The organism is Streptomyces mesophilus (genome assembly GCF_040300965.1).
GTDB classification, from domain to species: Bacteria; Actinomycetota; Actinomycetes; order Streptomycetales; family Streptomycetaceae; genus Streptomyces; species Streptomyces mesophilus_A.
The window spans coordinates 56,384-102,677 of the sequence record NZ_JBEPEW010000007.1; the positions used below are offsets into that span (position 1 = coordinate 56,384).

41 protein-coding genes and 1 pseudogene (1 of these 42 only partly in view) are annotated in these 46,294 nt (G+C 68.5%); 31 read left to right on the top strand and 11 right to left on the bottom strand.

Annotated elements, in window-relative coordinates; all coding sequences use genetic code 11:
• From metH to ABT367_RS04615, 4 genes are all read left to right on the top strand, one after another.
• Window positions 1–648, top strand: partial view of a methionine synthase gene (metH, locus tag ABT367_RS04600; protein ID WP_352249538.1) — the 3' portion only. 2,886 nt of this gene lie to the left of the window's left edge; only the last 648 of its 3,534 coding nucleotides appear in the window; its start codon lies beyond the left edge, outside the window; it ends in the stop codon at window positions 646–648.
• Window positions 649–809: 161 nt separating this feature from the next.
• On the top strand, window positions 810–1,505 hold the full coding sequence (locus ABT367_RS04605) for an HAD family hydrolase (protein ID WP_352249540.1): 696 nt from the start codon (window positions 810–812) through the stop codon (window positions 1,503–1,505).
• 554 nt (window positions 1,506–2,059) lie between these two features.
• Complete coding sequence (locus ABT367_RS04610) at window positions 2,060–3,694, top strand: ABC transporter substrate-binding protein (RefSeq protein ID WP_352249542.1); 1,635 nt, start codon at window positions 2,060–2,062, stop codon at window positions 3,692–3,694.
• An 86-nt stretch (window positions 3,695–3,780) separates the two neighbouring features.
• Window positions 3,781–5,364 carry an ABC transporter substrate-binding protein gene (locus tag ABT367_RS04615; RefSeq protein ID WP_352249544.1) on the top strand — a complete coding sequence of 528 codons (1,584 nt, stop codon included), beginning with the start codon at window positions 3,781–3,783 and terminating at the stop codon, window positions 5,362–5,364.
• Window positions 5,365–5,465: 101 nt separating this feature from the next.
• Here ABT367_RS04615 and ABT367_RS04620 read toward each other — a convergent pair whose 3' ends face one another.
• Window positions 5,466–6,137: a response regulator gene (locus tag ABT367_RS04620; RefSeq protein ID WP_165330877.1), complete on the bottom strand. Its 672-nt coding sequence runs from the start codon at window positions 6,135–6,137 to the stop codon at window positions 5,466–5,468.
• A gap of 45 nt (window positions 6,138–6,182) precedes the next feature.
• Entirely contained in the window at window positions 6,183–7,145 is a 963-nt protein-coding gene (locus ABT367_RS04625) for a RecB family exonuclease (protein ID WP_352249546.1), read from the bottom strand.
• Between the two features lie 218 nt (window positions 7,146–7,363).
• Here ABT367_RS04625 and ABT367_RS04630 point away from each other — a divergent pair, with 218 nt between their 5' ends.
• The 3 genes from ABT367_RS04630 to ABT367_RS04640 all read left to right on the top strand — a co-directional run bounded on the left by ABT367_RS04630 (window position 7,364) and on the right by ABT367_RS04640 (window position 10,631).
• Window positions 7,364–8,830, top strand: a complete 1,467-nt coding sequence (locus ABT367_RS04630) for a site-2 protease family protein (protein ID WP_352249548.1) — start codon at window positions 7,364–7,366, stop codon at window positions 8,828–8,830.
• 61 nt (window positions 8,831–8,891) lie between these two features.
• Window positions 8,892–9,797, top strand: a complete 906-nt coding sequence (locus ABT367_RS04635) for a tRNA (adenine-N1)-methyltransferase (protein ID WP_352249551.1) — start codon at window positions 8,892–8,894, stop codon at window positions 9,795–9,797.
• A 267-nt stretch (window positions 9,798–10,064) separates the two neighbouring features.
• Entirely contained in the window at window positions 10,065–10,631 is a 567-nt protein-coding gene (locus tag ABT367_RS04640; RefSeq protein ID WP_352249553.1) for a hypothetical protein, read from the top strand.
• 138 nt (window positions 10,632–10,769) lie between these two features.
• Here ABT367_RS04640 and ABT367_RS04645 read toward each other — a convergent pair whose 3' ends face one another.
• Window positions 10,770–11,081: a ferredoxin gene (locus ABT367_RS04645; protein WP_352249555.1), complete on the bottom strand. Its 312-nt coding sequence runs from the start codon at window positions 11,079–11,081 to the stop codon at window positions 10,770–10,772.
• 253 nt (window positions 11,082–11,334) lie between these two features.
• Here ABT367_RS04645 and arc point away from each other — a divergent pair, with 253 nt between their 5' ends.
• The 6 genes and pseudogenes from arc (at window position 11,335) to prcA (ending at window position 17,113) form a co-directional block, all read left to right on the top strand.
• Entirely contained in the window at window positions 11,335–13,101 is a 1,767-nt protein-coding gene (gene arc / locus ABT367_RS04650; RefSeq protein WP_352249557.1) for a proteasome ATPase, read from the top strand.
• Window positions 13,102–13,336: 235 nt separating this feature from the next.
• A complete protein-coding gene (gene dop / locus ABT367_RS04655; RefSeq protein WP_352249559.1) occupies window positions 13,337–14,848 on the top strand; it encodes a depupylase/deamidase Dop in 1,512 nt (503 codons plus the stop codon).
• A gap of 128 nt (window positions 14,849–14,976) precedes the next feature.
• Window positions 14,977–15,195 (top strand): ubiquitin-like protein Pup, encoded by a 219-nt coding sequence (locus ABT367_RS04660; RefSeq protein WP_093608684.1) that lies wholly within the window; start codon window positions 14,977–14,979, stop codon window positions 15,193–15,195.
• 124 nt (window positions 15,196–15,319) lie between these two features.
• A pseudogene (locus ABT367_RS04665) lies at window positions 15,320–15,508 on the top strand (endonuclease domain-containing protein); the annotation flags it as partial.
• Window positions 15,460–16,305 carry a proteasome subunit beta gene (gene prcB, locus ABT367_RS04670; RefSeq protein ID WP_352249561.1) on the top strand — a complete coding sequence of 282 codons (846 nt, stop codon included), beginning with the start codon at window positions 15,460–15,462 and terminating at the stop codon, window positions 16,303–16,305. The pseudogene ABT367_RS04665 and the gene prcB, both read left to right, overlap by 49 nt.
• A gap of 52 nt (window positions 16,306–16,357) precedes the next feature.
• Window positions 16,358–17,113 carry a proteasome subunit alpha gene (gene prcA, locus ABT367_RS04675; RefSeq protein WP_165330870.1) on the top strand — a complete coding sequence of 252 codons (756 nt, stop codon included), beginning with the start codon at window positions 16,358–16,360 and terminating at the stop codon, window positions 17,111–17,113.
• A 93-nt stretch (window positions 17,114–17,206) separates the two neighbouring features.
• Here the strand turns inward: prcA and ABT367_RS04680 are convergent, their stop codons facing one another.
• Window positions 17,207–18,313 (bottom strand): LacI family DNA-binding transcriptional regulator, encoded by a 1,107-nt coding sequence (locus tag ABT367_RS04680; RefSeq protein WP_434975398.1) that lies wholly within the window; start codon window positions 18,311–18,313, stop codon window positions 17,207–17,209.
• Window positions 18,314–18,378: 65 nt separating this feature from the next.
• Here ABT367_RS04680 and ABT367_RS04685 point away from each other — a divergent pair, with 65 nt between their 5' ends.
• The 13 genes from ABT367_RS04685 (at window position 18,379) to ABT367_RS04745 (ending at window position 32,346) form a co-directional block, all read left to right on the top strand.
• The gene (locus ABT367_RS04685) at window positions 18,379–19,638 is read left to right on the top strand and encodes an MFS transporter (protein ID WP_352249565.1); all 1,260 of its coding nucleotides are present in this window, start codon (window positions 18,379–18,381) and stop codon (window positions 19,636–19,638) included.
• Window positions 19,639–19,647: 9 nt separating this feature from the next.
• Complete coding sequence (pafA, locus tag ABT367_RS04690; RefSeq protein ID WP_352249567.1) at window positions 19,648–21,009, top strand: Pup--protein ligase; 1,362 nt, start codon at window positions 19,648–19,650, stop codon at window positions 21,007–21,009.
• A gap of 133 nt (window positions 21,010–21,142) precedes the next feature.
• Complete coding sequence (locus ABT367_RS04695) at window positions 21,143–22,108, top strand: FKBP-type peptidyl-prolyl cis-trans isomerase (protein WP_352249570.1); 966 nt, start codon at window positions 21,143–21,145, stop codon at window positions 22,106–22,108.
• A gap of 71 nt (window positions 22,109–22,179) precedes the next feature.
• Window positions 22,180–22,551: an FKBP-type peptidyl-prolyl cis-trans isomerase gene (locus ABT367_RS04700; RefSeq protein WP_199548789.1), complete on the top strand. Its 372-nt coding sequence runs from the start codon at window positions 22,180–22,182 to the stop codon at window positions 22,549–22,551.
• 258 nt (window positions 22,552–22,809) lie between these two features.
• Entirely contained in the window at window positions 22,810–23,763 is a 954-nt protein-coding gene (locus tag ABT367_RS04705; protein ID WP_352249572.1) for a helix-turn-helix transcriptional regulator, read from the top strand.
• Window positions 23,764–23,781: 18 nt separating this feature from the next.
• On the top strand, window positions 23,782–24,735 hold the full coding sequence (locus ABT367_RS04710) for a helix-turn-helix transcriptional regulator (protein WP_352249574.1): 954 nt from the start codon (window positions 23,782–23,784) through the stop codon (window positions 24,733–24,735).
• A gap of 214 nt (window positions 24,736–24,949) precedes the next feature.
• Window positions 24,950–25,201: a hypothetical protein gene (locus ABT367_RS04715; RefSeq protein ID WP_352249636.1), complete on the top strand. Its 252-nt coding sequence runs from the start codon at window positions 24,950–24,952 to the stop codon at window positions 25,199–25,201.
• 10 nt (window positions 25,202–25,211) lie between these two features.
• On the top strand, window positions 25,212–25,409 hold the full coding sequence (locus ABT367_RS04720; RefSeq protein WP_352249576.1) for a hypothetical protein: 198 nt from the start codon (window positions 25,212–25,214) through the stop codon (window positions 25,407–25,409).
• Between the two features lie 233 nt (window positions 25,410–25,642).
• On the top strand, window positions 25,643–25,921 hold the full coding sequence (tatA, locus tag ABT367_RS04725; protein WP_352249578.1) for a Sec-independent protein translocase subunit TatA: 279 nt from the start codon (window positions 25,643–25,645) through the stop codon (window positions 25,919–25,921).
• A gap of 93 nt (window positions 25,922–26,014) precedes the next feature.
• Window positions 26,015–26,908 carry a twin-arginine translocase subunit TatC gene (gene tatC / locus ABT367_RS04730; protein WP_352249580.1) on the top strand — a complete coding sequence of 298 codons (894 nt, stop codon included), beginning with the start codon at window positions 26,015–26,017 and terminating at the stop codon, window positions 26,906–26,908.
• Between the two features lie 18 nt (window positions 26,909–26,926).
• Window positions 26,927–27,835, top strand: a complete 909-nt coding sequence (locus tag ABT367_RS04735; RefSeq protein WP_352249582.1) for a diacylglycerol kinase — start codon at window positions 26,927–26,929, stop codon at window positions 27,833–27,835.
• 101 nt (window positions 27,836–27,936) lie between these two features.
• Window positions 27,937–30,741, top strand: coding sequence for a DEAD/DEAH box helicase (locus ABT367_RS04740; RefSeq protein WP_352249584.1), 2,805 nt, complete (start codon window positions 27,937–27,939; stop codon window positions 30,739–30,741).
• 231 nt (window positions 30,742–30,972) lie between these two features.
• On the top strand, window positions 30,973–32,346 hold the full coding sequence (locus ABT367_RS04745; RefSeq protein ID WP_352249586.1) for a cytochrome P450: 1,374 nt from the start codon (window positions 30,973–30,975) through the stop codon (window positions 32,344–32,346).
• A 52-nt stretch (window positions 32,347–32,398) separates the two neighbouring features.
• On the opposite strand, the gene ABT367_RS04750 is transcribed toward ABT367_RS04745, so the two are convergent.
• From ABT367_RS04750 to ABT367_RS04760, 3 genes are all read right to left on the bottom strand, one after another.
• Window positions 32,399–32,947 carry a DUF1062 domain-containing protein gene (locus tag ABT367_RS04750; RefSeq protein ID WP_352249588.1) on the bottom strand — a complete coding sequence of 183 codons (549 nt, stop codon included), beginning with the start codon at window positions 32,945–32,947 and terminating at the stop codon, window positions 32,399–32,401.
• A 228-nt stretch (window positions 32,948–33,175) separates the two neighbouring features.
• Window positions 33,176–34,153, bottom strand: a complete 978-nt coding sequence (locus ABT367_RS04755; RefSeq protein ID WP_352249590.1) for a pseudouridine synthase — start codon at window positions 34,151–34,153, stop codon at window positions 33,176–33,178.
• Window positions 34,150–35,106 carry an ADP-ribosylglycohydrolase family protein gene (locus ABT367_RS04760; protein ID WP_352249592.1) on the bottom strand — a complete coding sequence of 319 codons (957 nt, stop codon included), beginning with the start codon at window positions 35,104–35,106 and terminating at the stop codon, window positions 34,150–34,152. The genes ABT367_RS04755 and ABT367_RS04760 overlap by 4 nt, the downstream gene beginning before the upstream one ends.
• A gap of 140 nt (window positions 35,107–35,246) precedes the next feature.
• On the opposite strand from ABT367_RS04760, the gene ABT367_RS04765 reads away from it, so the two are divergent.
• The 3 genes from ABT367_RS04765 to ABT367_RS04775 all read left to right on the top strand — a co-directional run bounded on the left by ABT367_RS04765 (window position 35,247) and on the right by ABT367_RS04775 (window position 37,984).
• Window positions 35,247–35,906: a PadR family transcriptional regulator gene (locus tag ABT367_RS04765; RefSeq protein ID WP_352249594.1), complete on the top strand. Its 660-nt coding sequence runs from the start codon at window positions 35,247–35,249 to the stop codon at window positions 35,904–35,906.
• 249 nt (window positions 35,907–36,155) lie between these two features.
• Window positions 36,156–37,202 carry an ATP-binding cassette domain-containing protein gene (locus ABT367_RS04770; RefSeq protein WP_352249596.1) on the top strand — a complete coding sequence of 349 codons (1,047 nt, stop codon included), beginning with the start codon at window positions 36,156–36,158 and terminating at the stop codon, window positions 37,200–37,202.
• A 5-nt stretch (window positions 37,203–37,207) separates the two neighbouring features.
• The gene (locus ABT367_RS04775; protein WP_352249637.1) at window positions 37,208–37,984 is read left to right on the top strand and encodes an ABC transporter permease; all 777 of its coding nucleotides are present in this window, start codon (window positions 37,208–37,210) and stop codon (window positions 37,982–37,984) included.
• Window positions 37,985–38,069: 85 nt separating this feature from the next.
• Here the strand turns inward: ABT367_RS04775 and ABT367_RS04780 are convergent, their stop codons facing one another.
• From ABT367_RS04780 to ABT367_RS04795, 4 genes are all read right to left on the bottom strand, one after another.
• The gene (locus ABT367_RS04780; RefSeq protein WP_352249598.1) at window positions 38,070–38,792 is read right to left on the bottom strand and encodes an aspartate/glutamate racemase family protein; all 723 of its coding nucleotides are present in this window, start codon (window positions 38,790–38,792) and stop codon (window positions 38,070–38,072) included.
• 187 nt (window positions 38,793–38,979) lie between these two features.
• Window positions 38,980–40,470, bottom strand: a complete 1,491-nt coding sequence (locus ABT367_RS04785) for an NCS1 family nucleobase:cation symporter-1 (RefSeq protein WP_434975400.1) — start codon at window positions 40,468–40,470, stop codon at window positions 38,980–38,982.
• A gap of 260 nt (window positions 40,471–40,730) precedes the next feature.
• Window positions 40,731–41,582 carry a siderophore-interacting protein gene (locus ABT367_RS04790; protein ID WP_352249602.1) on the bottom strand — a complete coding sequence of 284 codons (852 nt, stop codon included), beginning with the start codon at window positions 41,580–41,582 and terminating at the stop codon, window positions 40,731–40,733.
• A 106-nt stretch (window positions 41,583–41,688) separates the two neighbouring features.
• Window positions 41,689–42,630: a 5'-3' exonuclease gene (locus ABT367_RS04795; RefSeq protein WP_352249639.1), complete on the bottom strand. Its 942-nt coding sequence runs from the start codon at window positions 42,628–42,630 to the stop codon at window positions 41,689–41,691.
• A 340-nt stretch (window positions 42,631–42,970) separates the two neighbouring features.
• Here ABT367_RS04795 and ABT367_RS04800 point away from each other — a divergent pair, with 340 nt between their 5' ends.
• A complete protein-coding gene (locus ABT367_RS04800; RefSeq protein ID WP_352249604.1) occupies window positions 42,971–44,080 on the top strand; it encodes a quaternary amine ABC transporter ATP-binding protein in 1,110 nt (369 codons plus the stop codon).
• On the top strand, window positions 44,073–46,294 hold a 2,222-nt coding region (locus ABT367_RS04805), incomplete at its 3' end, for a glycine betaine ABC transporter substrate-binding protein (RefSeq protein WP_352249606.1). The genes ABT367_RS04800 and ABT367_RS04805, both read left to right, overlap by 8 nt.

The window sequence follows — 46,294 nt, forward strand, 5'->3', positions numbered from 1 at the left end:
CTCGTCGAGACCGAGGGCCGGCCGCGGCTTCGCGGCTGGCTGGACGAGCTGCACACGAAGAACCTGCTCGAAGCGGCCGTCGTCTACGGCTACTTCCCCTGCGTCTCCAAGGGCGAGGACCTGATCCTCCTCGACGCGCAGGGCAACGAGCGCACCCGCTTCACCTTCCCGCGCCAGCGCCGCGGCCGCCGCCTGTGCCTCGCGGACTTCTTCCGCCCCGAGGACTCCGGCGAGATCGACGTCGTGGGACTGCAGGTGGTCACGGTCGGCTCGAAGATCGGCGAGGCCACGGCCGAGCTCTTCGAGTCCAACTCCTACCGCGACTACCTCGAACTGCACGGCCTGTCCGTGCAGTTGGCGGAGGCGCTCGCAGAGTACTGGCACGCGCGGGTCCGCTCCGAGCTCGGCTTCTCGGGCGAGGACCCCTCGGCGATGGAGGACATGTTCGCCCTGAAGTACCGGGGCGCCCGCTTCTCGCTCGGCTACGGGGCCTGCCCCGACCTCGAGGACCGCGCGAAGATCGCCCAGCTCCTCGAGCCCGAGCGGATCGGTGTGCACCTGAGCGAGGAGTTCCAGCTCCACCCCGAGCAGTCCACGGACGCCATCGTCATCCACCACCCGGAGGCCAAGTACTTCAACGCCCGCTAGGGCGTTCGGGGTACCGGGAAAGCCCCGCGAAGATCTCCCGCGCACTTCGCGCGGACGAGACGTACACTGGTCGGTCCAGTGCAGGCCGGTCGCCTTCACCAGCGGAAATCCCCGCGGGTCAAGGAGACCGGCCTTCTCGTCCCTTACGGAGGTGTGGCCGAATGACCAGTACGGTCCCCGCAGTCGGCACTCGTACGGCTCAAAGCGACAACCTGCAGGCCGTGCTGCTCGACATGGACGGCACTCTCGTGGACACCGAGGGCTTCTGGTGGGACGCCGAGGTCGAGGCGTTCGCGAAGCTCGGCCATGCCCTCGACGAGTCCTGGCGCGATGTGGTCGTGGGCGGGCCCATGAGCCGCAGCGCCGGGTTCCTCATCGAGGCCACCGGCGCCGACATCACGCTGCCCGAGCTGACCGTGCTGCTCAACGACGCGTTCGAGGACCGCATCAGCCGCGCCCTGCCGCTGATGCCCGGTGCCGCCCGGCTGCTCGCGGAGCTCTCCGCGCACGAGGTGCCCACGGCCCTCGTCTCGGCCTCGCATCGCCGCATCATCGACCGCGTACTCGAATCGCTCGGCGCGCACCACTTCGCCCTGACCGTGGCCGGAGACGAGGTGCAGCGCACCAAGCCGCACCCCGACCCGTACCTCCACGCGGCCGCCAGACTCGGCGCGGACCCCGCGCGCTGCGCCGTGGTCGAGGACACCGCCACGGGCGTCGCCGCGGCGGAGGCCGCCGGCTGCCGGGTCGTCGCGGTCCCCTCGGTCGCGCCGATCGCCCCGAGCCCCGGCCGTACGGTCGTCTCCTCGCTCGAAGAAGTCGACCTTCCCTTCCTGCGGGCATTGATCCGCCACTGATCCCACGGGCATTGATCCGTCACCGATCCGGCGGACATTGATCAGCCACTGATCGATTGACGGTTCCCGGCCACCGGCCGAAAACCCGGTACCCGCCGATTACGGGAATGCACCGGTCGTTCACCGAGCGTGCAGCGCCGAATGCGCGGGAAACGCAGCGCATTGGACCATGCATTTTCCGTGACCCGGGAACCGCTAATTCCCTTCTTGCGCAATCGAGTTGAGTGCGTGATGTTTATCACGTCGAGGTCCGTCGACAGGGGGTCGTGCTTGTGCTGCGACCGCCGTCGCCGGCGGCCTCGTCCTGGCGTTGTGTCCCGATTGATGGGTCGGTGCACGAAACATTCCGTACCCCGGATTTCAGTGTGTCGGCATCCGCTCCCGCTGCGTGATTACGCCCAACTCCGGGTCACTGCAACCGACCTGACCCCGCGGACTAATGTCTTCGCGAGAACCCAGTCGGGACCACTGAGAACACCGTCATTACCTCCATGCCCTGCGCACCCACCCCTTGGCGCAGGAGTCTTGGGATCGATCGTTGGAGTAACTCGCGCATGAACCGCAAGACACTGGTGCTGCCGGTCGCCATCGGCCTGCTCGCCCCTGTCCTCGCCGCCTGCGGCGGCAGTGACGGCGGCGGCGACAGCGACGATGCGATCGTCATCGGTACCACTGACGCGTTCGCCGCCACCTCCGACGCCCCCGCGCCGTTCGACCCCGCGTACGCGTATGACGCCGGCTCCTGGAACGTCCTGCGCCAGACCGTGCAGACGCTGATGATCGCCCCGCGCGGCGGTGGCGAGCCCGAACCCGAGGCCGCCGAGAGCTGCCGGTTCAGCGACAACATCAACAAGCGGTACGAGTGCACGCTGCGCGACGGCATGAAGTTCGCCAACGGCAACGCGCTGACCGCCGAGGACGTCAAGTTCTCCGTAGAGCGCACCCGCGCGCTCGGCGAAAGCCTTCCGGACGAGCAGAACAGCGGAGTGTCCTCGCTGCTCGCGGGCATCGACACCGTCGAAGCCGTGAGTGAGGACAAGGTGGTCTTCCACCTCAACGCCTCCGACGCCACGTTCCCGCACAAGCTCGCCACGCCCGCCGCCGGCATCATCGACGCCGAGACCTACGACGCGAAGAAGCTCCGCAACGGCTTCCAGGTCGACGCCTCGGGCCCGTACACCCTCGAGACCGAGACGAAGCAGGTCGAAGGCGCGGAAGAAGTCGTCAAGGCGGTCTTCACCAAGAACCCCAACTACAAGGGTTCGCTGAAGGTCAACAGCGACAAGCTCGAGATGCGGACCTTCACCCAGGCCTCGCAGATGAGCACCGCACTCAAGAGCGGCGACATCGACGTGATGGGCCGCACCATCGAGCCCGCGCAGATCAAGGACTTCTCGGCAGGCGCCGTCGAGGGCATCGAGCTCGTCGAGATGCCCGGCCTCGAGATCCGCTACCTCGGCTTCGACACCGACGCGCCGGTCGTCGGGGAGAAGGCCGTCCGCCAGGCCATGGCGCAGCTCGTCGACCGCGCCGCGATCGTCTCCGAGGTGTACGGCACGTCCGCGGAAGGGCTGTACTCCCTGGTGCCCAGCGGCATCACGGGGCACACCAACTCCTTCTTCAACAAGTACAGCGAGCCGGACAAGGCGAAGGCAGCCCGACTGCTCAGCAAGGCGGGCATCAAGACCCCGGTCGAGCTCACGCTGAACTACTCGACGGACAAGTACGGCGCGGTCACCAAGCAGGAGTTCGAAGTCCTGCGCGACCAGCTCAACGGCAGCGATCTCTTCGATGTGACCATCAAGGGAACGCCCTGGAAGACGTACAGGTCCGCCGAGCTCAAGGGCGAGTACGCGGTGTACGGCATGGGCTGGTTCCCTGACTTCCCCGACGCCGACAACTTCCTTGCGCCGTTCGTCGGCGAGGGCAACTTCCTCAACTCGCCCTACCAGAACAGCAAGATCAACAACACGCTCATTCCGCAGTCCCGCCAGGAAGCCGACCGGCTCGCCGCCGGTGACTCGCTCAAGCAGATCCAGGACATCATCGCCGAGGACGTCCCGGTGCTCCCGCTGTGGCAGGGCAAGACCTACGTCGCCGCCCGCGACGACATCACCGGGGTGGAGTGGGTGCTCAACTCCTCCTCCAACATGCAGCTCTGGGAGCTCGGGCGCGGTATCGGCGAATAACGCCCGCACCCGCTCGGCCGACTGCCGACCATACGGGCACGCCCCTCGGGGCGTGCCCGGCTCAACACACCTCCGGGGAACCACCAGTGAACATACGTAAGTCCTGGCCTGCGCCGATCCTCGCGGCCGGGCTCGCCGCGGGCCTGCTGAGCGGTTGCGGTTCGGAGCAAGGATCCAGCGGCGGCGAAGACGGCGAGATCGTGGTCGGCATGTCCGACGACGTCCTCGCCACGGACCCGGCGTCCGGTTACGACCCGGGTTCCTGGCTGCTGTTCAACAACGTCTTCCAGTCGCTGCTCGCCTTCCCCAAGGGTGGTACGGAGCCGGAGCCGGAGGCCGCCGAGTCCTGCAAGTTCACTGACTCCGCGACCAAGGAGCTGACCTGCACGCTGCGCGACGGCCTGAAGTTCAGCAACGGCAACGAGCTGACCTCGAAGGACGTCAAGTACTCCTTCGACCGGACGCTGAACATCGACGACCCGGACGGTCCCGCCGTCATGTTCAGCTCGCTCGACAAGGTCACGACCCCAGACGCCAAGACGGTCGTGTTCCACCTCAAGGTCCCCGACGCGACCTTCCCCAGCAAGATCGCCTCCGGCGCCGGCTCGATCGTCGACCACCGCGAGTACCCCGCCGACAAGCTGCGCAAGGACGGCAAGGCGGTCGGCTCGGGCGCCTACACCCTCGACACGTACAACAAGAACGAGGCCGTGTTCAAGGTGAACGGCTCGTACAAGGGCAGCGCCGAGACCCACAACTCCGGTGTGACGCTGCGCTTCTTCCACGACGACCGCAAGAAGCTGAAGCAGGCGATGCTCGCCGGCGACATCGACATCGCCTACCGAGGCCTGTCGGCCGGCGACATCGCCGATCTCGAGAGCAGCACGGACGCCGAGGCCAAGGCCGAGGTCATCGAGGGCACCAGCGCCGAGGTCCAGCACATCGTCCTGAACATGAACGATCCGGTCGTCGGAAAGCTCGGCGTACGCAAGGCACTCGCGTACCTGATCGACCGCGAGAAGCTGGTCTCCGACGTGCACGACCAGACCGCCTCGGCGCTGTACTCGATCATCCCGGCGGGCATCGAAGCCCACAACACGGCGTTCTTCGACACCTACGGCGGCCGTCCGCAGCCCGACAAGGCGGCACAGGCGCTGCGCGACGAGGGCATCACCGGCAAGGTGAAGCTCACGCTGTGGGCCACCCCCTCGCGTTACGGCCCCGCCACCGTCGAGGAGTTCAAGGCGATCGCCGAGCAGCTCAACGCCAGCGGCCTGTTCGAGGCCGACGTGAAGTCGGTGCCCTTCGACCAGTACGAGAAGGACGTCGAGGCCGGCAAGTACGGCTTCTACGTGAAGGGCTGGGTCCCGGACTACCCGGACCCGGAGAACTTCACCCAGCCGTTCTTCGGCAAGGACAACGTCCTGATGAACAACTACACCAACGAGACGATCACCGGCGAGATCGTCCCGGGTACGGCCGCGCAGACCGACCGCACCGGCACCCAGGACCAGTTCCACCGGCTGCAGGACATCGTCGCCGACGAGATCCCGATCATCCCGCTGTGGCAGGGCAAGCAGTACGCCGTCGTCGGCGAGGAGATCTCCGGCGTGGAGTGGTGCCTGGACGCCTCGACGGTCTTCCGCTTCTGGGAGCTGCAGAAGGGCTGACCCCCCCGGGCACAGCAGTGAGGGCCGCCCCGATCCGGGGCGGCCCTCACCGCGTTGTTCCGTCGGTTACGCGAGCGCGGCTACTGCTGTCGCGGGTACGGCTACTGCGCACCCGGCCGTACGAGACCGCTCTCGTACGCGTACACGGCGGCCTGTACCCGGTCCCTGAGCCCCAGCTTGGTCAGCACATGGCCGACGTGAGTCTTCACGGTGGTCTCGCTGACGAACAGGTCGGCCGCGATCTCGGCATTCGACAGACCGCGCGCCACCAGCTTGAGCACCTCGACCTCACGCTCGGTCAGGGTGTTCAGCGTGTCCGGCACGGGCTCCTCGCCGGACGGCAGGTGATCGGCGTACTTGTCGAGCAGCCGGCGCGTGATGCTCGGCGCGAGCATCGCCTCGCCGGCCGCGACCACCCGGATCGCCTGCACCAGCTCATGGGCCGGGGCGTCCTTGAGCAGAAAGCCGCTCGCGCCCGCCTTCAGCGCCTCCACCACGTACTCGTCCAGATCGAAGGTCGTGAGCACGAGGACCTTCGCCGGACCGTCCCGCTCGGGCCCGGTGATCTGCCGGGTCGCCTCGACACCGTCCATCCGCGGCATCCGGATGTCCATCAGCACGACATCGGGCTGCAGCGCACGCACCTGGTCGAGCGCCTGCAGACCGTCCCCGGCCTCGCCGACGACCGCGAGATCCTGCTCGGCCTCCAGAATCATCCGGAACCCGGTGCGCAGCAGCGGCTGGTCGTCGACCAGCAGGACGCGGATCGCCACGGCATATCTCCTTCGCTCGGCGCCGCCAAGCCCTCGCGACGAGGACTAGACCGGCCCCATTGTGCCTTGAGCGTCCCCGGCAGGACGCGGCGGCCTGATCTCCTGAGCGTCCTCGGCGGCGCGCGACGGCCTGATCTGCAGCGGGTACGGCGGGGGAGTGCCCCCGAATTCCGGACACACCGCCTGGTGGTCGCACCAGCCGCACAGCTTGCTGGGCCGCGGCCGCCACTCGCCGGTCTCGGTGGCCTCGCGGATCGCCTCCCACAGCGCGTGCAGCTTGCGCTCCACCCGCTCCAGATCGGCCATCACCGGGTCGTACGTCAGCACATCACCGCTGCCGAGGTAGACGAGCTGCAGCCGGCGCGGGATCACGCCCTTGAGACGCCACACCACGAGGGCGTAGAACTTCATCTGGAACAGCGCACCGTCCGCATACTCCGCCCGCGGCGCCTTGCCGGTCTTGTAGTCGACGATCCGCACCTCGCCGCTGGGCGCGACGTCCACGCGGTCGATGATGCCGCGCAGCTTCAGACCCGAGTCCAGGCTGGCCTCGACGAACAGCTCACGCTCGGCCGGCTCCAGACGGGTGGGGTCCTCGAGAGTGAACCAGCGCTCGACCAGCGTCTCCGCCTCGGTGAGCCACTGGGCGAGCTGATCACCCGCGGTCCGCTCGTCGCTGTCCTTGAACAGCTCGGCCAGCTCCGGCTTGGACTCCTTGAGCCGGTCCCACTGCCCGGGCACGAGCGACTTGGCGCGCGGCGCGGTCCGCTCGGCGGCAGGGGCGTCGAAGAGACGCTCGAGGACGGCATGCACCAGGGTGCCGCGGGTGGCGGCCGGGCTCGGCTTCTCGGGCAGCTTGTCGATGACCCGGAAGCGGTAGAGCAGCGGGCACTGCATGAAGTCGCTTGCCCGTGAAGGCGAAAGCGACACGGGGGGCGTGGCCCTCACCCCGCCGGCGGGGCCGGCGACGGTCGCTGCGGCCTCGCCGGCCTCGGTGCTGTTGTCCATGGAGAAGACCCTACGGCCCGTGACCGACAACGGACGCATACCATCGACGGCAGACCGTACGGCACCGCATGATCGTGAGAGAGTGACGCACGCGCAACGCCCCGTCGACACCTGCCTGTCGAGCCGGTGCGGCGCACGCGGGACGGCGGCACGGACGGCCTCGCAGAGACGTTGGACGACGGGTACCACGGGCACGACGGGGACTGAAGGGGCGCACAGTGGACGAGAGCGGCGCGAGCGGACTGCCGCGGACCGGCGGCGGGGACAGCGGCCCGACGTCCGAGAGGGACGCCTCGGTGACGCCCGCCGAGCCGGAACGCACCAACTCCGCGAAGCCCACGGCGCAGGCCGGACAGCCCGAACGCACCGAAGCCGACGCCCCCGCTCCGGACAAGGCATCCGCGCCCGCAAAGGCCGACAACGCCGACAACGCCGACAAGTACAACGAGTCGGGGAGCGGCGCCGCGCAACAGAACCAGGACAGCGGCGCGGCACAGGACAACAAGGACAGCGCCACCCCGCAGGAAAAGAAGGCCCCAGGCGGCGGCCTCCTCATGGGCCGCATCTTCGGCGTACCCATCTATGTCGCACCCAGCTGGTTCCTCGTCGCCGCCCTGATCACCTGGGTCTTCGGCAACCAGCTCGACCGCGTCCTGCCCGAACTCGGCGGCGCCCGCTACCTGGTCTCCCTCTTCTTCGCCGTCGCCTTCTACGGCTCGGTGCTCGTCCACGAGCTCGCCCACACCGTCGCCGCGCTCCGCTTCAAGCTCCCGGTGCGCAAGATCCAGCTGCAGTTCTTCGGCGGTGTCTCGGAGATCGAGAAGGAGTCCGAGACCCCGGGCCGCGAGTTCGTGCTGGCCTTCGTCGGCCCGCTGCTCTCCCTCGTCCTGGCCGCCGTCTTCTACGGCGGGATGCAGGCCGTCGAACCCGGCACCGTCCCCGGCGTCCTGATGGCCGGCCTGATGATCTCGAACCTGATCGTGGCCGCCTTCAACCTGCTGCCCGGTCTCCCGCTGGACGGCGGCCGGATGCTGCGCGCCGTCGTCTGGAAGATCACCGGCAAGCCCATGAGCGGCACGGTCGCCGCCGCCTGGGTCGGCCGCGCGCTCGCCGTCTCCGTACTGATCGGCCTGCCGCTGCTCACCCAGTCCGGCGTCCTCGGCGCCGAGGCCACCGACTCCGTCGGCATGGACACGGTCATGGACGCGCTGCTCGCCGCGATCCTGGCCGCGATCATCTGGACCGGCGCCGGCAACAGCCTGCGCATGGCCCGCCTCCGCGAGCGTCTGCCCGACCTGCGCGCCCGTACGCTCACCCGCCGCGCCGTCCCCGTCGAGTCCGCGACGCCGCTCTCCGAGGCCCTGCGCCGCGCCAACGACGCGGGCGCCCGCGCTCTCGTCGTCGTCAACGGCCACGGCGATCCCGTCGCCGTCGTACGGGAGGCGGCCATCGTCGGCGTCCCCGAACACCGCCGCCCGTGGGTCCCGGTCAGCGGTCTGGCCCAGGACCTCACCGAGGGCATGAAGGTCTCGGCGGAGCTGTCCGGCGAGGAGCTCCTCGACACGCTCCGCGCCACCCCGGCCACCGAGTACCTGGTCGTCGAGAAGACCGGCGAGATCTACGGAGTCCTGTCGACCTCGGACGTGGAGCGCGCCTTCGTGAAGGCTATGGACCGCACCGGCTGAGCTCCGCAGGGCCTTCCCGGCCGTGGTGAGCGGGCCCCGTCACGGCCGGTAGGCTGTTCACATGTCCGAACCGACCGGTGCCGCCCGCCGACGCGGGCCCTTCAAGGTCGGGGACCAGGTACAGCTGACCGACCCCAAGGGCCGCCACTACACGTTCACGCTCGAAGAGGGAAAGAACTTCCACACCCACAAGGGTTCCTTTCCTCACGACGAGCTGATCGGCGCTCCCGAGGGCAGCGTTGTCCGCACCACCGGCAACGTCGCCTACCTCGCGCTGCGCCCCCTGCTCCCCGACTATGTCCTGTCCATGCCCCGCGGCGCCGCCGTGGTCTACCCGAAGGACGCGGGCCAGATCCTCGCCTTCGCCGACATCTTCCCCGGCGCCCGCGTCGTCGAGGCCGGTGTCGGCTCGGGCTCGCTCAGCAGCTTCCTGCTGCGCGCCATCGGCGATCAGGGCATGCTGCACAGTTACGAGCGCCGCGAGGACTTCGCCGAGATCGCGAAGGCGAACGTGGAGCGCTACTTCGGCGGTGAGCACCCCGCCTGGCAGCTCACTGTCGGCGACCTCCAGGACCACCTGTCCGACACCGACGTCGACCGCGTCATTCTCGACATGCTCGCCCCCTGGGAGTGCCTGGACGTCGTCAAGAAGGCGCTCGTCCCCGGCGGCATCCTGTGCTGCTACGTGGCCACCACCACGCAGCTCGCCCGCACCGTCGAGTCCATCCGCGAGATCGGCTGCTTCAACGAGCCGACCTCGTGGGAGTCGATGATCCGCAACTGGCACGTGGAGGGCCTCGCCGTCCGCCCCGACCACCGGATGATCGGCCACACCGGCTTCCTGCTCACCGCCCGCCGCCTCGCGGACGGCGTCGAGCCGCCCATGCGCCGCCGCCGCCCCGCCAAGGGCGCGTACGGCGAGGACTACGACGGACCGAACGCCGAAGGCGGCTCCCGCGGCCGCTGAAGGCCTGCAAGGTCCCAACACATCGGCGCCGCCGCCGAGTTCCAGGAGTACGCAACGGAACTCGGCGGCGGCGCCGTCGTATTGACCCCGCCGCAGTGGCCGGGGCGGATCGACCGAGGCTCTGCGCGGCTATCGACCGAGGCTTCCACGCGGCTATTGACCGAGGTTTTACGCGCCCGCGCCGCACCCCGCCGTTCCGTACCTCTGTGAGGTGTGACACCATTCCGGACACCCCCACCGGCACAGCCCTCACAGGAGACACTCCTCGTGCAGCAGCACTCCGCCGTACCGGAGCTCGCCCACACCCGCACCAGTCCGATGCACTGGCTCGCCACCGCCGCGGCCCTCGCCGCCGTCGTCGGCGCCTCCTCGTTCTTCCAGCCCGAGGACGCCACCGCCGCCCAGGCCGGCCCGCCCTCGGTGGCCGCCCAGGCCGCCCCTGACCCCACCACGGCGACGATCCCGATGAACTGCGCGGGAGAGCGCCCCCAGATCCTCAAGCACGCCTCCGGGGACCTCGACGGCGACGGCAGACCCGAGACGGTCGCCGTGGCCCGCTGCGTCGCCGGTTCCGGCACCCCGCCGAGCGGTGTCTACGTCCTCACCCGGCCCGCCTCCGGCAAGCCCCGCGTCGTCGCCACCCTGGTCGACCCGAAGGACAGACTGAGCGTCACCGACTTCGCCGTCACCAACGGCGTCGTCACCGCCACCCTGCTCGGCTACTCGTCCTCGGCCGTACCCCGCTGCTGCCCGGACAAGACCGAGAAGGCCAAGTGGCAGTGGCAGGACAGTGCGTTCGTCCGCTCCGAGCAGAGCGCCGCGGTCGGCGTCTGAGTCCCGTACGAGCAGGGCTCGACCCCGGACAAACCGGCACATAGAGCGAGCATCCCGATAAACGGCCGAAAACAAGGGCCCGTCCCCGCCGATCTCCGGCAGGTACGGGCCCTTTCGTCACGCTCAGAAGCCTTACGGCTACTCCGCGTCCGGGCCGAAGACTTCGACCTTGTCCGAAATGCGCCGTACATGAATGCAGTCGCCCGGACACTCCTTGGCCGAGTCGGCGACATCACGGATCAGCGGCAGCGGCACCCGCGTTGTCGCGCCCGGCTTCTGCAGGAGCTCGTCGTCCGAGTCCTTCACATACGCCAGTCCGTCGATGTCGAGCTCGAAGACCTCGGGCGCGTACTGCGCACAGATGCCGTCGCCGGTGCAGAGGTCCTGGTCGATCCAGACCTCGAGCTCCTCTCCGCCGTCGCTGGAGGGGGCCTCGTGCGTCACGGTCATGTCTCCTGCCATTTCTCCTGTCGAGCGGCCCAACACAGTGCAAGTCAGGCCAGGCCTGACGGGTGTTGAACGTTTCGACGATACAACCGCTCGCTTTTCGATGTTGTTCGGTGGGTAACAAGGTGGCGTGAGGGAGAACGCAAGGGTGAAGATCAGACACACCCCGGACGTCTTTGTGATCTAGGGGTTTCAATCAGTACCTGCCCAGGTAGGGTCAGGAAGCGTCCAGCTCCCCCCGGAGGAGGTGAGGACCGTGGCAGCCCACGACGACGACATGAACCGCGGCATCCGCCCGGCTCGAGGGTCCGATGACCCAGCCGGCCAGATTGCCTATCTCGAGCAGGAGATCGCCGTCCTGCGACGCAAGCTCGCCGACTCTCCGCGTCATACGAGGATTCTCGAAGAGCGGATCGTCGAGCTGCAGACCAGCCTGGCCGGAGTCTCCGCGCAGAACGAACGACTCGCCAACACGCTCCGCGAGGCCCGCGACCAGATCGTGGCCCTCAAGGAAGAAGTCGACCGGCTCGCACAGCCACCGGCCGGCTTCGGTGTCTTCCTCAGCGCCAATGAGGACGGCACCGCGGACATCTTCACCGGCGGCCGCAAGCTGCGCGTGAACGTCAGCCCCAGCGTCGACCTCGACGACCTGAGGCGCGGACAGGAGCTGATGCTCAACGAAGCGCTCAACGTGGTCGAGGCCATGGAGTTCGAGAGCGTCGGCGACATCGTCACCCTCAAGGAGATCCTCGAGGACGGCGAGCGGGCCCTCGTACAGGGCCACACCGACGAAGAGCGCGTGGTCCGCCTCGCCGAGCCCCTGCTCGACGTGGTCATCCGCCCCGGCGACGCCCTGCTCCTCGAACCACGCTCCGGATACGTCTACGAAGTCGTGCCCAAGAGCGAGGTCGAAGAACTGGTCCTCGAAGAGGTCCCGGACATCGGCTACGAGCAGATCGGCGGTCTGGGCAACCAGATCGAGATGATCCGCGACGCGGTCGAGCTCCCGTACCTCTACCCGGATCTGTTCCGCGAGCACGAACTGCGCCCGCCCAAGGGCGTCCTGCTCTACGGTCCGCCCGGCTGCGGAAAGACCCTCATCGCCAAGGCAGTCGCCAACTCCCTTGCCAAGAAGGTCGCCGAGGTCACCGGACAGGCCCAGGGCAAGTCGTTCTTCCTCAACATCAAGGGCCCCGAGCTCCTCAACAAGTACGTCGGCGAGACCGAGCGGCAGATCCGCCTCGTCTTCCAGCGTGCACGTGAGAAGGCCAGCGAAGGCACTCCCGTCATCGTCTTCTTCGACGAGATGGAGTCCCTGTTCCGCACCCGAGGCTCCGGCGTCAGCTCGGACGTGGAGAACACCATCGTCCCCCAGCTGCTCGCCGAGATCGACGGTGTCGAAGGCCTGGAGAACGTGGTCGTGATCGGCGCCTCCAACCGCGAGGACATGATCGACCCGGCCATCCTCCGACCCGGCCGGCTCGACGTGAAGATCAAGATCGAGCGTCCGGACGCCGAAGCGGCCAAGGACATCTTCGCCAAGTACCTCACCCAGCGCCTCCCGCTGCACGCCGACGACCTCGGCGAGCACGGCGGCGACAAGGGTTCCACGGTCGGCCGCATGATCCAGACCGCCGTGGAGCACATGTACGCCGAATCCGAGGAGAACCGCTTCCTCGAGGTCACGTACGCCAACGGCGACAAGGAAGTCCTGTACTTCAAGGACTTCAACTCCGGCGCCATGATCGAGAACATCGTCGGCCGCGCCAAGAAGATGGCCATCAAGGACTTCCTCGACAAGAACCAGAAGGGCCTCCGCGTCTCCCACCTCCTCCAGGCCTGCGTGGACGAGTTCAAGGAGAACGAGGACCTGCCCAACACCACCAACCCGGACGACTGGGCCCGCATCTCCGGCAAGAAGGGCGAGCGGATCGTCTACATCCGTACGCTCGTCACCGGAAAGCAGGGCGCGGACACCGGACGTTCCATCGACACGGTGGCCAACACCGGTCAGTACCTGTAAATGACAGGGCGGCTGCGGGTGCCCATCACGGGTACCCGCAGCCGACTGTTTTTCAGGACACCACCGGAGCACAGGCAATGACGCAATTGATCTCCCCACCAGCGCAAAGCCGTTCTAGGCTCTTCCGTACCGCCGAGTCGCGCAGTGCGGGGACGGGCACCGCACACGACCCGGAGAACCAGCGGTACTTGAGCGCCGCTCCCACAAGGGAGCGCCGCCGGGCAAGGAGGGCCGCATGACCGTACGGCGAGTAATGGGCATCGAGACCGAGTACGGGATCTCCGTGCCCGGGCACCCCAACGCCAATGCCATGCTCACCTCGTCCCAGATCGTCAACGCCTACGCGGCGGCGATGCACCGGGCGCGGCGCGCCCGCTGGGACTTCGAGGAGGAGAACCCGCTGCGCGACGCGCGAGGCTTCGACCTCGCCCGCGAGGCCGCCGACTCCAGCCAGCTCACGGACGAGGACATCGGCCTCGCCAACGTCATCCTCACCAACGGCGCACGCCTGTACGTCGATCACGCACACCCCGAATACAGCTCGCCCGAAGTCACCAACCCGCGCGACGCCGTCCTCTGGGACAAGGCCGGCGAGCGCATCATGGCCGAGGCCGCTGAACGCGCAGCCAACCTGCCCGGCGCCCAGCCCATCCACCTCTACAAGAACAACACCGACAACAAGGGCGCCTCGTACGGTACGCACGAGAACTATCTGATGAAGCGGGAGACCCCCTTCTCGGACATCGTGCGCCACCTCACGCCGTTCTTCGTCTCCCGCCAGGTCGTCACCGGCGCGGGACGCGTCGGCATCGGCCAGGACGGCCACGAACACGGCTTCCAGATCAGCCAGCGCGCCGACTACTTCGAGGTCGAGGTCGGCCTCGAGACCACACTCAAGCGCCCGATCATCAACACCCGCGACGAACCGCACTCCGACGCGGAGAAGTACCGCCGGCTGCACGTCATCATCGGCGACGCGAACCTCTCCGAGATCTCCACCTACCTGAAGCTCGGCACCACGGCCCTGGTCCTGTCGATGATCGAGGACAACTTCATCGCCGTGGACCTCGCCGTCGACCAGCCCGTACGTACCCTCCACCAGGTCTCCCACGACCCCACCCTCAAGCGCCTGGTCACGCTGCGCAGCGGACGCACACTCACCGCCGTACAGCTGCAGATGGAGTACTACGAACTCGCCCGCAAGTACGTCGAGGAACGCTTCGGCTCCGACGCGGACGACCAGACCAAGGACGTGCTCGGCCGCTGGGAGGACACCCTCAACCGGCTCGAGAACGACCCCATGAGCCTGTCCGGCGAACTCGACTGGATCGCCAAGAAGGAACTCATGGAGGGCTACCGGCGCCGCGACAACCTCGACTGGGACGCGGCCCGCCTCCACCTCGTCGACCTCCAGTACGCCGACGTACGCCCCGACAAGGGCCTCTACAACCGCCTCGCCGAACGCGGCAAGATGAAGCGGCTCCTGGACGAGAACGAGGTCGAGCGCGCCGAGACCAAACCCCCGGAGGACACCCGCGCCTACTTCCGCGGCCGCTGCCTCGAGCAGTACGCCGACGACGTCGCCGCGGCCTCCTGGGACTCCGTCATCTTCGACCTGCCCGGCCGCGATTCGCTGCAGCGCGTCCCAACCCTGGAACCGCTACGCGGAACGCGTAATCACGTCAAAGAGCTCCTGGACAGGTGCCGGACCGCGGAAGACCTGGTGCGGGTGCTTTCCGGCGGCTGATACATGCCTCTTGTGGGAATCACAGGGGTAGGTCTCGCACGTTGATGTAACTGCGGGGCCGATGTCGGACCCTCGGCGTAGGGTCTGATCAAGAACGGCGAACGTCGACACCGAGCGGGGTGAGGGACATGGCGACCAAGGACACCGGCGGCGGACAGCAGAAGGCCACGCGTTCTACCGAGGAGACCGAGGAGCAGGTGCAGGATGCACAGGGCTCCGAGGACCTGGCGGAACGCCAGGAGAAGCTGAGCGAGGACGTCGACTCGGTTCTCGACGAGATTGACGACGTACTCGAGGAGAATGCCGAGGACTTCGTGCGGTCCTTCGTGCAAAAGGGTGGCCAGTAGGCCGATCTGCCTTCGAATTGAAGGTAACTGGGTCGGGCTCGGAGTTCCGGAAGGGGAGCAGGCGCGCGGCGAGGCGGACTCGAACGCGTGCCTGCTTCACCCCTCGGTGAACTTCCCGAAGTGACCGGTCAAGCATGTGGATCATTGCCATCAGGCGGGTAGGGTCCGAGGCGTACTCTGCTTCAACTGCAATTCGGCCATCGGCAAGTTGGGGGATGATCCCGACGCTCTCGGTCGGGCCATCGCATATCTGGGAGGAAACTCGTGGAAGCCAATCCTCGTAGCACCGGGCGTCTACCGGCTGCCTTCCTGACGCCCGGCTCGTCGTCCTTCGTGGACTTTCTCGGCGAGCACCAGCCGGACATGCTGCCCGCGAACCGTCAGCTCCCGCCCGTGAAGGGGGCGTTCGAGGCGCCGCACGGTACGACGATCGTGGCCGTGACGTTCCCCGGTGGCGTGGTGCTCGCCGGTGACCGGCGGGCCACGATGGGGAACATGATCGCTTCGCGCGATATGGAGAAGGTGTTCCCGGCCGACGAGTACTCGGCCGTCGGCATCGCCGGCACCGCCGGCCTCGCCGTGGAGATGGTGAAGCTGTTCCAGCTGGAGTTGGAGCACTTCGAGAAGGTGGAGGGCGCGCAGCTCTCGCTGGAGGGCAAGGCCAATCGCCTTTCCACGATGATCCGTTCGAACCTCGGTATGGCGATGCAGGGCCTCGCGGTGGTGCCGCTGTTCGCCGGGTTCGACCTGGATCGCGAGCGCGGCAGGATTTTCTCGTACGACGTGACCGGTGGGCGCACGGAGGAGCAGGGCTTCGCGGCCACGGGTTCCGGTTCGATCTTCGCCCGTGGGGCTCTGAAGAAGCTGTTCCACAATGAGCTGAGTGAGCAGGACGCCACGACGCTGGTCGTCCAGGCGCTGTACGACGCCGCGGACGACGACTCGGCGACGGGTGGCCCGGATGTGGCCCGCCGGATCTACCCGATCGTCACCGTTATCACCGAGGAGGGCTTCCGGAGGCTGTCCGAGGAGGAGTCCTCGGCGCTCGCTCGCGCGGTTGTCGAGCACCGTCTCGAACGACCCGATGGCCCGCGGGCCGCGCTGCTCTGAGAGCGGGTGGACCGGAATGCACTTGTCACTGACAGAAAGGGACGGATAGCCGGTGTCGACGCCGTTCTATGTCTCACCCCAGCAGGCCATGGCCGACCGGGCGGAGTACGCCCGTAAGGGCATCGCCCGTGGACGCAGCCTTGTGGTGATGCAGTACGCCGACGGGATTGTGTTCGTCGGAGAGAATCCGTCCCGAGCGCTGCACAAGTTCAGCGAGATCTATGACCGGATCGGTTTTGCCGCGGCCGGTAAGTACAACGAATACGAGAACTTGCGTATCGGCGGCGTCCGTTACGCGGATCTGCGCGGCTATACCTATGACCGTGACGATGTGACGGCGCGCGGGCTCGCCAATGTGTACGCCCAGACGCTCGGCACGATTTTCTCCAGCGCCGCGGAGAAGCCTTATGAGGTGGAGCTGGTCGTCGCCGAGGTGGGCCATGAGCCCGCCGGTGACCAGATCTACCGGCTGCCGCATGACGGTTCGATCGTGGACGAGCACGGCTCGGTCGCGGTGGGCGGCAATGCGGAGCAGATCAGCACCTTCCTCGATCAGCGTCACCAGGACGGGATGACCCTGGCGGAGGCGCTGAAGCTGGCGGTGCAGGCGCTGTCGCGTGAGGCCAACGGGAGCGAGCGGGAGATTCCCGCGGAGCGCCTCGAGGTGGCGGTCCTGGACCGTACGCGGCCGCAGCAGCGGAAGTTCAAGCGCATCGTCGGGCGGCAGCTGAAGCGGCTGCTCGAGGCGGACGGCGCGGCTGCCACGCCGACCGATGCGCCGTCGGACGAGGAGGAGGGCGAGTCCTGAGCCCGCCTGCCTGACCACGTACGCCCCCGTCACCGGAGTCCGGTGGCGGGGGCGTGGTGTTTGTGCGGGCGGCGCGGTGTTTCCAAGGGGCCGCTATGCGCTGGGCGGCGCCGTGGAGTCGCGCACGACCAACTCGACGGGGAGCGCGTCGCTTTGGGGTTGCTTGCCGTCCAGTACGTGCAGGAGGGCCCCCATGCCGCGTTCCCCGACCAGTTCGGCGGGCATACGGATCGTGGTGAGCTCGGGGTCGACGGCGGTGGCCAGGGCCAGGTCGTCGAATCCGGTGACGGAGATGTCCTCAGGGATGCGCAGGCCCAGCCTGCGTACGGCCTTGCAGGCGCCTGCCGCGATGATGTCGTCGTCGCAGATGACGGCGGTGGGGCGGGGGCCCGAGGCGGTCAGGGCGCGCTCTGCGGCGGCACGGGCGCCGTGCACGGTGAGGGGGGCGTGCTCGGTGCGCAGCGTGGCGTCGGGGGCGGTGCGCAGGGCGTGGGCGATGGCGTCGGCTCGTACGGCGAAAGTCCATGAGTCGACATCGGCGGCCAGATGCAGGAAGCGGCGGTGGCCGAGCGAGAGCAGATGCTCGGTCATCTGGCGCATGCCGTCGGCCAGGTCGACGTTCACATGGGCCGCGGCTGTGGTGTCTGCCGGGTCGCTGTCGAGCATGACCAGGGGCAGGTCGGCGCCGCGGATGTCGGCGAGTGCGCCGGCCGCCATGGAGGAGGCGATGACGCCGTCCAGGGCCGAACGGGCCGAGGCGAAGGGGTCCTTGGCGGGTCCGATGCCGTCGGGGGAGGGGTAGAGGACCACGCCGAAGTCGTGGGCGGCGGCGATGCGGGCGGCGCCGGTGTAGACGCGGGCGAAGAAGTCGTTGGTGAGCGCCGGGACGACCAGGAGCACGGTGCGCGTGGAGCCGAGGCGCAGATTGCGGGCGGCGAGGTTGGGGCGGTAGCCGAGGTCGCGGGCGGCGGCGCGGACGCGTTCGGCGGTGGCCTCGGAGACGCGGCCGCGCCATTTGTCGCCGAGGACGAGGGAGACGGCGGCCTGGGAGACCCCGGCGGCGTGGGCCACGTCCTTGCTCGTGGGCCGGGCCACGGCGGCTCCTCGTTGCGGTTGTCCGGGGTCCGTGCGGGACCGGTGGGTGGGCCCACGGGGGACCGGCGGTCCGGGTCCGGGGCTGGACCCGTGGGCTGGGCTCATGGTACGTATAACCACGGACGTTATACGTAAAACTTCATCTTGGAACGAGCGAGAGGAGCCCGCCGATGGCCGCGGGATACGCGGAGCTGCTGCGCACACGGCATGCGGCGCGGCTGCTCACCGGCACCCTGGTGGGCCGGCTGCCGAGCGCCACCGGGCATATCGCGATCGTGCTGTTCACGCGCGCCGAGGGCGGCAGCTACACGCTCGCCGGCGCCCTGGCCGCCGTGTATGGGCTCGCCACCGCCGTCGGCCAGCCACTCCTGGGCCGGGCCGTGGACCTGCGCGGACAGCCGCGGGTGATGCTGCCCGCGGCGATCGTGTCCGCGCTCGGGATGGCGCTGTTCGCGTTCGTGGGCATCGATTCGCTGCTTCTCGCGTACGTGGCCGTGGCGATCGCTGGACTCTTCACGCCGCCGCTCGAAGGCGGCCTCAGGGCGCTGTGGCCGGGGGTGCTCAAGCGCGAGGACCGGGTGCATGCCGCGTATGCGATGGACGCGGTGGCGCAGGAAGTCATGTTCACCGTAGGCCCGTTGATGGTCACGCTGATCGTCTCGCTGTGGTCCGCGGCCGGGGCGCTGCTCGTCATCAACGTGATCGGTGTCGTCGGCGCCCTGTCGGTGGTGGTCTCCGAGCCTTCGCGTACGTGGCGTTCGGCGCCGCGTGAGGCGCACTGGCTGGGGGCGCTGCGCTCGCCCGGACTGCTCGCGCTGCTCGGCTCGTTCTTCTTCGTCGGCCTCGCGCTCGGCTCGATCACCGTGGCCGGTGTCGCATACGCCGACGACCATGGCCAGGAGTCCGTGTACGGCTGGCTGATGGCCGCTCTCGGTCTCGGTGCCCTGCTCGGCGGCGCCTTCTACGGCGCGCGGAAGTGGACGGGCGCACCGGAGCGCAGGCTGCGCATCCTCGTCGGGCTGCTCGCGCTCGGCTATCTGCCGCTCGCCTTCACTCCGGACGTGGTGGCGATGTGCGTGCTCGCCGCGGTCGCCGGCGTGTTCCTCGCACCCTCGCTCGCGTGCGCGTTCATCGTCGTCGACCGGCACGCCCCGCGCGGCACGGTGACCGAGGCGTTCTCGTGGCTCGTGACCACCTTCGGTGTCGGCGCGGCGGTCGGAACGGGCGTTGCGGGCCCGGCGATCGAGAGCGGTTCGACGGCCTGGGGCTTCGCCGTCGCGGGCGTCAGTGGATTCGCCGCGCTGTCCGTGCTGCTCGCCACCGTGAAGGTGCTCACCGTTCCCGGACGCACCACGAATATCACCGGCTCGTCGGAAAGTGATCGAAAAGGGTCCGTCGAACCCGGTTTCAGCACGGAGCATCAGGCGTAATGTTCAGTCATGGACCGCCGAATTTTCGGGCTGGAGAACGAGTACGGCGTCACATGCACGTTCAGGGGACAGCGCCGTCTGTCGCCTGACGAAGTGGCGCGGTACCTCTTCCGCCGTGTCGTGTCATGGGGCCGCAGCAGCAATGTCTTTCTGCGCAACGGCGCCCGCCTCTATCTCGACGTCGGATCACATCCGGAGTACGCAACTCCCGAATGTGACAACGTGACCGAGCTGGTCACCCACGACAAGGCCGGCGAGCGCATTCTGGAAGGCCTCCTCGTCGACGCCGAACGCCGCCTGCACGAGGAGGGCATCGCGGGCGACGTCTACCTCTTCAAGAACAACACCGACTCGGCGGGCAACTCGTACGGCTGCCACGAGAACTACCTGGTGGCACGGCACGGCGAGTTCTCCCGGCTCGCGGACATCCTGATCCCGTTCCTGGTGACCCGTCAGCTCCTGTGCGGAGCCGGCAAGGTGCTGCAGACCCCACGCGGCGCCGTGTACTGCGTGAGCCAGCGCGCCGAGCACATCTGGGAGGGCGTCTCGTCGGCGACGACACGCTCCCGTCCCATCATCAACACCCGCGACGAGCCGCATGCGGACGCGGAGCGCTACCGCCGTCTGCACGTGATCGTCGGTGACTCCAACATGTCCGAGACGACCATGCTGCTCAAGGTCGGCGCCACCGACCTGGTGCTCCGCATGATCGAGGCGGGCACGGTGATGCGGGACCTGACCCTGGAGAACCCGATCCGGGCCATCCGTGAGGTCAGCCACGACATCACCGGCCGGCGCAAGGTGCGCCTGGCGTCCGGGCGTGAGGCCTCGGCGCTGGATGTGCAGCGCGAGTACTACGAGAAGGCCGTGGACTTCGTCGACCGGCGCGGCATCCGTACCGGCACGGTCGCCCAGGTCCTCGAACTGTGGGGCCGCACCCTCGACGCCATCGAGGCGGAGGATCTCGACCGGATCGGCACCGAGATCGACTGGGTCATGAAGTACAAGCTCATCGAGCGCTACCGGGCCAAGCACAACATGACCATGTCGCACCCGCGGGTCGCGCAGATAGACCTCGCGTACCACGACATCCACCGTCGGCGCGGGCTGTACTACCTGCTCGAGAAGAAGGGCCAAGCCGCCCGTATCTGCAACGACATGAAGATCTTCGAGGGCAAGTCCGTGCCCCCGCAGACCACCAGGGCGCGGCTGCGCGGCGACTTCATCCGCCGTGCGCAGGAGCAGCGCAGGGACTTCACGGTGGACTGGGTGCACCTCAAGCTCAACGACCAGGCGCAGCGCACCGTGTTGTGCAAGGACCCGTTCCGTTCCGTGGACGACCGGGTGGAGAAGCTCATCGCCGGGATGTGATCCGGCGCCAATCCGGATGCGGGCCCGTACCGAACCATCGGTGCGGGCCCGCAGGCATGCCCTACACGGACGGCGTGCGCCTTGGCCGTAAGGTTGCGGGCACCGAACACTCCTGCAACCCCAGAGGACCACTGTGCGACGCCGACTTGCCGGCCTTGTGCTCGTACCGCTGCTGCTGCTGTCGACAGCGGCCTGCGGCGACGACAAGGGCTCCGACTCCGACTCCTCCTCGTCCGCCGTGAGCAAGGGCGGGCTGCCCACCATCACCGCCGGTGAGAAGTTCGGCGAGAAGCCCACCCTGGCCAAGGGCAAGGGCACTCCGCCGAAGGACCTGAAGGTCGAGGTCATCAGCGAGGGCAAGGGCGAGCCGCTGGCCGACGGCGACAAGGCCCAGGTGAACTACCTGGGACAGCTGTGGGACGGCGACAAGCCGTTCGACAACAGCTTCGACCGGGGCCAGCCCTTCGACGTCACGCTCGGCGGCGGCGGTGTGATCGAGGGCTGGCAGCAGGCCCTCAAGGGCCAGAAGCAGGGCAGCCGCCTCGAGGTCTCGATCCCGCCGGAGCTCGGCTACGGCGACCAGGGCCAGGGCGACATCCCGCCGGGCGCCACGCTCGTGTTCGTGATGGACGTCGTGAAGGCGACGAAGGGCACCCCGATCCCCAAGAAGATCGAGGGCGGCAAGGTCGTCGAGCAGACGGACGCGAACCTGCCCAAGATCGGCACCAATGAGGACGGCAAGGAGCCCGAGGTCACCATCCCGAGCGACAAGACCGCTCCGGGCAAGCTGGTCTCGAACTACGTCATCGAGGGCACCGGCGACGAGCTGAAGGCGACCGACACCGTCGCCGTCTCCTACGTGGGCAAGCTCTGGAAGGACGGCAAGACCTTCGACAGCAGCTACAAGAACGGCCAGCCGGTCACGTTCCCGCTGAACCAGGTCATCCCGGGCTGGTCGAAGGGCCTCGAAGGCAAGAAGGTCGGCAGCCGTGTGCTGCTCGTCGTGCCGCCGGCCGACGGCTACGGCGACCAGGCGCAGGGCCCCATTCCCGCCAAGTCGACGCTGGTCTTCGCCGTGGACATCCTGGCGAAGATGTAAGGCCGTGGACACCCTGGCGAAGATGTAAGACTGTCCGGGTTGCCCATCCGTAGAAATCAGGAGCAATACACGTGAGCATCGAGAAGCCCGAGGTCGACTTCCCCGGTGGCGAGCCGCCGAAGGACCTTGAGATCAAGGACATCTGGGAAGGCGACGGCCCCGAGGCCAAGGCCGGCGACACGGTCCAGGTCCACTACGTGGGCGTGTCCTTCTCCACCGGCGAGGAGTTCGACTCCAGCTGGAACCGCGGCACCCCGCTCGCCTTCCACCTCGGTGCCGGTCAGGTCATCGCGGGCTGGGACCAGGGCGTGCAGGGCATGAAGGTCGGCGGCCGCCGCCAGCTGATCATCCCCGCCCACCTCGCCTACGGCGACCGTGGCGCCGGCGGCAAGATCGCTCCGGGCGAGACGCTGATCTTCGTCTGCGACCTCGTCTCGGTCTGATCCGAGCCGAACGTCCTGGTCTCGGTCTGAGCCGAGTCGCACGTCCTGGTCTCGGTCTGAGCCGAGTCGACCGATCTGGTCGCGCTCCGGTCAGGACTGGTTACTGCCTGATCGAGCTGGTCACGGTCTGATCCGGTCCGGTTCGAACATTTGAGGGCCCTTGCCTGCCGGCAAGGGCCCTCGGCTTTTGCCCCGCTACCCGGGGACGGTACGGTCGAGCTTCGTAGTGGCTGTCCAGGAGGGGTGGAGAGGGCGTCGATGGCGATTGCCAAGGCAGAGCGGCTGATGAATCTGGCGCTGTGTCTGCTCGGGACCCGGCGACCGCTGAGCAAGCGTGAGCTGCGCGGTTCCATCGAGGCCTACCTCGAAGCCAACTCGGACGACAGCTTCAACCGGATGTTCGAGCGCGACAAGGACGATCTGCGCGAACTCGGCCTCGTCATCGAGACGGTGGAGAACCTGGACGGTGAGGTCGGCTATCTCGCCCGCCGCGACTCCAACCACCTGCCTCCGGTGACCCTCGACGCCGAGGAGGCCGCCGCCCTCGGCGTCGCCGCCAAGGTCTGGCAGCAGGCCCGGCTCGCCGGCGCGGCCAGCGGCGCCCTGCAGAAGCTGCGCGCGGCAGGCATGCCCGAGGACGTGGACCCGTACGAGGCCCACGGCGCCCTCGAACCCCGTATCCCCGTTCATGAAACGGCCTTCGAGCCGCTGATGCTGGCCTGCCGCGACCGCAGGCCTGTCGTCTTCGACTACCGCAAGGCCACCGCCGCGCGCCCCGAGACCCGGCATGTCGAGCCGTGGGCCCTGGAGTGCTGGCGCGGCCACTGGTACCTGGCCGGATGGGACCGCGACCGCGGCGCCGAGCGGGTCTTCCGGCTCTCGCGGATCACCGGCAAGGTGCGTTCGCGCGCGGGCAAGTTCACCGCCGAGATCCCCGATGTCGTCACCGTCCGCGAGACCGTCGCGGGCTGGGCCGGCGAGATCACCGACCGGACCGCGTTGATCAGGCTCCGCACGGAGGCCGGCTACCCGCTGCGCGCCAAGGCCACCCGCGTACGGGAACTCGGCGACGGCTGGGACGAGTTGGAGATCCCGTACGGGCACGGGCTCGACGCCTGGCTCGTGGAGTTCGGGCCCGATGTGGTCGTGCTGGAGCCCGCGGAGCTGCGGGCGGATGTCGTGGACCGGCTGCGCGCCGTGGCCAAGGGCTGAGGGGGAGCGGAACAACTCATGGCTGCCAATGCCATCGACCAGACACGGCGCATGCTGTCCCTGGTGACCTATCTGCGCGAGCGCCCGGGCGCCCGCGTCGCCGATGTCGCGCGCGCCTTCGGGGTCACCGAGGCCGAGCTGATCTCCGACCTCGACGTACTGCCGCTGTGCGGGACGAGCTTCCGCGGCGGTGATCTGCTCGACATCGACACCGACGGCGAGCGGATCTGGTGGCACAACCCTGACGACGTGGCCGCCCCGCTGCGGCTCGCCGCCGACGAGGCCACCGCGCTGCTCGTGGCCGCACGCGCCGTCGCCACCCTGCCCGGTCTGCGCGAGAGCGACCGGGAGGCGCTGGTGCGCGCCACGTCCAAGCTGGAGGCGGCCGCAGGCGAGACCGCCGCGGCCGGCGACCGGCTCTCGGTCACCTTCGAGTCCGAGGGCGGCGTCTTCGCCGAGGTCGACCGGGCCATCTCCGAGCGCCGCCGGCTCTGGGTGCGCTACTACTCGCCGGCCCGTGACGAGCTCACCGAGCGCGAGGTCGACCCGATCCGGCTGTTCGCGCTCGGTCACACGTACATGGAGGCCTGGTGCTACCGCTCGGAGGCGCGGCGCACCTTCCGGCTCGACCGGGTCGCCGAGATCCGGATCCTCGACGAGGCCGCCGCACCGCCGGAGCTCGAGCTGCGGGACCTGTCCGAAGGGCTTGTACAGCCCTCGGCCGACGACCCCGAGGTCGTGGTCGAGGTCGGCCCCGGCGGACGCTGGGTCGCCGAGTACTACCCGCACGACAGTGCGGAGGAGCTGCCCGAAGGCGGGCTGCGGATCACGCTGCGCACCCCCGACCCGGCTTCGCTGAAGCGCCTCGCGCTCCGGCTCGGCAGGGACGGGCACATCGTGGCACCGCAGGACCTGGCGGACAGTGCGCGCACTTCGGCCAGGGCGGCGCTCGAGGCGTACGAGCAGAACTGATCAGGTCGGCGAGCAGGACTGGTCGAGGCGTACGAGCAGGGCAGAACGAGACGTACGGGCAGGACCGGGAGGAGCTGTGACGGTGCGGACACTGGATGCGTCGGGCGGGGTGGACGAGTCGGGCGGCTCGGGCGGTCTCGCGGGGCCGTGGAGTGCCGGAACGGTGGGGCGCTGGTACTCGCCCAACCTCGAGACAGGGTCCAGTAATTCGGAAATGTCCGGATTTGGCCGTACGGTGGCGGGCGCACCGGCCGTCTTCCGCGCCGGATGTTCCGACTGCCGTTCCCGCTTCGTACTCGCCGCCCAGGCACTGCGGTTGGTGATGGGCGCCAGCGAGCGCACCACCTTCTACTCCTTCACCTGCCCCGACTGCGGCTCGTCCGTCCGCAAGCCGGCGGGGGAGCGGATCGTCGAACTCCTCACGCATGGTGGGGTGCGGACCCTGCGACTGCACTCCACGGTCTAGGCTTGCGCCCATGTTCTGGCCCATGATCGCGATCGCACTCGGCTTCCTCGGGCTCGTGGTGCTCGCCTTCTTCGCCGTCCGGGTCTTCGTCGAGGTCCGACGCCTGGGTGCCCAAGTGACCGAGACCTCACGGCAGATCAGCGCCGCCTCGAACGATCTCGAGCGGGCGGCCGAGGGTATGGCGCGTGCGGGGCGCGAGGCCCTGTAGAGGCAGCTGCCGTTTAATTGACCGGCGCACTCTCCAACTTGCCTGGCCCGACAGGTACGCTGCTGAGGCAGTGGCCCGGCAAGGAGGCGTCGGGTCAGCAACCGGGAGTACGCACAGGCATTGCCTCAGGTTCACTCCCGGGGGTTACGATCGCTGTCAGCGCGGTGATCGGATGTCTGTCCGGTCCGCCGGGCACACGTTCCCTGTCGCCTCGGTGAAGAAGGTAAACAGCTATGAACCTCGGGGCCACCGAGATCATCCTGATCCTCGTTGTCGTACTCCTGCTGTTCGGGGCCAAGCGCCTTCCCGACATGGCGCGCTCGCTCGGCAAGTCCGCCCGCATCCTCAAGAGCGAGGCGAAGGCGATGAAGTCGGACGACACGAAGGACGGCACGACGTCCCCGGCGCAGCCCGCCCCCGAGCAGCAGGCTCCGCGTACGATCCAGGCCGCACCTGGCGACGTGACCAGCTCGCGCCCGGTGACCGAGCCGACGGACACGACGCAGCGCTGACCGCAGAGCAGGTCACGTCCGACCTGCCGTACGAGATAGGGACGTGGGTTGCTCAAGTCTGCCCGCAAGCAGGAGAGGGATCCCGAGGGGCGTATGCCCCTCGTGGAGCACCTGCGTGAGCTGCGCAGTCGCCTGACCAAGGGCGTCATCGCCATTGTCGTCGTCACGATCGTGGCCGCGTTCTTCAGCAAGGAACTGATGGATTTCCTTGTGAAGCCGGTGCCGGCCTGTGACGTCGGACTTGGTGAGTCGACGGGAGGCGAGTGCGCGGTCGTCTCCTTCAACACCCTGTTGTCGCCCTTCTCCGTGACGATCAAGGTCAGCTTGATGGCCGGCATCATCGGGTCCAGCCCGGTGTGGCTCTATCAACTGTGGGCGTTCGTCGCGCCGGGCCTGCACCAGCACGAGAAGAAGTACACGTACGCATTCGTGGCGGCCGCCGTGCCGCTCTTCGTCGGTGGCGCCTACCTCGCGTACGTCATCCTGCCGGTCAGCATGGAAGTGCTGCTCGGCTTCACGCCGGACGGTGCGTCGAACCTGCTCACGCTGGACGACGTGCTGGACTTCACGACGCGCATGCTGCTGATCTTCGGCCTCGCGTTCGAGCTGCCCCTTCTGCTGATCATGCTCAACATGACCGGTGTGGTCACCGGAAAGCGGATGGCGCACTGGTGGCGCGGCGTCATCATGGGCGTCTTCGTGTTCGGTGCGGTCGCCACGCCGACCACCGACCCGGTCGGCATGATCGCTCTGTCCGGTCCGATCGTGATCCTCTACTTCATGGCCGTCGGCTTCTCCTTGCTCAACGACAGGCGGCGGGATCGCAAGAACCCCGACGCGGGCCTCGATGACGACGAAGCCTCCGACCTGGACCTCACCCCCGAGGACATCGGCGAAATCGAAACCGTCTCCGCCTCCAAGGCCCTCCCCGAGCAGGCCTCCGGTGACGGTGAGCGGCGGATGAACGGTTACGACGACGTCACCTGACCTTGTAGGGTCCGGGCCGTGACCAGCGAGATCACCCTCTTCGTCAATCCCACCGCGGGACGCGGCCGGGGCGCCCACGCGGCGCAGCCGGCCGCTCGCGCGTTCCGGGACGCCGGATTCTCTGTCCGTACGATCGTCGGCGAGGACGCCGACGACGCCCTGAGACGGGCGCGGGAAGCCGTCGGCCAGGGGACGGGCGCGTTGGTCGCCGTCGGCGGGGACGGGATGATCAACCTCGCGCTCCAGGCCGTCGCCGGGACGGACACTCCGCTCGGGATCGTCGCGGTCGGCACCGGCAACGACTTCGCCCGCGCCCTGGACCTGCCCATACGCGACCCGGAAGCCTCCGGCCGGCTCGCGGCCCGGGCGCTCAAGGGCGCCACGACGCGCGCCGTCGACCTGGGCCGTATCGGCGACCGCCTCTTCGGCACCGTCCTCGCCTGCGGCTTCGACTCGCGGGTCAACGACCGCGGAAACCGGATGCGTTGGCCCAGCGGCCGCTTCAAGTACGACCTGGCGATGATCGCGGAGCTGGCCGCGTTCAAGCCGTTCCCCTTCCGGATCCGGCTGGACGACGGGCCCGTCCACGAAGTCGACGCGACGCTGATCGCAGTCGGGAACGGATCCTCGTACGGCGGTGGCATGCGGATCTGTCCCTCGGCCGCGGTCGACGACGGGCTTTTCGACGTGACCGTCGTGGGGGACTGCTCGCGGGCGACGCTGCTCAAGGTGTTCCCGCGGGTCTACAAGGGGACGCATGTCGACCACCCCAAGGTGACCGTGCACCGCGCCGCGAAGATCACGGTCGAGGCGGCCGGCATCACGGGATATGCCGACGGGGAGCCACTGGGTCCGTTGCCACTGACTGCCGAGTGCGTGCCGGGCGCTGTTCGCGTCCTGGCCGAACAGAGCCTCGTAGCCGAGTAGGGCCTCCTGGCCGGGTGAAGCCTCGTCGCCGGGTAAAGCCTCGTTGTCGGGTCAACAAAGATCGCGACGCTGTCAGTGCCTGCGGGTAGGCTCGAAGCAAGATGACAGAGGACCTCTCACCGGCCGAGCGATATGCGGCAGCACGGGTGCGCGCTGCCGAGCAGGCCACCGCACTCGCGTCCTTCCGCGAGATGTACGAATTCGGTCTCGACCCCTTCCAGATCGAGGCCTGCCAGTCGCTGGAAGCGGGCAAGGGCGTCCTTGTCGCCGCCCCGACCGGCTCCGGCAAGACGATCGTCGGCGAGTTCGCCGTGCATCTCGCCCTCGGACAGGGCAAGAAGTGCTTCTACACGACGCCGATCAAGGCGCTGTCCAACCAGAAGTACGCGGACCTGGTGAAGCGCTATGGCGCGGACAAGGTCGGCCTCCTGACGGGTGACAACAGCGTCAACTCCGAGGCGCCCGTGGTCGTGATGACCACCGAGGTGCTGAGGAACATGCTGTATGCCGGCTCGCAGTCGCTGCTCGGCCTCGGCTATGTGGTGATGGACGAGGTGCACTACCTCTCCGACCGCTTCCGTGGCGCCGTATGGGAAGAGGTGATCATTCACCTTCCCGAGTCGGTCACGCTCGTCTCGCTTTCGGCCACGGTGTCGAACGCGGAGGAGTTCGGTGACTGGCTCGACACGGTGCGCGGGGACACCGACGTGATCGTGTCCGAGCACCGGCCCGTGCCGCTGTTCCAGCATGTGCTCGCCGGGCGGCGGATGTACGACCTCTTCGAGGAGGAGTCGGCTGCCAAGAAGCGCGAGGTCAACCCCGATCTCGTACGCATGGCGCGGCTCGAGGCCAGCAGGACGCCGCATGGCCCCGGCCGGCGGCGCGGACGCGAGGCCGACCGGGAGCGGGAGCGCCGGCAGCGCTCGCGGATCTGGACGCCGTCGCGGCCCGAGGTCATCGACCGGCTCGACAGCGAGGGCCTGCTGCCCGCGATCACCTTCATCTTCAGCCGGGCCGCCTGCGAGGCAGCCGTACAGCAATGTCTGTACGCGGGGTTGAGGCTGAACGACGAGGACGCGCGGCTCAGGGTGCGCGAGATCGTCGAGGAGCGCACGGCGGCGATTCCGAACGAAGACCTGCACGTCCTGGGGTACTTCGAGTGGCTCGAAGCCCTGGAGCGGGGCATCGCGGCGCATCACGCGGGCATGCTGCCGACCTTCAAGGAGGTCGTCGAGGAGCTGTTCGTACGGGGCCTGGTCAAGGCTGTCTTCGCCACCGAGACGCTGGCGCTGGGCATCAACATGCCAGCGCGCTCCGTGGTGTTGGAGAAGCTCGTCAAGTGGAACGGTGAGCAGCACGCCGACATCACACCCGGTGAGTACACGCAGCTCACGGGCCGTGCGGGGCGGCGTGGCATCGACATCGAGGGCCATGCGGTGGTGCTGTGGCAGCGCGGCATGAACCCGGAGGCGCTGGCGGGCCTGGCCGGTACGCGTACGTATCCGCTGCGCTCCAGCTTCAAGCCCTCGTACAACATGGCGGTCAATCTGACCCAGCAGTTCGGGCGGCATCGCTCGCGTGAGCTGCTCGAGACCTCGTTCGCGCAGTTCCAGGCGGACAAGTCGGTCGTCGGGATCTCGCGCCAGGTGCAGCGCAACGAGGAGGGGCTCGACGGGTACAAGGAGTCGATGACCTGCCACCTCGGGGACTTCGAGGAGTACGCGCGGCTGCGGCGCGAGCTCAAGGACCGCGAGACCGAGCTGGCCAAGCAGGGCGCGGTGCAGCGCCGTGCCGAGGCGGCCGTGGCCCTGGAGAAGCTCAAGCCGGGCGATGTGATCCATGTGCCGACCGGGAAGTACGCGGGGCTCGCGCTGGTGCTGGACCCGGGGCTGCCCGCGGGACGATCCAACGGGCATCGCGGCTTCGAAGCCCACGACGGTCCGCGTCCGTTGGTCCTCACCGCGGAACGGCAGGTCAAGCGGCTCGCGTCGATGGACTTCCCGGTGCCGGTCGAGGCGCTCGACCGGATGCGGATCCCCAAGTCGTTCAACCCGCGCTCGCCGCAGTCCCGTCGCGATCTCGCCTCCGCCCTGCGTACGAAGGCCGGGCACATCCGGCCCGAGCGGCACCGGCGCGGACGTGCGGAGGCGGCCGACGACCGCCAGATCGCACGGCTGCGGGCGGAGCTGCGGGCGCACCCGTGTCACGGCTGCGACGAGCGGGAGGACCATGCCCGCTGGGCCGAGCGCTACCACCGGCTCCTTCGCGACACCAAGCAGCTGGAGCGGCGCATCGAGGGGCGGACGAACACGATCGCCCGCACCTTCGACCGGATCGTCGCCCTCCTCACCGAGCTGGACTATCTGCGCGGCGACGAGGTCACGGAGCACGGAAAGCGGCTCGCGCGGCTTTACGGCGAGCTCGATCTGCTGGCTTCGGAGTGCCTGCGCGAGCGGGTCTGGGAAGGCCTGACACCGGCCGAACTGGCCGCCTGTGTCTCGGCGTTGGTGTACGAGGCGCGTCAGAGCGATGACGCCATGGCGCCCAAGCTGCCCTCGGGCAAGGCCAAGGCGGCGCTCGGCGACATGGTGCGGATCTGGGGCCGCCTCGACGCGCTCGAGGAGGACTTCGGGATCAGCCAGACGGAGGGCGTCGGGCAGCGCGAGCCCGATCTGGGATTCGCGTGGGCCGCTTACATGTGGGCCTCGGACAAGGGTCTGGACGAGGTGCTGCGTGAGGCGGAGATGCCCGCCGGTGACTTCGTGCGCTGGTGCAAGCAGGTCATCGACGTGCTCGGGCAGATCGCGGCGGCCGCGCCCAAGGAGGACAGCACCGTGGCGAAGAACGCGCGCAAGGCCGTGGATGCGTTGCTGCGCGGGGTGGTTGCGTACTCGTCCGTGGGCTGAGTGCTTGGTCGAGGTGTTCGCTGTGAGGCCGGTGCGCCGTTCCCTGTCGGGGGCGGCGCACCGGCTTTTTCCACAGGCGGTGGCGGCGGGTGGGGGTGTTTGTCGTACGAGTGGGGCGTCATGATCTCGAACGGTTATCCACAGGGGTGGCGGTGTGTTCGAGGCTCCGATTTCATGGCGTCACATGCGGCGCCGTGAACGAACTGCGCCACCAGGGAGGGGAGTTCGACCATGACCACGGAGTCTGCTGCGGGCGTCGACGCACGGCCGCAGGGCCCCGAGCTGGTGCCAGGTCCGCGCGGAGTGCCCCTGCTCGGCAATCTGCCGCAGTTCGGCAAGGACCCCCTCGCGTTCTTCGAGCTGCTGCGGGAGCGGGGCGAGATGGTCGGCTGGCGGTTCGGCCGCACCTCATGTGTGTTCCTCACCGAGCCGGACCACATAGGGGAGTTGATGCGGGAGATCGAGGGGACTTTCGATCAGCCCGACCTGGGAATCGCCTTCCGTACGGTGATGGGCAACGGCGTGACGGTCGCCAAGGGCGGGGACTGGCGGCGCAAGCGATCGCTGGTGCAGCCCTCGGTGCGGCCGAAGCAGGTCAAGTCCTATGCGCAGACGATGGCTTCCTGTGCGATCGAGGTGGCCGAGTCCTGGTCGGACGGGCGGCGGATCGACATCAAGCGGGAGATGGCGACCCTGACCCGCAGGATCGCCGTGTCCACGATCTTCGGTGTGGACACCGAGTCCGACTCCGAGGCGATCGGCGAGGCCATGGAGGTGGCCCTCAAGGAGATCGGGGCGGAGTTCAGCGGGCTCGGTGCGGTGTTGCCTGACTGGGTACCGACGCCCGGGCGGGCGCGCATCAAGAAGGCCGCGGCCGTGATCGACGCGGAGGTCGCCCGGATCGTCGCGGCGCACCGGGACGCCCCCGACGAGCGGCCGGATCTCCTGAGCCAGCTGCTCACAGCCCAGGACGAGACGGGCGCGCGGCTCACGGACGTCGAGATCCGCGACGAGGCGGTCACGCTGTACATCGGTGGCCATGAGACCACCAGCTCGACCCTCGTGTGGGCCTGGCACCTGCTCTCCCGCAACCCCGGGGCGCGGGCGGCGCTGGGTGAGGAACTGGACCGTGTACTCGGCGACCGCGACCCGGGCTTCGAGGACTACGCGGACCTTCCGTACGCCCAGGCAGTGGTGAAGGAGACCTTGCGGCTGTACCCGACGATCTGGCTGCTCACCGGTCTGGCGAAGGAGGGCGCGTCGATCGGCGGGCGGCCGATCCCCAAGGGCACCCGGGTGTGGAGCAGCCAGTGGGCGACGCATCGCGATGCGCGCTGGTACAAGGATGCTGACGCGTTCCGCCCCGAGCGGTGGGCGGGGGTGGAAGGTGAGGAGATACCCGAGTATGCCTGGTTCCCGTTCGGTGGTGGGCCGCGTGTCTGCCTCGGGGCGCGTTTCGCCATGGTGGAGGCGGTGCTGATCCTGGCAGTGATCGCCCGGCGCTTCGAACTCCTGGTGGACCAGGAGGAGATACGTCCGGTGCCGTCGCTCACGCTGCAGCCGGACCGGGAGGTCACTGCGATGGTGAGGGGGAGGACCGGCTGAGCCCGGGTCCGTCCGATGCATTCCGCCGGACAGACCCGGGACTCGATGGAGGTCAGCGCTTGAGCGTGAAGGTGAAGTCCTCCGCGACTTTGCCGGTCAGGCGGACTGCCGAGACGAGCTTCCCCTCCGTGATCCGTCTCTCGACTTCCGCGCGCGACAGGTTGCAGCCCGTGGCGATCAGTCGTGTGGGCCGGACCGGGATGCGCGCGGTGAAGCGGACCGTGATGTCGATGACGTCACGGTCCAGGTGATCCGATCCGTTGGTGTCCAGACGCCAGGCGCCCGACCAGTCGAGGGCTATGCGATTGCGGTGCTGCACGGCCGGATTCTGGAGCAGTTCGGCGACCAGGCCCAGGTCGTTGTCGTGCAGCCGGGCGAGCAACTCCGGCTGCACGGAGCGCACTTGCGTCCGCTCGAGGAGGGGGAGCTTGGCCGTGTCCCCGCACGAGGTGCAGAGCACGAGAAGCCAGGCGTCGATGAGCTTGTGGTGGGCATTGACGCGGAATTTGCCGCTGGGCCGGAAGCGGTCGGATGCGCAGGAATGGCAGCGGCGCAGAACGTGGGGGAGGCAAGTGGGCATGACAACCCAGTGATTGAGCACAGGGGTACACCGGTTTCAGTGAGAAGTCCGCAGCAGGAAGCAGCGCGGCGCACGGAGTGCGGCGCGCGACGAATCAGCGCTCGGGAGGTCTCACACGGTGTACAACGGCACGTCCTTGCCCCAGACGACCAGGTCGGGCAGCACGTTAGTGGGACGCGGTGGCGATGATCCACCGGTTTTTCGGGTGCCTGAGGGGAAAGGGGCAGCCTCGGTTCGGGGTGGCGGGCGTCAGTCGGGGGTGCCGGGATTGCCGAGCCACGCTTCGTACGCATCCCAGGCCTGAAGGGTGCGCCGGGTGGTGAAGTGGTGATCTCGGCCGGTCACCGGGTCAGTGAACTCGAGGGAGGTGGCGAGGAGTTGGAGCGGGCGGGAGAAATCTTCGGGTGCGGGCTGGTCGAGCACAACGGGATAGACAGGGTCGCCGAGCAGGGGCAGTCCGAGCGCGTTCATATGGACGCGCAGCTGGTGGGTGCGGCCCGTGCGGGGCCGCAGCCGGTAGTGGCCGAGGCGGGTAGGGGCGTGCCCCGCGACCGTGCGGTGGCCGAGCAGTTCGATATGGCTCTCCGCGTTGGGCTCGCCGGTTACCTCGCTCGCGGCGATCACGCCTCGTACCTTCTCGATCCGGCTGGTCACCGTGCGGGGCAGGGCCAGATCCGGCTGGTACGGGGCCACCGCCTCGTACTCCTTGCGGACCGCCTTGTCGCTGAACAGGGTCTGATAGCTGCCGCGCTCCTCAGGACGCACGATGAACATCACGACCCCGGCCGTGAGCCGGTCGAGGCGGTGGGCGGCGCTGAGTTGGGGCAGCCCCAGCTCTGTCCGCAGCCGGGCGAGGGCGGTCTGTGTGATGTGGGAGCCGCGGGGTGTGGTGGCGAGGAAGTGCGGTTTGTCGGCGATGACCAGATGCTCGTCCTGGTACAGGACATCGATCGGAAAGGGGACCGGATGCTCAGGAGCCAGCTCGCGATGGAACCAGATCAACTGCCCTCCCGCATAGGGGGCATCGGGTGCGAGCGGTCCGTCGGCGGTGACGAACTCGCCGGCGGCCAGCATCCCGTCGATGACCTCGGGCCCCGGGGCGAGCCGTTCGACGAGGTGATCGCGCACGGTGGCCCAGGCCCCGTCGGCCGGCAGCTTCAGTCGTACGGCATCCACGCCGTCGCGCTGGGGGAGGGGTGAGCGCAGGGAGCGCGACTTGCGGGTCATGGTGTGTCCAGCGTACGAGGCGGTGAGGCGCCCGCTCCCAGGTGGCGGGCGAGTGCGGCGAGGTCCGCGGCGCGCAGCGTCCGGTCGCCGTATCCCGGAAGCGGGACGTGCAGAGGGCCGGTCCAGTGTGCGGGGATCGAGGCGGCTCCGTACACCGCGCCCGCGAGCATGCCGGTGACCGCTGCCACCGTGTCCGTGTCGCCGCCGAGGTCGATGGCGGCGGCCAGCGCCCGGTCGAACGTGGAGGTGGTGCGCAGCGCCCAGAGGGCCGAGCCGAGGCAGGGCCAGACCGCGCCGTTGAACTCGGTGGCGTCCTCGGGGTGCCAGCCGTCGGAGAGGACGACGGACCAGCGTGCGCGGTGGTCCGGGTGCACCTGGGCCAGGGTCGCGGGGACCGCGCTGAGCGCGTCCTGGCCGTCGAGCGCAACCCGCACCAGCTCGTGCAGGACGGCGGTGCCCTCCCAGGCGGCGCGGTCGCCATGGGTGAGTGCGGCGATCCGGCGAGCGGCGTCCATCGTGGCGGCGCGTCCGGACGGGGCGAAGTGGACGGCGGAGGTGCTGGCCCGCATCAGCGAACCGTTGCCCGCGGCGCGGAGGTTGAGCTGGAAGTGCAGTGCGGCGGCCATGTCCCAGGGTTCGCCGCTGGTGAGCACATCCTCCGTCTGGAGGCCGATGTCCTTGGGCTCGCCCGCGGCCCAGCGCTGGAACCGGGCGAAGACATCGGGGAGTTGAAGCCCGCCGCAGTCGAGGAGTGACTCGCCGACGAGCACGGCCATCTGCGTATCGTCCGTGGCCTCGCCGGGGTCCCAGCCACCGCCTCCGCACATCTCGCCTGTCCCGTCCGGGAACCGTCGGCCGAAGTCGCCGGGGGAGCCGAACTCGAACGGGGCCCCCAGGGCGTCACCGACGGCGGCGCCGACCACGGCTCCCACCTCGCGTTCTGTGCGCTGCATGGCCGCAAGCGTAGGGGCTGTCGCGAGCCATGGGATACGCGATAGGTCGCGTCTTGTCGGATCGCGATAGTGGCGATATATTCGTCCACGGATATTCGAGTACGAGCAAGGGTCGGAGACCGGGAAGGCAGGTGGGAGTGATGGCGGGCAAGCGGCGGAAGCTGAGCAATCCGCTGGCTCTCACGGTGCTGGTGCAGCTCGTCGAGCGGCCGATGCATCCGTACGAGATCGCGCAGACCTTGCGGCGGCGCGGGAAGGATGCCAGCACGAAGATCAATTACGGCTCGCTCTACACCGTGGTGCAGAACCTGGAGAAGCACGGCTTCGTGGAGGTCGCCGGGGTGCAACGGGAGGGGAACCGTCCCGAGCGCACCCTGTACGGCATCACCGAGGCCGGGCGGATCGAGATGGTCGAATGGCTGTCGGATCTGCTCGCCGTGCCGGCCGATGAGTATCCGACCTTCGAAACCGCCCTGGCCAATATGGGAGTCATCCCTCCCGACGAGGTCGTCCGGCTGCTCAAGGACCGGATCGCGACCTTGGACGTCAAGGCGGCGCAGGGCCGAGGGGCGCTGCAGAAGCTCTATGAGTCGCTGCCGCGCGTCTTCCTGGTCGAGGTCGAGTACCAGTTGCATCTGATCGAGGCCCAGCTCGCGTGGCTGCGCGGCTTTGTGGCCGAGGTCGAGGACGGCTCGCTCGAAGGGGTGGCCGGCTGGCGTTCCTGGCACGAGACCGGGGAGATCCCCGAGGAGTTCCTCGACTTGGAGGAGGGCGTGGACGGCGACGACTCGGCAGCCTGACGCCGGTACGTTCCGAAATCCGGCCCGTAGCGAAATCCGACCCGTAGCGAAATCCTGCCCGTACCGAAATTCGATCCGTACGGAAAAGAGAAAAGAAAGACCCCGGCGGTGCTGTTGCAGCAGCTTCCGCCAGGGTCGCGAACCCCGGACCGACCGCGGTGAGGCGGCCAGGCGATCGAGGTGCGGCACACCCAGGATAGCCCGGCGTTCTTGTCGTGGATCGGCTCCCTGACATGGAGAGATCCCGTCATGCAGTCATCACAGGGCTCCGCCCTGCCTTCGCGGACCACAGCGCCCGCGGTGCAGGCGTACGAGCTGACCAAGACCTATCCGGGGGATGTGACCGCGCTGAGCGGGATGTCCCTGACCGTCGAGGCGGGCACCGTGTTCGGGCTGCTCGGCCCGAACGGCGCCGGCAAGTCCACCACGGTGAAGATCCTCACCACGCTGGCCCGCCCCGACAGCGGCACCGCCGTCGTCGCCGGGCATGACGCGCTGCGTCACCCCGACCGGGTGCGTCGCGCCATCGGCGTCGTCTCCCAGAAGTCGGGCGCCGATCCGATGGCGACCGGCCGCGAGAACCTGCAGCTGCAGGGGCGCCTCTACGGGTTGCGCGGCGCGGAGCTCAACCGGCGCGTGGACGAGCTCCTCGAGCGCTTCGATCTGGCCGAGGCCGGCAAGCGCCAGGTCAAGGGCTACTCCGGCGGCATGCAGCGCCGGCTCGATGTGGCACTCGGTCTGGTGCACCGACCCGAGGTGCTCTTCCTCGACGAGCCCACCACCGGTCTCGACCCCGAGGCGCGTACCGCGATGTGGGACGAGATCGCCCGGCTCGCGGGCGACGAGGGCCTCACGATCCTGCTCACCACGCACTACCTCGAAGAGGCGGACCGTCTCGCCGAGCGCATAGCGATCGTCGACCGCGGCAAGGTCGTGGTCGAGGGCGCACCCGATGCGCTCAAGGGCGAACTGCGCGGTGACGCCGTGCACTTGGAGCTGCGCGGTCACGCGCAGGACTCCCGACTGCTCGAGGCCGCACTCGCCGGGCTGCCCGGCGTGTACGAGGTCCTGATCGACGGGCGCCGGATCAGCGTCCGGGCCGAGGACGGCGCGTCCGCCGTGCCGGCGTTGCTCGCCGCGCTGGAGCGGGCCGGAGCCGCGGTCGCCGCGGCCACCGTCGCCCGCCCCTCGCTCGACGACGTCTATCTCCGCTACGCCGGCCGCCGGTTCTCGGAGGCCGAGGCCTCCCACGACGCACCGCACGCCGAGCTCGCAACCGCCGGAGGTGCCCGATGAACACCATGACCGAGACGCTGGCGCAGAACTGGTTCATGACCCAGCGCCAGTTGAAGGCGATCGTCCGGCAGCCCGCGTACCTCGTGATGATGCTGGTGCAGCCCGCGATCTGGCTCTTCCTGTTCGGCAACCTCTTCAAGAAGGTCGTCGAACTCGGCGGCTTCGGCACCACGACCTATCTCGACTACCTGGTGCCCGGCATCGTGGTGATGAGCGCGCTCAGCTCCTCGATGTGGGCGGGCATGGGCACGCTCGAGGAGATCGAGCGCGGCACGCTCAACCGATTCCTGACCACACCCGTCAGCCGTGGCGCGCTGATGAACGCCAATGTCGTGCAGAACGGCGTCAGTACCGCGCTGCAGTCCGTGATCATCGTGCTGTTCGGCAAGCTGGGCGGCGCGGACTACCCGGGCGGGATCACCGGACTTCTGGTCCTGATCCTCGCCTCCGTGCTGCTCGGCGCGATATTCGGCGCCCTGTCCAACGCGATGGGCATGCTGGTCCGCCAGCGTGAGTCGATCATCGGCGTCAACACCTTCCTGATGTTGCCGCTGACCTTCCTGTCCACCGCGTTCATGGCCCCCGCCCAGATGCCCGGCTGGATGCAGGCCATCGCGGACTGGAACCCGGTCAACTGGGCGATGGTCGCGGGCCGTTCGGCCATGGCGGGCAGCCCCGACTGGGGCCTTGTGCTCAGCCGCGGCGGCGGTCTGCTCGTGCTGACGGTCGTGGCGGTGTGGCTGTCGACGCGGACCTTCCGCTCGTATCAGAAGTCGGTCTGACGCGAGGCGACACGGACAAGCGAAGGCGCCCGACGGGGTTCGAACTCGTCGGGCGCCTCCGCGGACTGGTGGTGCTCAACGCCGATCAGACCGGCATGGGCCACGCACGGAACTGCTTGGGGCGCGGCGGCGCGTACGTGCGGACCTTCGACGTGGTCAGGCCGAGACGGACCAGCGATTCCGCGATCGTCACCGCGGCGGCCACGCCGTCCACCACCGGCACTCCGGTGCGCTCCACCACGCGTTCGCTCAGGCCCGACATCCCGCCGCAGCCCAGGCAGATGACCTCCGCCCGGTCCTCCTCGACCGCGCGGACCGCCTCCTCCGCGATCGCCTCGACCGCGGCCGCTGGGTCACGCTCGAGTTCCAGTACGGGCAGTCCGCTCGCCCGCACGGAGGCGCAGCGGGCGGCCAGCCCGGCCAGGAGCAGACGGTCCTCGATGAGCGGGACGGCACGGTCGAGGGTGGTGATCACCGAGTAGTTGCGGCCGAGGAACTGCGCGGTGGCGGCGGCCGCTTCGGTGATGTCGACGACCGGCACAGCGAGCAGTTCCTGCAGACCTTCGCGGCCGTGTTCGCCGTAGCCGGCCTGGATCACCGCGTCGAAAGGCTCGGGGTAGGACCGTACGGTCTCCATCACGGCGATCGCCGCGAGATGGCTCTCGTAGTTGCCCTCGACCGATTCGGCGCCAAACGCCGGGGTGAGCGGCACGATTTCGGTGCCGGGGGAGGCGGCGGCCCTCGCCTGTTCACCGATGGTCTTCGTCATCGAATCGGTGGTGTTGACGTTGACGACGAGGATGCGCATAGGGGGTGTTCCTGTTTCGTTCGGTGGTTCGGCGGGGCGGCGGTTCGGCGGGGCGGCGTTCGCGTGCCGCCGTGAGGCGGTGACGCGGTGATTCGGCCGGGTGGTGAAGCGGTGATTCGGCCGGGCGGTGACGCGGTGCTCCGGTGTGGCAGTGGGGCGGTGGTTCGGCGGAGCGTGGGCCGGTCGGCTACGCGCTCGGTACGGCGATCGCCTCGCCGTCGACGTCCTCGACCGGCGTCGCGCCACGCCCCGGGAGGACGAGGTAGAGCAGCCCGGCGAGGATGGCGCCGATGAACCAGGAGAAGCCGGCGATGCCCGAGAAGTACGGCACCAGGGCGATGACGACGGCGACCGCCGCGGAGGGCACCAGCGCGGCCAGGGCCCGAGGGTTCACGCCACGGCGGTAGGCGTACGTGGCGGCGGGGTCCTCGCTGTACAGGTGCGGAACATGGACGCGCGTCCTGCGCAGCACCCAGTAGTCGGCCATCACGATGCCGAAGGCCGGCCCGAGCAGGGCGCCGAGGCCGCCGAGGAAGTAGTCGACGACGACCGGGCTGTTGTACAGGTTCCACGGCAGGATCACGAGCCCTAGTACGGCGCTGACGATCGCGGCCTTACGGAAGTCCAGCTTGCGCGGGAACAGGTTGACCAACGTGTAGACGGGCGCCACGAAGTTGGCCATCAGGTTCACGGCCACGGTCAGCACGATCAGCGAGAGCGAGGCGAGGGCGAGCAGCCAGGTGGAGGGGATCTGCTGCACGATATCGGCGGGGTTGGTGACCACCTTGCCGTCGAGCTTGAACTGCGCGCCGCTGAGGACGACCACGATGCCGGCGAAGAACAGCATGTTCAGCGGGATGCCGACCAGATTGCCGAGCAGGATCGAACGGTTGCTCTTCGCGGACCGGGTGAAGTCGCAGAAGTTCAGGACGAACGTGCCGTAGATGACCACCCACAGCGCGGCCGCCTCGAGGATGTGCAGCCAGCGGTCGACGCCGGTGAAGGGGCTGCCCGCGTCCATCGCGATCGACCAGTCCACCCGCGCGAGCATCCATACGGCCAGGGCCACGAAGGTGATCAGGACGGCGGGGGCCGCCACCGCGACGTACTTGCGGATCACGTCCATGCCGTAGCTGACGATCAGCACCTGGATGAGCCAGAGCACCAGGAACGAGGCCCAGCCGAGCAGGTCGAGCCCGAGGACGGACGTGTCCTGCCAGGACGCGAGGCCGGGGGCGATGGCGACCGCGAGGGCGGAGAGCACCGCGGAGGCGAGATAGGTCTGGATGCCGAACCAGGCGATCGCGACGCCGCCGCGGATCACGGCGGGGACCTGGGCGCCCCGTACACCGAAGGCGATACGGCTCATCACCGGGAACGGAACACCCGTCTTCGCGCCCATGTAGCCGGACAGGCTCAGCAGGACGAAGAGGAAGACGGAGGCCAGGACGAAGGCGCCGAGGATGTCCCATACGCCCATGCCGAGGGCGAACAGGCCGATCGCGAAAGCGTAGTTGCCCAGGCTGTGCACGTCGTTGGCCCACAGGGTGAAGACGTTGTAGCCGCCCCAGCTGCGGCCCGCCTTCTGCGTCGGGGCGAGGTCGGGACTGTAGAGCCGGGGGCTGGGGTCCGCCGGCGCGGAACCCGCGCCGGCGAGTGGCGCCTCGTCCGTACGCACCGAGGTCTGCGCTGTGGTCACACCGGCACCTTTCTTGATTTCGGTATACGAAATCTGTTTTCCAAGGAGGGGTGACCGGGACGCTACGGGCGCGCAGGCGCGCTGGTCAAGAGGTCTTGCCGACTTTTGGTATCCCAAACAAGCCCCCGTGCGCAGCGCGCCAAGCCTCCATGCGCAGCGCGCGAAGCCTCCGTGCGCAACGCACACAAAAGCACCCCACCGGCGAGTGCCGATGGGGTGCTGTGGTCGTGTTGCGGTGTTCAGGAAGCGGGTGCGGCTGCTTCCTGTTCCGCTTCCACCTGGGCGTTCCACTCGCGCTTGGACGCCTGCCAGCCGTCCTCGGTGTGGCCCAGACGCCAGTAGCCGGAGATCGACAGCTGCTCGCGCGCCACCCCTCGGTCCATACGCAGATGGCGCCTGAGTTCCTTGACGAAGCCGGCCTCGCCGTGGACGAACGCGTGGATTTCACCTTCGGGGAAGTCGAGGGCGCGTACGGCCTCGACGAGTGCTTCGCCGACCCGGCGGCCCTCGCGGTGCAGATACGTGATGTGGGTGCCGTCGGGGGAGGAGACCTTCTGCTCCTCCGTGGCGTCCTCGACCTCGACGTACGCGAACACGCGGGCGCCCTCGGGGAGTTGCTCGAGCGATGCGGCGATCGCCGGCAGGGCGCTCTCGTCGCCCGCGAGCAGGTGCCAGTCGGCGGTCGGCGACGGCGCGTACGCGCCGCCCGGGCCCAGGAAGCGGATCGTGTCACCGGGGCGGGCGTCACGGGCCCACGGTCCGGCCAGGCCCTCGTCGCCGTGGATCACGAAGTCGACGGTGAGTTCGCGCAGTTCGGGATCCCAGGCGCGCACCGTGTACGTCCGCGTCACCGGCCACTGTTCGCGCGGCAGCTCGGCACGGATCGCCTGGATGTCGAAGGGCTCGGGGTAGTCCACGCCGTCGGGCGTGAACAGGAGCTTGATGTAGTGGTCGGTGTACTCGTCGGCCGCGAAACGGGCGAGCCCTTCGCCGCCCAGCACCACACGCTGCATATGCGGGGTGAGCTGCTCGCTGCGGACCACTTCCGCGAGATGGGTCTGCGGTGCCTTGCGCGCCGGGCGTTCCGCCACGACAGCCTCCCCTGATCGGCAAACTTAGGTCTGCCTAAGTTAACACCCGTCAGGAAAGGAGTGGAGGGGGCGTCGCGTGATGCGGCACCCCTCCATCAACCGTGCCTCAGCCTGCCAGCGTCGTGACCAGGCGCTTGAGCGGAGTGCCGATGCCCCAGCGCTCGGCGAGATCGTCCAGCGAAGCCGGGTCGCGCGGCTCGCTCGGAAGGGCCAGATCGATGTCCGGTACCGGCACGTCCGTGGCCACCCGTACGACCTTCGGTGCGACCTTGACGTACGGCCGCGACGCGTCGAGCTTCGTACGCTGCGACGGCGTGAGCTTGGACTTCGGATCGTCGACCGCGGCCATGATGCCGGCCAAGTCGCCGTATTCCGCGAGCAGTTTGGCCGCGGTCTTCTCGCCGACGCCGGGTACGCCCGGCAGGCCGTCGCTCGGGTCGCCGCGCAGTACCGCGAAGTCGACATAGCCGGGCCCGCCGCCTTCGAGGGCGTACTTCTCGCGCAGCCAGGCCTCGTCGGTGAGCTGCAGATTGCCGACGCCCTTGATCGGATACAGGACGCGGATGCCGCGCTTGTCGTCGACCAGCTGGTAGAGGTCGCGGTCGCCCGTGACGATGTCGACCGGTCCCGTGGCGCGGGCGGTGAGCGTGCCGATGACGTCGTCCGCCTCATAGCCGGGCGCACCGATCCGGGCGATGCCCAGCGCCTCCAGGACGTCGATGATCACCGGGACCTGCGGCGAGAGCGTGTCGGGGATCTCCTCCGCGTCGGGGCCGGTCTCCATCTCCTCGGCGACGCGATGCGCCTTGTACGAGGGGATCAGATCGACCCGCCACTGCGGGCGCCAGTCATCGTCCCAGCAGGCGACCAGCTCGTCGGGCCGGTGGTCCTTGACCAGGCGGTCGATGAAGTCGATCAACCCGCGCACCGCATTGACCGGTGTGCCGTCGGGGGCCTTCATCGACTCCGGGACACCGAAGTAGGCGCGGAAGTAGAGAGAGGCGGTGTCGAGAAGCATGAGCCGTCGGGTTTGCGTCACACCTCGCATCATGCCGCACCCCACCGACAGCGGGCCTTGCGGACGACCGGGTTCGAGGGTGCCTCTCCCGACCGGGTCCGTGCATGCACCCCGTCCGTGCATGCACCCCGTCCGTGCATGCACCCCGAGGACGCGCGGGAGGCTCGCGGCCTAAAACCCTCGACCTAAAGAAATTGTGAAGCGGATCACTTTCCGTTTGCCCTGAGAAAAGCCCGGGCAGGCGCGCACGCGGAGCGGACCCGTGCCGGATACAACCATTTCCGGGCCGGGCAGCGGGCGGACCCCGTGCAGCTCCACGGCCCGCCGGCGGGGGAGGCGGGCCGTAGTTACGTACGACAGATGAGGTTTTATGTCCAGGCTCCAGGCGGAGCACCTGTACAAGGTGTTCGGCAGAAGGCCCGATGACGCGGTGCGCCGGCTCGAAGCAGGCGCGGACCGCGACGAACTGCGTGCCGAAGGCACCACGGCAGCGGTGATCGACGCCTCGTTCACCGTGGAGCCGGGGCAGATCTTCGTCGTGATGGGGCTGTCCGGCTCCGGGAAGTCCACGCTCCTTCGCATGCTCAACGGGTTGCTGGAGCCCACCGCCGGACGCGTGCTGTTCGACGGTGACGACATCACCCACCTGAACCCGAAGAAGCTGCGCGAGGTGCGCTCGAAGAAGATCAGCATGGTCTTCCAGCACTTCGCGCTCTTCCCCCACCGCAGCGTCCTCGAGAACGCCGCGTACGGGCTCGAAGTGCAGGGCGTCGCCAAGGAGGAGCGCCTGAAGCGCGCCACCGAGGCGCTGGAACTGTGCGGTCTCAAGGGCTGGGAGAAGTCCTGGCCCGACGAGCTCTCCGGCGGTATGCAACAGCGTGTGGGCCTGGCCCGCGCGCTCGCGACCAATGCGGACCTGCTGCTCATGGACGAGTCGTTCAGCGCCCTCGACCCGCTGATCCGCCGCGATATGCAGGACCAGCTGCTCGAACTGCAGAAGACCCTGAAGAAGACCATCGTCTTCATTACCCACGACCTCAACGAGGCCATGCGCCTGGGCGACCAGATCGCGGTCATGCGCGACGGACGCATCGTCCAGACCGGCACGGGTGAGGACATCCTGGTCCGTCCGGCCAACGACTATGTGCGCCGGTTCGTCGAGGACGTCGACCGCAGCCGGGTGCTCACCGCGGGTTCGATCATGGAGAAGGTCGCCGCGGGCGCCGAGTTCGGCGACGACGAGAGCTCCTGCAGCGTCGAGACCCCGGTCGCGGAGCTCTTTGCGACGCTCGCCGAAGGCACCACCGAGATTCAGGTCACCGACGACGAGGGTGACCTCGTCGGCGTCGTGGCGCGCGAGAAGGTGCTCTCCGCGCTCGCGGACGAGGCGCAGATCGAGCCCGTCGCCCTGGCCGGGGCGGTGCAGGACACCGTGCCTGCCCCGCGCGAGACCGTGAAGGCGGTGGCGACCGATGCCTAGGCTCGAATTCGGCTCCTGGGTCGAGGACGCGGTCGCCTGGCTGCAGACCCATCTCGGCTGGCTGTTCGACTTCGTCAACAGCGTGCTCGAGGGCATGTACGACGGCGTCAACTCGGTGCTGGGCGGCGGCGAACCGCTCCTGGTCGCCGGCATCTTCGCCGTGATCGCCTGCTGGCTGCGCGGACTGCTCCCCGGTGTCCTGGCGTTCGTGGGCTTCGCCCTGATCGACTCGCTCGGTCTGTGGGACGACGCCATGGCGACGCTGTCCCTGGTGATCGTCGCCGCGGTGATCACCGTGGTGCTCGCCGTGCCGCTCGGTGTCTGGGCCGCGAAGAGCAAGCGGGTCAGCGGTGCGATACGCCCAGTGCTCGACGTCATGCAGACCATGCCGGCGTTCGTGTACCTGATCCCCGGCGTGATGTTCTTCGGCGTCGGTGTCACCCCCGGTGTCATCGCCACCATCGTCTTCGCGATGCCGCCCGGCGTCCGGATGACCGAGCTGGGCATCCGCCAGGTCGACGGCGAACTGGTCGAGGCCGCCGAGGCCTTCGGCACCAGCCCCAAGCACACCCTCACCCGGGTGCAGCTGCCGCTCGCGCTCCCGACGATCATGGCCGGTATCAACCAGGTCATCATGCTCGCCCTGTCGATGGTCGTCATCGGCGGTATGGCGGGTGCGGGCGGTCTCGGCGAGAAGGTGTACGCCGCGATCACCCAGCTCCAGGTCGGCCTCGCCGCCGAGTCCGGTGTCGCCGTGGTCATCCTGGCCATGTACCTGGACCGCATGACCGGCGCCCTCAACCAGCGCGTCTCGCCGCTCGGCCGCCGCGCCGCCGCCAAGGCCGCGGCCGCCGCGGGCCGCCTCAAGTTCGTGCACTACAAGCCCGGTACCGCCATCGCCACGATCGGCGTGGTCGTGCTCGCGCTTGTCGCCGGCGGCATGAACTTCGCCGGTTCCAAGGACGACTCCGGTGCGCAGACCGCCGCCGCCGACGTCGGCAAGGGCAAGAAGATCAACCTGGGCTACATCCCCTGGGACGAGGGCATCGCCTCCACCTACCTGTGGAAGGAGCTCCTGGAGCAGCGCGGTTACGAGACGGACATCAAGCAGCTCGACCCGGGCCCGCTCTACTCCGGTGTCGCGCGCGGCGACATCGACTTCCAGACCGACGCATGGCTCCCCACCACGCACAAGGACTACTGGGACAAGAACGCCGAGAACCTCGAGGACCTCGGCTCCTGGTACGGCCCGACGTCGCTCGAGCTGACGGTGCCTTCGTATGTGAAGGGCATTGATTCGCTGGAGGACCTGAAGGGTCAGGGCAAGAAGTTCAAGGGCAAGATCATCGGCATTGAGGCCAGTGCCGGGATGATGAAGACCTTGAACGAGAAGGTTCTGAAGGAGTACGGCCTGGAGGGCGAGTACGAGGTCGTTTCCTCGTCCACGTCTTCGATGCTGGCCGAGCTGAACCGCTCCATTCAGAAGAAGGAGCCGGTCGTGGTGACCCTGTGGTCGCCGCACTGGGCGTACGGCAAGAACGACCTGAAGAAGCTCGAGGACCCGAAGAAGGCCTGGGGCGAGGGCGAGCAGATCCACACCGTCGCCCACAAGGGCTTCTCGAAGAAGGACCCGACGGTCGCCAAGTGGCTGAAGGACTTCAAGCTGGACGAGGATCAGCTCACCAGCCTGGAGAACGAGATCAAGGACGCCGGCGAGAACAACGAGCAGCAGGCCGTCAAGACCTGGCTCAAGAAGAACCCGGGCCTTGCCGACAAGCTCGCCCCCGTGCCGGGCGGCGGTGCCAAGGCGCAGGGCAGGGACGCCGGCAAGACGGTCAACATGGGCTACTTCCCGTGGGACGAGGCCATCGCGTCCACCTACCTCTGGGAGAACATCCTGGAGGACCGTGGCTACAAGACCACGAACAAGCAGCTCGACCCGGGCCCGCTCTACACCTCGCTCGCGCAGGGGCAGATGGACGTCCAGTTCGATGCGTGGCTGCCGACGACACACAAGGACTACGTCGACCGCTACAAGGACAAGCTCACCGACATCGGGTCCTGGTACGGCCCGACGTCGCTCGAGCTGACGGTGCCTTCGTATGTGAAGGGCATCGATTCGCTGGAGGACCTGAAGGGTCAGGGCAAGAAGTTCAAGGGCAAGATCATCGGCATTGAGGCCAGTGCCGGGATGATGAAGACCTTGAACGAGAA

Coding starts and splice junctions, on each gene's coding strand:
- ABT367_RS04605 (WP_352249540.1), top strand. CDS start 810: ATGACCAGTACGGTCCCCGCAGTCGGCACTCGTACGGCTCAAAGCGAC.
- ABT367_RS04610 (WP_352249542.1), top strand. CDS start 2,060: ATGAACCGCAAGACACTGGTGCTGCCGGTCGCCATCGGCCTGCTCGCC.
- ABT367_RS04625 (WP_352249546.1), bottom strand. CDS start 7,145: ATGGACAACAGCACCGAGGCCGGCGAGGCCGCAGCGACCGTCGCCGGC.
- ABT367_RS04635 (WP_352249551.1), top strand. CDS start 8,892: ATGTCCGAACCGACCGGTGCCGCCCGCCGACGCGGGCCCTTCAAGGTC.
- ABT367_RS04645 (WP_352249555.1), bottom strand. CDS start 11,081: ATGACCGTGACGCACGAGGCCCCCTCCAGCGACGGCGGAGAGGAGCTC.
- dop (WP_352249559.1), top strand. CDS start 13,337: ATGACCGTACGGCGAGTAATGGGCATCGAGACCGAGTACGGGATCTCC.
- ABT367_RS04660 (WP_093608684.1), top strand. CDS start 14,977: ATGGCGACCAAGGACACCGGCGGCGGACAGCAGAAGGCCACGCGTTCT.
- ABT367_RS04680 (WP_434975398.1), bottom strand. CDS start 18,313: ATGAGCCCAGCCCACGGGTCCAGCCCCGGACCCGGACCGCCGGTCCCC.
- ABT367_RS04685 (WP_352249565.1), top strand. CDS start 18,379: ATGGCCGCGGGATACGCGGAGCTGCTGCGCACACGGCATGCGGCGCGG.
- pafA (WP_352249567.1), top strand. CDS start 19,648: ATGGACCGCCGAATTTTCGGGCTGGAGAACGAGTACGGCGTCACATGC.
- ABT367_RS04705 (WP_352249572.1), top strand. CDS start 22,810: ATGGCGATTGCCAAGGCAGAGCGGCTGATGAATCTGGCGCTGTGTCTG.
- ABT367_RS04710 (WP_352249574.1), top strand. CDS start 23,782: ATGGCTGCCAATGCCATCGACCAGACACGGCGCATGCTGTCCCTGGTG.
- ABT367_RS04715 (WP_352249636.1), top strand. CDS start 24,950: ATGTCCGGATTTGGCCGTACGGTGGCGGGCGCACCGGCCGTCTTCCGC.
- ABT367_RS04720 (WP_352249576.1), top strand. CDS start 25,212: ATGTTCTGGCCCATGATCGCGATCGCACTCGGCTTCCTCGGGCTCGTG.
- tatA (WP_352249578.1), top strand. CDS start 25,643: ATGAACCTCGGGGCCACCGAGATCATCCTGATCCTCGTTGTCGTACTC.
- tatC (WP_352249580.1), top strand. CDS start 26,015: ATGCCCCTCGTGGAGCACCTGCGTGAGCTGCGCAGTCGCCTGACCAAG.
- ABT367_RS04740 (WP_352249584.1), top strand. CDS start 27,937: ATGACAGAGGACCTCTCACCGGCCGAGCGATATGCGGCAGCACGGGTG.
- ABT367_RS04745 (WP_352249586.1), top strand. CDS start 30,973: ATGACCACGGAGTCTGCTGCGGGCGTCGACGCACGGCCGCAGGGCCCC.
- ABT367_RS04755 (WP_352249590.1), bottom strand. CDS start 34,153: ATGACCCGCAAGTCGCGCTCCCTGCGCTCACCCCTCCCCCAGCGCGAC.
- ABT367_RS04760 (WP_352249592.1), bottom strand. CDS start 35,106: ATGCAGCGCACAGAACGCGAGGTGGGAGCCGTGGTCGGCGCCGCCGTC.
- ABT367_RS04765 (WP_352249594.1), top strand. CDS start 35,247: ATGGCGGGCAAGCGGCGGAAGCTGAGCAATCCGCTGGCTCTCACGGTG.
- ABT367_RS04770 (WP_352249596.1), top strand. CDS start 36,156: ATGCAGTCATCACAGGGCTCCGCCCTGCCTTCGCGGACCACAGCGCCC.
- ABT367_RS04775 (WP_352249637.1), top strand. CDS start 37,208: ATGACCGAGACGCTGGCGCAGAACTGGTTCATGACCCAGCGCCAGTTG.
- ABT367_RS04780 (WP_352249598.1), bottom strand. CDS start 38,792: ATGCGCATCCTCGTCGTCAACGTCAACACCACCGATTCGATGACGAAG.
- ABT367_RS04795 (WP_352249639.1), bottom strand. CDS start 42,630: ATGCGAGGTGTGACGCAAACCCGACGGCTCATGCTTCTCGACACCGCC.
- ABT367_RS04800 (WP_352249604.1), top strand. CDS start 42,971: ATGTCCAGGCTCCAGGCGGAGCACCTGTACAAGGTGTTCGGCAGAAGG.